Below are 57,671 nucleotides of genomic sequence, written 5' to 3' on the forward strand. Positions count from 1 at the left end.
AAGAGTATGAAGATCCATTCATCAGCAACAGGAGCAAAAAGAAATAAACCAGTTTAACTGGTAAGTGAAAGTGACAAATAACAATGAGCCTGAACAGATTTACTGTCAGGCTAGCGTCTTTAGGCGCGGTTTGGCAACAAGGGGTTATACCCCAAGTACAAACCACCCGTTTTACGGGTGGTCCTGATTTGTATACGTACATGTGTTCTGGATTAGTGATAACTTTCCTTATACTTACCGTTGTCATCATGTTTCGATTGTTTTCGGCGATCATTACGGGCCTGCTGTTGTTGCTGAGCATCCAGGCTGTTTACAGGTGTTGATTCCAAATCATTTACTTCGTTGACCAGATTTTTGTCAGGTTGGTTTGGGCTCAATGAGTGGTCCTCCTTAATTATTGCAATAGTATGTGAAATGTATTATGTGCTGGGTAAGGTATAACTATTCAATATCTGGGTTTAACGCTTTATTAGCATGTAATATAATTTTTAGATGTTGGAATATCATATTTTTTTATTAAGAGTAGCTTTTTAGATGGAATTGTGCTATACTAAGTTTATTGAATTGTTGACCTGAAAAAATCCGCATAGCGTAGAGGGTTATTCTTCTAAATAATAACCTTGTCCCCTATGTGTATTTTTATTTAAGGTAAGAATTTCATGTAAATTTAAAAATTAGGTGGTAATAACAATGGAAACAGGAACAGTAAAATGGTTTAACGCAGAAAAAGGATTTGGCTTTATCGAAGTTGAAGGCGGAGACGATGTATTCGTACATTTCAGCGCAATCACTGGCGAAGGCTTCAAATCTTTGGACGAAGGTCAACGTGTTGAATTCAACATCGTTCAAGGCCAACGTGGCGCACAAGCTGAAAATGTTGTAAAACTATAATTTTAGCTTTAGAAAGCTCCAAACCTTAGGTTTGGGGCTTTTTTTATTTTACATTACATATACGACTCTCCAGTGGAAGATTGTGGGTGGGATCTATGTAATTTAGATTTCTTCACAAAAACCCCGCTTCCTAATGAAACAGGGAACGAGGTTTTATATAAAGAACAGTTTTTTACCAGCTCACTACTTTGTTTACGAAGATTCAAATGGATGAGCCAGTGAAGTCTGGGTTTATTGTTATCGGCTATCACTGTCACCAACGGATAGATCTAGGTTATCTTATCTCCAAGTGGTTACCGTCTCCACAGGCAGGCGGTAGGATTCAAATCCTTCGCTGGCTGCTTTGCCAATCGTAATGAGCATAATCGGTACATAACGATCTTTTTCAAGGCCGTACACTTCAGCGATTTGTTCCTTCTCATAACCACCAATCGCATTGGTGTCATAACCGTATGCACGTGCAACAAGCATAAGCTGCATGGATACCAGACCAGCATCTAGTATGTTGGTTTCTCTTAGTGTTGTTTCCGGCATGACTTTATAAAATTGTCCAATGGCGTTCATCTGTTGCTCTTTCACTTCGCTAGGCATATATCCCAGCTCAACCGCTTTTTCATAAATTTCTTCCGCATAATCAAAGTTATCCATATCGGCAAAAACAGCGATTACTGCTGATGAGCTCATGACTTTATCTTTGATGAATCTGGCAAGATGGCTAAGTGTTTCTTTTCCTTCTTCGCTATCGATGACTACAAAACGCCAAGATTGCAAATTGACGGATGAGGGAGCACGTGTGGCCTTCGCTATTATTTCTGACATTTCCTCACGACTGATTTTCACAGTAGGGTCATATGTTTTAATGGAACGGCGTCCCAATGTAATTTCATTAAAATCGTTTGTTTTCTGAACGTTATGCATCGTATATTCCTTCTTTCATTATGTCTAATATGTTTATTCGATTTGTTGACACATCAATATTTGACCCGTCAATATTTGATGTATCAACAATATAGTACTCTCAACCTATTTTTGCAAATACATAAAATGACATCACTAAAAAGGGCCCTGAAGATAAAGGGTTTTCTTCAAAAGGGGGATAAGCGCTAGATCAACTTCTTGAAATGTCACACTTTTTTAGCGACAAAATTCAAATAATTATATTAAAGAGTAGCTTTTTAGATGGAGCTGTGCTATAATAAATTTATTGAAGTATTGACCTAGCGAATTCACATAGCGTAGAGGGTTATTCTTTAAAAATAATAACCTTGTCCCCTATGTGTATTTTTATTAAGGTAAGAATTTCATGTAAATTTAAAAATTAGGTGGTAATAACAATGGAAACAGGAACAGTAAAATGGTTTAACGCAGAAAAAGGATTTGGCTTTATCGAAGTTGAAGGCGGAGACGATGTATTCGTACATTTCAGCGCAATCACTGGCGAAGGCTTCAAATCTTTGGACGAAGGACAACGTGTTGAATTCAACATCGTTCAAGGCCAACGTGGCGCACAAGCTGAAAATGTTGTAAAACTATAATTTTAGCTTTAAAAAGCTCCAAACCTAAGGTTTGGAGCTTTTTTTATTTGCGATTTAAGTTTAGTTCAGTCTAGATAGATGAGGTGGATCAGCGAAACTTTGGTCTAATCCAATCGATTTTTGTTAGTACATGAATAGTCGTTAAAACATATGTGAAAACTTTTGAGAAGGATATTTGTTAACAAAAGTGGTCTGTGTTCAAATAAAGGCATAATGATAAACGGAGGAGCTATCGAATAATGGCTAAATCCATCGTAGAAAAATTAAATTTACATAAATACAATGAAGTCGCTGTTTTGGATGCCCCAGAAGGCTCGAATTACTTAGCTGAATTAACAGGTTATGATACAGAGCTTAGAGATCATCATGCATATGATCTCATATTTGCTTTTGTACTGAATATGGATTCATTAAAAGCCTTGGTAGATCGTGTGATTACAAATCAGCATCTTCAGACAGGTGGATATCTCTTTGCAGCGTATCCTAAAAAGGGAAACAAAGTCTATCCCACATTTATTCACCGTGACGAATTGTTAGAAGGGCTTGGCAGTGATGAGAATGGTTATGTCGGGACAAGTAATATTAAATTTGCGCGAATGGTGGGATTGGACTCCATCTTTACAGTAGTTGGACTAAAAGAAGACGCGAAAAACAAGCAGAAAGCTTCTTCTAAACCAAGCGGGTATGTAGATGATTATATTTCATTCATACCAAGTGTCGAAAAGGATCTCTATGATACACCGGATTTACTTGCCTTCTACCAATCATTAACCCCTGGGTATCGCAAAGACTGGGCACGTTATGTCTACAGTGCAAAACAAGAGGAAACGAGAGAGAAACGTCGTGAGGAGATGAAGATGATCCTTCGCAAGGGTTATAAAAGTCGTGAACTATATCGCCGGGATCAATCATAGAAAGTCGTTTAAAAATAAAGCGAAGGTACACTCATCTAAATGAGTGGCACCGCTTATTCAGGCGAAGAACCAATGAGAAATAGCTCCCACCTAAATTACTTCCACATTATACCTGAACGTTTAAGTAGCTAATTACTCTGAAATGTGCTATAATTAGTTTATTGAAGTAATTGACCTAGAGAAATCCGCATAGCGTAGAGGGTTATTCTTTAAATAATAACCTTGTCCCCTATGTGTATTTTTATTTAAGGTAAGAATTTCATGTAAATTTAAAAATTAGGTGGTAATAACAATGGAAACAGGAACAGTAAAATGGTTTAACGCAGAAAAAGGATTTGGCTTTATCGAGGTTGAAGGCGGAAGCGACGTATTCGTACACTTCAGCGCAATCACTGGCGAAGGTTTCAAATCTTTGGACGAAGGTCAACGTGTTGAATTCAACATCACACAAGGCCAACGTGGTCCACAAGCTGAGAATGTTGTAAAACTGTAGTATTCAGTTTTCAAAAGCCCCAAACGTTAGGTTTGGGGCTTTTTTTATTTCTACTCTTTTATTCGAATAACAATAGAGCCAAGCCATATTATATAATGGCTTGGCTCTATTGTTGTTTATACGTTCTCAAAGGAACAATACACTTTCTTTGAAGCGTCATAAATTCCATGTATGTTATCGTCTGTTATTTCTTAACGAGGAACAACTGAATTAGCATTTCGTAAGAATAAATTAGCATCGTATTCACATCAAAATCATAATCTGTCATTTCCGATTCAAAGGCATGATTTATAACCGAGGACAGAATAAAGATTAATAGTTCTACGGTTTGATCTTTACCCACGGGTGTAGGTGTATTCGGAATAGTAGGACATTGAGGAATGAAGACCCCTTTTTCTACTCCCTCTCGATAGATGTCTCGAACACATTCTCTTCGATTCTCACTAAATGCTCTAAACTTCTCCCAATCTTCCGGAAAATACTTTTTCAATTCATTCAGATGTCTTTTGCGAAGCGTTTGAATGTTGTATAGATAAAAAACAGCGCGCAGTTTTTCGACATAATCATGTTTCTCATGAATGATTCGGTTCAGTTCCTCTCGGTCATTAGCGATAAACGAATCACAGATCGAGCTGATTAGATGATCTTTGTCTTTAAAATGGAGATAGATCGTTTTCTTGCTGATTCGCAAATTATCTGCCAGTTCATGCATCGTGAATTTGCGGAATCCATACTCGTCGATCAACTTTTTTCCTTCTTCAATAATTCGTTGTTCTATATTCATATCAGCACCTCCTCTGTGAAGTTTATATATTCATGGAAAATATAAATACCGAGATACCTTATTATACAGATTTAAGTCTCCGGTAAAAATGGTAAAAAAACGAACAAATTTTAGAATCTGCTTATTTATATGACTCTGCTAAAGAATTAACAGTTTGTTTCAAGTTTATGCAAAACGGCACGATACTTGCAGCGACCAAGCAAATGCTCATTGCAATATACGCAGTAACAAAGGAACCTCCTGATTCAGTGACAAGATTGCCAATGATGATAGGCGCAATGATGCCTCCCATAAAGGCACCAATATTAATGACAGAAAAAGAGGAACCGATAATCTGATTGGATACTAAGCGATATGGCAACACCATGTAAGCCGTGAAGGCAAACATAAGTAAGACGGATATAGCATACAGCAATAGAACGGTAATGACAAAATGAGTCGAATAGATAAAACCGATTAGGCAAGCTGCAGCAGCCAGAGAAGAGAGAGTGATGAATGTTTTCTCCTTCTGTTTAAAATATTTGTTGATCAAAATGCCAGCCGCCATCGTGGCAACTGCCATAAGTATCGAATTACTCGTTAGTAGATATCCGATTTTTGTATTGTCCATCATATGAAAATTAGCTTTTAAAACGGACGGCAGCCAGGAGATGACGCCTGTAGCTACTAAGTTCGTAAATAACATGCCGAGCGCAATAAAGAGCACATTTTTTTCTTTCCATGCATCAAAAAGAGATACAGACTTCTTGGATTTTGTTCTTTTTGGGGATTGCTCTTTCTCTTTCACAAATATAAACATCATCAACCATAAGGCAATATAAAAAACAGTGATTAACCAGTAAGCAACTCGCCAATTAATATTAATTAATTGAGTTCCAATGGTAAAAGCAAATACACCGCCGACTCCAGCTGTAGCAAGTACTTTTGACTGAATGGAAGCATGTTGCTCCCCGTCAAAATTTGTACTTATGATCTTAGGTGAACCTGTTGTGTAACTTGCATGCCCCAGTCCAACGCCCATCCGCATCATAGCCAGTGCAAGTAATGAGCTGGAGAAACTAAAGAAGATCGTAAAGAGAATGAGGACAAACAATGAGGATAAAATAAATTTACGATAACCGAATCGGTCGACCAGCCATCCTCCTGGAATCGTAATTAATGTAAAACCGATATAGTAGACACTTAGAATCATCCCCGTTTGATTCGGTAACCAGTGGAATTGATCACCCAAGGCCAAAACAGTCATCGAAATCATATTCTTATCCATAGAGATAAAACTGCCCATAATTAAAACAGTTATCGCAATTTTCCATTGTTCTTTTGTCAGTATCACGGTGTGCACCTCATATGCTGTAAACTTTATCGATCATTTTAATAAGATCAGCCCTATTAAAAAAGCTAACTACAACCAATGAATATTGGTGAAATCGTTGTAGTTAGCTTTTATATTTATCAATTATCTGAAAAGGGAGGAAGTAGGTTAGTTTTGCGAGATATAGTCTTGATTAAGCGTTATTTCCGACAACTTAATCTGGTTGTTACAAAGACGCAGATTCATATTTAGGTTTTGTTTTAGCTGCAAGGAAGTACAAAGCGGCACTTACACAAGAAAGTACAATGAGCACAGTTAAAACGAGACCATAAGAATTATTGATACCATATACAACTCCACCAAATACGGCACTGAGTGCAGTTCCTAAGGAAGAGAACATTGAAACTGTACCGAAGATGGAACTGAAATCTTTTTCACCAAACAGGTAAGCCGTAATGTAGGATGGAGCGATCGTAAGTGCAGTTGCACCAAATCCTGTGAATGTTGCATAAAGGATACCTGCGATTTGTCCATCTGCATGTCTTAAGAATACAAAGCTGAGTACGTTACAAATTCCTAAGAAGATGATCATGAGAGTGAGTCCCATTTTATCAAACATTCTGCCAACGAGCAGCTTGCCGACAATAACCATTGCCGATCCCAAGGATAATAGGAATGCAGCTCTTGACGAAGTAGCACCGATATCTGTCAAGAATGGAGCAAGGTTGATAATCATGGTATTCGCAACGATACCTGTTACGATAATAGCCGCGCACAAGATCCAAAATGATGGTGTTCTTAATACATCTTTTTGGTTCATACCGGATAACACTTGATTTTTATCTTTAGTAGGCGCTTGACCAAGTGGTGTCAAACCCATATCGGATGGGTGGAATCTGACAACAAATGCAGTCAGCGGAACGATAGTAACGGCAATCATAATACCTATGATCAGGTAGGTTGTTCTCCAACCCACGGAACTAATCAAGGAACTTACGATGGGACTCAGGATAATACCGCCTAAGCCGCTACCTGATAAGGCAATACCGAGTGCCAATCCGCGTTTCTCATTAAACCAGTTTGTAATGAGCACCGAAGAGGGAACAATTGATCCTGCAATGAGTGAAATACCTTGAAGAACAGATAGTGCATAGAAAACATAGATATTACTTGCAAAAGAAAATCCGACAAATGATAGTGCACCTAGAAGAGTACATACCGTCATATAAACTCGAATATTTACTTTTTTAAGTATTTTACCTGCGATTGGGGCTACTACTAAACCAACTAATGTAACGATGGTAAAGTATAGACTAAACTGAGATCTTTCAATACCGAGCTCCTGTGATACAGGGTCTGTAAAAAACGAAATCAAGTTAACAATGGGTGTGAAAAGGAATGTCATTGACATAAAGGCTGTGATTACGATCCACCAGCCATAGAACATTTTGTTGTTTTTAGCCATGAGTTGCACCTTCCCGAGTTTGATATGAATAATCTATTCTTGTCCCAATAAATCCAAGATTAATTGAACTTCTACTTTTGTACCGTTAACCAATGCTTCTTCCATTACTCTGAATTTAGGATGGTGGTTCATATAACCGCATCCTTCCTCTTCTAGGCCGGCGCCTAATAACATGAAGCAGCCTGGAACGACTTTGGTATAAGCAGAGAAATCTTCACTTGCCATTAGCATAGGAGATTCATAGACTAAATCTTCACCAAGCACTTTTGTAGCCGACTCATAAGCAAATTCAGCAAGTTCAGGTGTGCTGTATACAGCCGAATAACCACGGACATAATCGAGTTCAACCGTAGCGCCGTAAGCAGCAGCAACATAATCAATGATTTCTCTAACGCGTTTTTCCATCAGATTGCGGATTTCTTCATTTGTCGTACGAATGGAACAGCTTAATGTAGCCGTATCCGCAATAATATTAGGAGCTTGGCCGCTGTGGAATTCACCAATGCTTAAGATCGCCATTTCGCTTGCCGGAACATTACGAGATACAATACTTTGGAGCGCCATAACCATATGACTGCCGACTACAATAGGGTCAATCGACAATTCTGGTGTAGAAGCGTGAGATCCTTTTCCTTGAATTTTGAGGAAGAATCCATCAGCTGCAGTGGTTGTATAACCTGTTTTAACAATGCCAAGAGAGCCTGTTTTTAATCTTGGGATAATATGAATACCGAAGATTTGATCTACGTCCTTAAGTACACCTGCATCCACGAGTTCTTGAGCACCGCCAGGCACTTGTTCTTCCGCATGTTGAAAAATAAATTTAACGGTTCCAGCTAGTTTGTCTTTCATACCCGATAGTACACTTGCTGCTCCAAGCAACATCGCAACATGAGTGTCATGTCCGCAAGCGTGCATTACACCGTCATTCACGGATTTGAAATCTACAGTAGATTCCTCTTGAATTGGCAAAGCATCCATATCTGCTCGAAGTGCAATTGTTTTTCCCTCGCCAGCAGCACCGACTAAGGTAGCGACTACACTGGTTGGAGTAGGGCGTGTTAACTCAAGATTAGGAAAAGTAGATAATGTATCGTAAATATATTGTGAAGTTTTAAATTCCTTAAATGAGAGTTCAGGATGTTTATGTAGATGCTGTCTCCATTCTGAAATCTTCTCTACAGGTATTTGATCAAACCAGTCCATCATAGTAAAAACTCCCTTCTCGTTATAAAAATAATATTGTGAAACAATTCACAGATTAAATTAAATATGAAATAGAAAAGCTGATTCTAAGAGAAATATAGATAGGAACGTTCTTTCTTGGGTACCAGCAACAAAGGACTGTTCTTGTTTATGAATCTAGAATACCACGAAACTAAAAAACTTTCTATAGTTTCCTAGTGTTTAATTTGTGAACGTCATTTCGGGTAGGTTTTGTAGAGCATTTGTAGATTTGAGGGTCTGATAAGGACGACAAACCGTTGTTATATTCACTGCAAGATCTATTTTTTCATATAAGTTAAGTCGCAAAAATGAGCATTAAAATATTAATTTTTTTGTTATTGTAAACTTTATCACTGATGGTCATCGAAATTTCTGTAATTCGGTGTCACGATTCCAAAGAGATCCATAGAACAAACTGTAAAAAATAGAAGTTTTTAATTTTCGGGAAATCTGTTACTATAAAAATAAGTAAGCGCATTCAGAGGGTTGTGCTAGCACATATACCGAGAATGATAGATTTTAAATTTAAGCCGAATCAACAACATTACATATACCTATTACTAGAATAGGTAGACCAGGAGGGAATCATTTGAGTTCAGATCTTATTGGCGTTCCATTAGAAGGGTTTGCAGAATTCAGTAGAAAAGTCGCAACAGAAGGAGCAGTTCTCTTAAAAAACGAAGGAAAGGTTCTTCCTATACAGGTTTCCGAAAACGTTTCAGTTTTTGGTCGCACCCAGGTAAATTACTATCGCAGCGGTACAGGATCGGGCGGAAGCGTAAACGTGGTATACACGACAAATCTGCTGGATGGACTCCGGGCGAAGGCACAAATTAGCGTTAATGAAGAACTGGCATCCGTATACGAGAAATGGATTGAAGAGAATCCATTCGATAATGGTGGAGGCGGCTGGGCTGCAGAGCCTTGGCATCAACAAGAAATGCCTTTAACGGATGACCTCGTAGCTGCTGCAAGACAGAAATCAGCGAAAGCGATTATTGTTATTGGTCGTACCGCAGGGGAAGATCAAGATAATGCTGATGAGCAAGGAAGCTATCAGCTGACGGATGATGAAAAAGCAATGTTAAAGATCGTTACAACCCATTTCGAACAGACGATTGTGGTACTGAACGTATCCAATATTATTGATATGAGCTGGCTGAGTGAGAAGACTTTTGTGCATCCGGTATCAAGTGTAATTTACGCTTGGCAGGGCGGAATGGAAGGCGGAAATGCAATTGCCGACGTGCTGGTCGGTGATGTGACGCCTAGCGGGAAGTTAACGGATACGATTGCTTACTCTATTGAAGATTACCCATCCACACAGAATTACGGCAATGAGTTTAAGAATCTCTATGAAGAAGATATTTATGTAGGTTACCGATACTTTGAGACTTTCTGTCCAGATAAGGTTCAATTTGAATTTGGTTATGGCCTGTCTTATACCACTTTCCAGGTAAAGGCTGAAGAAGCTAAGCAGATCACAAAAGATGGATCGAAGTATATTGAGATTGAGGTAACTGTCACAAATACCGGTGATGCTTATGCAGGCAAAGAGACGGTACAAGTCTACTATGAAGCGCCTCAAGGAAAGCTCGGGCAGCCGGCCAAAGCGCTTGCCGCTTTTGCAAAAACAAAAATCGTTCAACCGGGTGAAACCGAGCGTTTGACCCTGCAATTTCCTGTGAATTCAATGGCTTCGTATGATGACAGCGGGGTAACGGGATTCCCATCTGCTTATGTATTAGAAGAAGGAAGTTATTTATTTTATGTTGGTACAAGTGTAAAACAGGTAGAAAAAGTATCGGTGGATGGACAGAATGGCTACCATATTGAGGAATTTATTGTAGTTGAACAGCTGCAAGAAGCGATGGCGCCAACAGAAAAATTCAAAAGAATGATGCCGGGTGTTCGTAAAGAAGACGGGGTTTATGAATTGGCAGAAGCTGAAGTTCCTACCCGCCAAATTTCTTTAGCAGATCGAATTAAAGCAAATTTACCGAAAACATTGGATCAAACAGGAGATCAAGGTTACAAGCTGAGTGATGTACATGAGCAGAAAGTTAGCATGGAAGCTTTTATCGCTCAACTCAGTGATCAAGATTTAGCGGCTATTATTAGAGGTGAAGGCATGAGCAGCCCGCTGGTTACACCGGGAACAGCATCTGCTTTTGGCGGCGTAAGCGACAGTCTTCTTAGCTATGGTATTCCAGTCGGCTGTACATCTGACGGCCCTTCGGGGATCCGAATGGACAGTGGTCAGCAGGCAACTCAGGTTGCGATTGGAACATTGCTTGCCGCAACATGGGACACGGAACTAGTAGAAGAATTATATGTATTGGAAGGCCAAGAGCTGGTGCGTAACAATATTGATACTTTGCTCGGACCAGGTCTTAATATTCGTCGTAGTCCGCTAAATGGACGTAACTTTGAATATTTCTCAGAAGATCCGCTGGTCTCTGGATTGTTTGCAGCAGCTTGTACCCGCGGGATTCGCAAGGGTGGTTCGCAGGCGACGCTGAAACACTTTGCCTGCAACAACCAGGAGAAATACCGTACTAAAGTGGATGCGGTTGTATCTGAGCGTGCTTTGCGAGAAATCTATCTAAAAGGATTCGAAATTGCAGTAAAAGAAGGCGGAGCGAATTCTATTATGACTTCGTATAATCCGGTCAATGGACATTGGGCAGCATCTAATTATGATCTGAATACGACGATTCTTCGCGGTGAGTGGGGTTTCAAAGGGATCGTAATGACGGACTGGTGGGCTGTGATGAACGATGTCATAAACGGGGGACCGGCTGATCGTAAATATACGAATTACATGGCTCGCGCTCAAAATGATCTATATATGGTCGTTAGTAATTACGGAGCAGAAACGAATGTCTGGGGCGACAACACGATAGAGTCACTTGAAGATGGTAGCCTTACCCGTGGTGAGTTACAGCGTAATGCAATGAATATCTGTGGATTTTTAATGCAAGCACTTGTATTTTCTAGAGATCAAGTTATACAGGAGAAAATCGAGACGTGTAAGGCAGATGCTACTCTGCAAGCAGATGAAGCGCAAATCGTAGGGCAAGATGAGCAGATAAAAGTAATTCCATCCGGCTCAACAATTATGAAAGTGAATGAGCCAGGTGTATATCGTATGTTTGCCGGCCTGATGTCTCCAGATGGAGAGTTGTCACAAAGTGCGTGCAATCTTATTCTGAATGACCAAGTGGTAACGACCATTCAGACCAATGGTACAGAAGGTAAATGGATCAAGCTGAAACAAGCTAAGGTAGAGCTGGAAGCAGGACTTTACGAGATGAAGTTTGAGCATATTAAGCCTGGTATGCATATCGACTGGATTGAATTTAAGCAGGTATAATCAGCGACAAACACTTATTTTTTGGCTAAAAAGTCTGTAGATATGTTCCTTCTTGAACAAAGAGGATCTCTACAGACTTTTTCTATATAGATGAAGAAAGGGGATGGGCTGCCTAATTTCCATTTTATACATTTATAATATATGTGGCTAAATGTTCGGAGATATGCTATACTAAGTTTATTGAAGCATTGACCTAACGAATCCACATAGCGTAGAGGGTTATTCTTTAATAATAACCTTGTACCCTATGTGTATTTTTATTTTAAGGTAAGAATTTCATGTAAATTTAAAATTAGGTGGTAATAACAATGGAAACAGGAACAGTAAAATGGTTTAACGCAGAAAAAGGATTTGGCTTCATCGAGGTTGAAGGCGGAAGCGACGTATTCGTACACTTCAGCGCAATCACTGGAGAAGGATTTAAATCTTTGGACGAAGGTCAACGTGTTGAGTTCAACATCACACAAGGCCAACGCGGTCCACAAGCTGAAAATGTTGTAAAACTCTAATTAAGAGTCTTATGCCTCAAACGTATCGTTTGGGGCATTTTTATTTATATAACCTATTCAGATACAGAAAGAGGGATGCGAATGTACAATTCTCGAAGAAAACCAATGGAAGATGTACCAATGGAATTAACGGCAATATGGTCTTGTTCAAACGACGAATGCAAAGGATGGATGAGAGATAACTTCGTATTCTCCGAGGTTCCCGTATGCCCTCAGTGTCAGTCTAGCATGATAAAAGATGAGAAAATGCTTGCAGCTGTGACGAACACGAGTCCTAACCAGAATAAAAAATAAGGGGAGGAGAGTTTTACTCTCTATTCCTATATAAAGGCACCGATTCAATTGCTTCGGTGTTCTTTTTTTTATGCGGTGTCAGACGGATAGAAAGGGATGAAATGTATGCATTTATTTCAGGATTATAATTTAAAAGTGAAGAAGACATTCAATGCAACGAACACCGAAGAGGTACTTACGGTATCAGAGGCGGGGAATCTACTGGGCTTATCCAAAGATCAAATGAAATTGTATGTAGATAAAAATAAATTAACCAAGGTTCCGATTAATAGAAGTGTGCATCGATATCTTTTGCTAAAAGAAGAAATTGATAAAATAGTTAAAACGTAATGAACACCAACGATATGGTGTTTTTTTTATTGGGTAAATATGAAGATGACAGTAAAAAAATAAGAAGGGTGTCTTAAGCGAACTCGTTAGATTGAAACCTTCGTATCCTTTTTTATGTATTATAGAGTAAAGATTCTTTTTAAAGGAGGAGATATCCATCAGTATTCTTTCTAGATTTAGAGACATTATGAAAGCGAATATGCATGACTTGGTTACCAAAGCAGAAGATCCAGAGAAAATGATGAATCACTATATGAAGCAACTGAACATTGACATAGGCAAAGTGAAATCAGAAACAGCGTCGGTAGCAGCGGAAGAGAAAAGAGCGAAGAGAGCGCTGGATGATGCTAAAGCAGAAGTAAATAAACTGCAGCGATATGCTGAGAAAGCAGTGGAGTCCGGAAATGAGGAGCAAGCATTGCAGTTTCTGGACCGTAAGGTATCAGAGCAGGAGAAATTAGGTGAACTGGAAGCTAGGTATGAACGTGCTTCCTCTAACAAGAAAAATATGAAGCAGATCCAGGATAAACTGATTTCTGATCTTAACATTCTAGAGAAACGACGTGCAGAATTAAACGGAAAGATAGCTGCTACGGCTGCCCAGCAGAAAATAAATGCGATGGGCTCAAATGCCGATGTTAGCGGTTCTGTGTTCGATGTAATCGAAGAAAAGGTTAATAAAGCATATGATGAAGCCATGGCTATTGCTGAACTCAGAGAGCAACCCAAAGACGATCTCGATGATCTTATTGCTCAGTTGGAGAGGGAGAACAATAAGAGTTCGGATAGGAATGCAGAAGAGGAGCTTGCCGCGATTAAAGAAAAACTCAACAACAAGAAGTCATAAATTCTTGGGTGGGTAGCGAGGTGAACATATGCCAGTCATAGAATATAAATGTCCGAACTGCGGAAGCAGCATGGTGTTTGACAGTGAGTCAGGGATGCTGCATTGCCCGAGTTGTGGCCGTGACGATAATATTGAGGAAATCCCGGATCCTTTAACCAGAAATGTGTTTACCGAAAATGAAGTGAATGAATACCACTGCACCAGTTGCGGCGCGGTCCTCATGACAGAGGCAGAAACAGCAGCTACGGTATGCAGTTTCTGTGGTTCCTCTGTTGTGCTCGGCGACCGGCTTACTGGAGAACTAGCCCCGGCAAAGATTATTCCATTTTCCATCAGCAAAGAAGAAGCGATACAAGCTTTTCGAAAATGGTGCCGGAATGGACTGCTTACGCCTAGTGATTTTATGACAGCGGACCGAATAAAAGGAATTACCGGAATCTACGTGCCTTTCTGGTTATATGGGTTACATAATCACATTGAAGTCCGTGGACTGGGTACAAAAGTGAGGAGTTACACAAGAGGCGATTATCATTATACGGAAACGATGCATTATGAGGTTTATCGTAAGATCCGGCTCAATTACGAGAATGTACCGATTGACGCGGCAGAGAAAATGAATGATGAATTGATGGATAAGCTCGAACCTTTCCCATACGGTCAGCTAAAAAGCTTTAAATCCCCTTATCTTGCCGGGTTTATTGCCGAAAAATATAGCTACGATGAATCAGAGCTGCTGCCGCGGGCAAAGGAAAAGATTCGTCAGTATATCGATTCTTACATTCAGTCTTCGGCTTCTGGTTATGCCACGGTAAGTTTCACGGATAAGCAGATCGATACCACCTTAGCACGTGCCGATTATGTTCTGCTTCCGGTATGGATGGTGCAATATGATTATAATAAAGCAGAGCATACATTTGCGATGAACGGACAGACAGGTAAAGTGGTGGGCAAACCTCCGATTAGCAAAGGGAAAGTAAGTGCTTGGTTTGCAGGAGTCTCTGGCATTTCATTTCTATCGCTGAAACTGATTTCCTGGATGATGGGAGGAGGATTTTGGTGATAAAGAAGAAAGCCATCCTGACTACTTTCCTGCTCTTTGCTTTTATTCTTGTGATTGTTCCTCTTGACCTGGCGGGAGCAGCCGAATCAAGTTCTATAGCTGCGGATAAACAGTTAATCTACGATGAAGCGGGGCTATTAACTCAGGCGCAAGCAGACAGACTAAATACCATGGCCAATGAGTATGGGGCCGAGCGAAACACGGATATTATCATCTATACGACATTAAATGAAGAAGGTATAGATGTTGAAATTTTGACGGAAGACTTCTATGATGAGCATGCTCCCGGATATGATCGGCCGCATGGGAATGCCGTTATTTTGACACTGGATATGAACAATACAGAAGTATATATCGCTGGATTTTATAAAGGGCTGGATTATCTTAATGACAGCAGACTAGACCAAATACGAAACAAGATTAGTCCTGATCTAAGCTATGGTAATTATGAACTTGCATTTGAGAATTATATACTAACCGTCTATGAGTTTATGGAACACCGCCCAGGAGTTTTATTTAATATTTGGTTTCAACTGGCCGTTTCTCTAGGGATCGGCGCTCTAGTCGTTGGGATAATGGCTTATCGCTCTGGCGGACGTATCACCGTGAACCGGCAGACATATGAAGATGCAAGTACATCAGGCATACTGGACCGTCAAGATCGGTATCTGAGAACAACAGTGACCAAACGCAAGATTGAACGGAATAATAATAATGGCGGTCCTGGCGGCGGCGGTGGCGGAGGAATCAGCAAGGGCGGCCACTCGCATAGCGGAAGCAGAGGGTCGTTCTAAACGGAAGGAATGAGAATACATGTCTTTTTTCAAAAACCAATTTGCAAACGTAGTCGAGTGGGAAGAGTTCAGAGATGATATGATTTTCTGGAAGTGGAGCAATAGAGAAATTAAAAAAGGAAGTAAGCTCCTTATCCGATCCGGGCAAGATGCGATCTTTATTCATAACGGAAAAATTGAAGGGATCTTTGAAGAAGAAGGCGAGTATAGCATTGAATCCGACATTGTTCCATTCCTGTCTACACTGAAAGGGTTTAAGTTTGGTTTTAACAGTGGAATGAGAGTGGAAGTGCTCTTCGTCAATACAAAAGAGTTCACTGTCAGATGGGGGACGCAGAATCCTATTCTAATTCCAACCTCACAGTTACCGGGCGGAATGCCGATTCGTGCGAACGGTACGTTCAATTTCAAAGTAAATGATTATGTGACACTCATTGATAAAATCGCTGGGGTGAAGACTAGTTATCTAGTAGAGGACGTTAAGATTCGAATTATTTCTGTGCTGGATCAGCTTCTAATGAAATGGATTAGCCGCGAAGGTAAGGATATGTTTAACTTGCAGGCCAATGCCTCTGAAATTGCAAGAGGAATCCAGGAAGATTTGGATATGCAAGTGATGAATAATGGGATGACGATTACCGGGTTTCAGGTGATGAGTTTTAATTATCCTAAAGAGATTCAGGATATGATTACCAAGACGGCTTCTCATGAAATGATCGGTAATCTGCAAAAGTATCAGCAGGTTAGTATCACCGATGGGATTGCGTCTGGCAACCTCAAAGGCGGCAGTACAGCTGCAGATATGATTGGCATACAAATGGGAATGAATGCAGCCAATCAGATGATGAAAAATTTAGAATCTAACGAGAAATCCGCTGCTTCTGAAAATTCAAACGCTAAACCTGCGGCATCTTTCTCTGCGGAAGAAGGGCAGAAAAAACCGAATTTCTGTCCGAACTGTGGTACGAAGACGGAAGGTGCTAACTTTTGTCCAAACTGTGGTCAAAAATTGAGTTAATAGATAACGTATTAATGTGAAATTACCAAAAGACACCTGAATGGTGTCTTTTTTTGTATAGTTTCCATATAGATATGCCTCTTCATATATGAATAAAGTGTAGCAAGGGAACTTTATTTATATTTTTCGTTTATTAGCAGCTATGATACCATATGTGAGGAAAAGAGGGTGATGATATGATGAATGCTTCTTATTGGTTAACCAATGTAAGGTTAGAACAGGGCTATATCATGGAAGATGGACAAGTAGTGGGTACGAAGACAGAGATTTGTCACGTCCGAATCGAAGACAGTGTAATTGCAGAAGTTGTGGAAGCAGGTACAGAGATCGTGAGTCCTCTTCCCAAATACGATGGCAAACAATTATTAATGCTTCCTTCCTTTGAGGAAGCGCATATTCATTTGGATAAAACGTATTATGGCGGTCCTTGGCAAGCGGTGCGAAAGGTAACCAGTATCTTCGAAAGGATTGAAGAAGAGAAGCGTTTATTACCGAAGCTCCTGCCGACGGCAAGACAACAAGCAGAGCGTATTTTGGAACTTATACAGGGATATGGTTCTACATATGTTCGAAGTCATTGTAATATTGAACCGGTGAGTGGACTACATAGGTTAGAAGCAACAAAACAAGCTTTAGATACATTTTCGGGAAAAATCTCCTCTGAGATTGTAGCTTTTCCGCAGCATGGATTGCTTAGATCTGATTCTGTACAGTTGGTAAAGCAGTCAATAGCTGATGGCGCAACTCATGTAGGCGGGGTAGATCCATACACGGTTGATGGAGATATCGAAAAATCACTGCAGACAATGGTAGAGATAGCTGTAGCGGGTAAAGCGGGAATCGATATTCATCTGCATGATAGAAATGAAGCGGGTAAGCAAACATTAACGAGACTTGCTGATCTGACGGAAGAAGCAGGATTGCAAGGGAAGGTTACCGTGAGTCATGCCTTCTGGTTTGCCAGCGCTGAAGCGCAGGAAGCTGAAGAGTTAGCAGCCCGAATGGCTTCACTCGGCATGTCAATCACATCGACCGTACCGATCGGAAGATCGACAATGCCTCTTCCTATGTTACATAAGATGGGAGTGAACGTTAAACTGTCAACGGACAGCCTAACAGATCACTGGTCTCCTTTTGGTAATGGGGATCAGCTAGAAAAGGTAGGGCGCTATGCAGAATTATATGGATGTAATGACGAGTTCTCTTTATCTCAGTCTCTTGGTTTTATCACAGGCGGAATAACACCGCTTAGTTCCAAGGGCGAACAAGTGTGGCCAAAAGCAGGAGATACAGCAAGTTTTGTGTTGGTGCATGCCCGTTGCGCGGCTGAAGCAGTCGCCCGAAGGTCGGAACGAGCAGCCGTATGGTACAAGGGGCGTCTTGTGAGCGGTGCATTATTATAATTGCAGTCAGTGGATAACAAAAAGAGGTTTCCTAATAGGAAACCTCTTTTACTTGATGCGAATGAAGGATTAGTTAAATGCACCTGCTTTTTCAAGCTTTTTCTTTCCATTAAACGCGAGGATGATCAGTACGATATTAATAACCATCATACACGCAATGCCAATCAACACAGGAGTGTAAGAACCGGTTGCGTCGTAAATATATCCATATCCAGGCAAGGCAACAATTCCTGCTACTGCGAGTCCTAGAGCTACGATTGCATAAATCTGACTGTATTCTTTGTTACCGAATAGAGCTGATGTCAGCAACGGTCCAAGTGTCCCGATCGCTGCCACAACAAATCCGAAGATCACCATCGCAATAGAGAACATCACCGAGTTATCCGCAGATGTTAATAGAATGGTTACAGGCACTAGACCTAATACCATCGCGAAAATTGCTGTGTTTTTCGCACCTATTTTATCAGTCAAGAATCCGAAAGCCAAAGCACCAAGTAATGCACCGACCATCCATCCAGCCATTGCGTTACTTGCAAATATGCCATCATATCCAAGTCCAGCCGCAAAGGTTGGAACGTGCTGCGCAAAACATCCGATGGCTGTAATAAAGAAGAAGAACGCAATCAATGCATAGAGTGCAGATGATCTCTTCGCTACTCCAAATGAAACTCCTTTTTCAAGTACAGGTGTTTTCGATTCATCTTCTTCAGTAACTTCATCTGCGCCATAAGGCTGCAGACCTTTTTCTTTCGGAGACATTCTAAGCGTGAAAAACACGACAGGAATGACGATGATAATAACTGCTGCACCAATGATAATATAGGCATTTCTCCAGCCCTCATTAGCAATCAGGGTCCCAACGATGGGTTGAAGCACTGCGCCCAAACCACCGGATACAGCCATCATAATACCGATCATTAGACCTTTATTCTTCTTAAACCAATTGTTGATTAATACCGGGCCTGCCATCTGGGTAAGGAAAACGGCCCCGACAGCCATAGGAATAGAGAACAAGTACCAACCCCATACTGAGCTCATGAACCCAAACATAGCAAATGAACCTGCTTGTAGTACAGCTGCAACCATGAGTAAACCGCGGATATTATACTTAGCCATCATCTTACCAGCGATGGGTAGGAAAATCATAGTAACAATAGAAGCAATACTAAAGTATATGGATAAGTCCCCCATACGAATGCCTAAATCCTGTGTAACGGGTGTTAGGAACAGTCCGCCGGAGCTATTGAGGCCGCCTCTTGTTAATCCGACCATGATTGATACGCCTACAAGTATCCACCAAGCAAAGTGAATCTTTTTCTTATTCTTATTCATGATGTCTCCTTAATTCCCTTTTAGGGTATGTATAAATATAAATTTTTGTGTAGTTTTGTGAAAAGATGGGTTACTAGAAGTGCGAAAAATAGTGATCAAAATATGCGAGTTTTTGAAACGTTCAGCGACTTTTTTCACAATAACGAAAAGTTTTTATGTTATTTAAGATCGTCATAGATAAACATCGGTGGGTTAAAATGCTAGTTACTACTATAATGTAATCTTTACAAAAATAGTTTTCAGTTGTGAGTCAATATTGCTCACTCCATCAGTGATAACCGCCTATTTCCCTTCTAATTGTTTCATTTGATGTAATTTCCTACATTATAAAGGCAATGTAAGCGATTTTAAGAAAGGACTAAACTTTAATTTGATTTCCATTTGCATAGATCCCATGTTCTTTCTAAATGAATTAAACCAATATTATTCTATAGCTACACCTCTTGCCGGATTAGAATTATAGGTAACTTTTTATATACAAGTTACTTTACATAACCATATTAACTCTTCGTTAAATCTGTGTCAATATTGTGAACCTAAATAAAACGCAAGATTTGTCAAGATTTTAGTGTTGAAAATATTGTGGTAGAATAATATAAATAGGTTATTTAATGTTACTTAGTTATATATTTGAACATAAGGGAATAAAAGTAATTAAGAATATTCGGAGGTGTATGTTGTGAATGAGAAGATCGATACACAGGAGGTATGTAATAAAGTCGAAGAGGGGTATAATTTTCTAGGTAAGAAGTGGATCGGAATTATTATTCATACCTTATCTAAAGAACCAAAGAGATTTAGTGAAATTTTAGGAGCTATTCCTGATTTGAGTAAGCGAATGTTGAATGAGCGTATGAAAGAACTAGAGGATTATGGCATTGTGATTCGAAACGTGATAACAGATCGCCCTGTAAGAACAGAATATTCACTAACCCGAAAGGGAAACGAGCTCGGTGTTACACTTCGAGTGTTCGAGAAATGGGCTGAGAAATGGATGTAAACTGTATGATCCGAGGGGTTTTTGTGAGCGGGTCGTTGTAATGGAGAATACATGTGACTTGCGTTATCCTAACAATCCACAACCGCTTGAGGTTGTGGACTGTTCTATTTTATCAGCATGCCATACTCAATGAGTTCAATATCTAGTCGTCTTCTCAGGATTCATATAACACTCTCGTATTGCGACAGAACATGACTGAGTTCATCAAAACGGATAAACCGGGCAGCACGGTAAACCTCTTTTCCAGCATAGAAGAGTAGTAAAGTTGGTGCAGAGAAGGCAAGATATTTGGATGCAATCTCTGGAACGTCCTCCATGTACACAGTGATACCCTTAATGGATGCCCTCGATTCTAACATACTCGCTGCCTTAGCTGAAACAGCCTCGCACACCCCGCAATGAGTTGTCTTTATAATCATTATCACTAGCTTGTTATTTTCAATTGCTTGATTTATTTCGTCCAGACTCCTCATTCTTTCCATCGCTCTATACTCCCTCTGTATACATGATGTAGTGTTTGTCCCTTTAAAATGAGGCGAGGTTTATTCAACACTCCGTACGATCTAAATCAGGAAGATCTTTGTCTTTAATGAGTTGTAAAAGAAGGCCGAAAAATAGCTTGCGCTGCTCTACCGATAGATTCTCCAGTATATTGTCAGCGACTTTGGCCTGGAAAGCAAGGACCTGCTCCATATTGGACTGCGCGAGTTCCGTCAGTTGGATCAGCGTTGCCCGGCGGTCCGTTGGATCGGGAATACGAACAAGAAGTTTATCCTGCTCAAGTGCATCTACAAAATCAGTCACAGTACGAGCTTTAACTCCTAACTTAACGGCTAACTCGTTCATACGAATTTTTCCGGTTTCGGCTACTACGGAGAGTAAACGTAAGCGCGGTCCCGTAAGCTGGTAAGGCACATTCATCGTGGATAACTGAGATTGGAACTCCCTTTGAATGTAATGGGTTGATCTCATTAATAGGTGAATGATATCTATGGCCTCTGGTTGATCTGAGTTCAGCAATCAAATTACCTCCTTGACATATTCGTGGATTCTTTATATCCTCAACTTTATGAGGATGCTCTTATTGAGTATACTCATTATATTATACCGTGTTCATTGGTATTCTGCTACTGTTCTCCTTCTAATCATTTCGTGGAACCAAACAAGCAGTTTCATTTGATCTAAGGGCTCTATACGGTCAAATAGAGAGGTGCCTCATTATAAGCCTCCTCACTTTAAGTGGTATTTTATTTTTTTGTCAGAAAAGAGGTTTCCAGATGACAGATACATCATCACAAAATGCAGATAAGTTGCTAAAGATTCTTGTCGTGACATTAATATTCTCAGTAATGAACGGTACCATGTTCAATGTGGCACTTCCTGAAATAGGAAAGGAATTCAATCTCGTACCATCCCAGGTAAGTTGGATAATGACAAGTTATATGGTCGTATATGCAGTAGGATCCATTGTAATGGGAAAATTAGCGGATAAATATCGGTTAAAAGATTTGTTGACGTATGGTCTTCTTATTTTTGCAATGGGTTCTATCATAGGGCTAGTTGCTAATGAGTTTTGGCTTATTGTTTTAGGACGAGTGATCCAGGCTGCGGGAGCCTCTGTGCTTCCAGCTACGGCGATGATTATTCCAATTCGATATTTTGCTCCAGAAAAAAGGGGCAGGGCACTTGGAACTTCAGCAATTGGATTAGCGCTAGGTAATGCTTTGGGGCCAGTTGCTGCGGGTTTAATTACAAGCTTTGGCAGCTGGAGATTGATGTTCATCCTTTCATTGCTTCCGCTACTCATGCTTCCTTTCTTTCGAAAGTATTTAGATAATGCGAAAGGGAAGGCAGGAAGTATTGATATTCTTGGCGGGAGTTTGCTAGCTGCGTCAGTTGCACTATTCTTGCTTGCAATTACAGAGATGCAAGTCTCGTTGTTCCTTGTAGGTCTAGTATTGCTTATTTTATTTACTATACGGATTCGAAAAGCAGCGGAACCTTTTATAAAACCTGGTCTGTTCCGTAATAAGGCCTATTCAATAGGACTAATCCTTGCTTTTACGACAACGGCAATGAGTTTTAGCATGGTCTTCATGACACCTCAGTTTTTAACGGCATTGAATAATTTGACACCTGCAAGTATAGGTTTTGTATTAGTTCCCGCAGCAATTGCTTCAGCCTTCATGGGACGCAAGGGAGGCAGACTTGCCGATGATCGTGGTAATTCTACCCTTGTTTTTGTGGCCTCGATCCTATTATTCATGGCATTTACTCTATTATCTACTTTTATTGGGGTGTCAGCATACATCATTGCGATCATTCTAATCTTAGGAAATGTAGGTCAAACTTTTATGCAGATTGCAATGTCCAATACGATTTCACGAACACTGACTAAAGAGGACACGGGAGTCGGTATGGGGCTGCTTTCGATGATTAATTTTATCTCTGGAGCGATGGCAATGAGTGTGGTTGGGAAGTTGCTGGACAAGGGATCGTCTTTCTTACAGTTTAATCCTTTCATTACGAACAATGATGCTTATGTATACAGTAACATTTTTGCTCTAATGTCCCTTGTAATCGTTGTGGTAGTTGTGTTTTACCGTTACCATTTTTCCTCAAGAGGTCTCCAGGCAAGTGTGAGTACAGTAGAAGAAAAAAACGAACGTGGATAATTGAATATATAGATCTACCCTATGACATAAAGAAGTAAGAGTTCACCATTGGTGGGCTCTTTTTTATGTGAAGTGGATAGGCCCAAATCTCAGAACTTGTCATTATTTCTCGGGAAATAGCTGAAAACCATAACATCAATGACAAATTATAGTAAAATAACCCTGGAAGTGTAGAATATTGTTCCTTTTATATAGATTCCAGGGGGAGATACATTGTGAGTTTACTACAGGTTAAGCAAGTTCGAAAAAATGCGGGCAGTAATGTGCTTATTCCCTATATTAATTTCGAGGTTAAGCAAGGACAGTGTGTCGCTATTCAGTGTAATCATGAGCTCGGGAACCAGCTTTTGGAGACAATTGTGGGGCGAATATCTATATCTGATGGTGAAATCTTTCTTGATGGAATACATGTGAACATGGCCTCGCAAGAGATAGTAAGAAAAAGCGTAGGAGTTCAGCTTCTGAACGAAGGCGTATATGAGCGGCTTAAAGTAGGGGAGTTTCTACGTTTTTATGCGATGCTTCATGAAGTGAAGGCAGATCTTCATCCGCTGCTCAGGAGATTAGGGCTCTCTGAAAAGGAAAATACGTTGATCAGCAAGTTATCACTGTCAGAGAAAAGAAGACTTTTAATAGCCAAGGCACTAGTCCATGAACCGAAGTTGTTGCTTCTAGAAGATCCGGAACAAAATGTGGACCTAGAAACCAGTTATATCTTACGTAATTTAATCCCCCTATTGGTTGAAGAAGGGAAGTCTGTACTTATTACAACGATGGTGCTCGAACAGGCGATATCGGTAACAAGTGAGGTATATCTGTACAGTCATTCTGGATTCAAAAAGTTGGACACTTCTTCAGAAGTTCCAGAGACAGAAACGCCTGAAGACGGACTGAATGTTACCGCAATAGTAGACGGCGATGCTGCTCGGACAGATAATATGCCGATAGACCAAGCGAACCGAGAGCGGCCAGTTGATAATTATGTGGAAGAGATAAATGCGGCAAGGGATGAAGACAAGTCTGAGATTTTTGTTCAACCCGTTCGCTTGGAGAAAATTCCGGCCAAGGTAGGAGACAAGCTCATTTTATTTGATCCGACAGAAGTGGATTATATTGAAAGCCAGGAGGGAGTAGCAAACCTCCATGTTTTGCAAGGGACATACCCGTGCTCGTTTTCTCTTACCGTTCTTGAAGAGAAACTTAAACCATATGGTTTTTTTCGCTGTCATCGTTCTTATCTCGTTAATTTGCAGAAGGTAAGAGAAGTCATCACTTGGACCAGGAACAGCTTTAGTCTTATTTTGGAGGATGCAGAGAAAAGTTCAATTCCATTATCTAAAGGGAAATACGATGAGTTGAAGCAGATTTTAGGCATCTAAGACAATTCTTCGCTCAAAATGATGCTCCATTCAGGTCCTTACATGCAGGTTTTAGCCCTGTTTATTCTCCTTTCATCCCTTATATAATGCGGTGTGGCGCGGTTTTTCGTAACATGAGGATATCAAAAGCGACATGCCAAACGAAAGGGATGGATGACAAGTGAAAACGATCATTGAAGTGAACGGACTGGTCAAAGCATTCGGGAATAAACGAGCGCTAAGCGATATTAACTTTACCATTAATAAAGGCGAAATCTTTGGGTTTCTCGGACCGAGTGGATCAGGCAAAACAACAACCGTGAAAATACTCACCTCTCAGCTACAGGCGACGGGGGGAACAGTGAATGTGTTCGGGCAGGAAATTAGAAAGACGAATGATGCCGATCATAAACGCCGAATTGGGATTTTGACTGATAATAGTGCTCTATATGAGAGGCTTACGATTCAGGATAACTTGGAAATGTTCTGCAGCTTATATGATGTAGAGAAGAAACGAATTGCTGAGGTACTGGAGGAAGTAAATCTTGCGAGTGAACGTAAGACATTAGTAAAAAAATTATCTAAAGGAATGAAGCAGCGCGTTATGCTTGCAAGAGCCATGTTACATAAACCCGACCTGCTATTTCTGGATGAGCCGACATCCGCACTTGATCCGGTGAACACCCTTCATATCCATGAAGGATTACGCAAGCTGAACAGGGAGGGAACGACGATCTTCCTTACGACACATAACATGTCCGAAGCAGAGAGTTTGTGTAGTCGGGTCGCATTTATTCACGAAGGTGTCATTAAGGCTATGGGTACGCCCGAAGAGCTGCGCCTGCAACATTCAGATGATTCCTTAACCGTAACCGTGAAAGAAGAGGGCCGAATGATACTTCAGCAAAATGAAGAGTCTGCCGGACGGATCGCAGGTTGGATGCAAGCGGGTAAACTATTATCGATTCATTCCAATGAACCGACGTTAGGTGATATTTTTGTGCAAATGACTGGGAGGGAACTACAATGACATTCTCGATGAAGAGATTTCAAGCGATTGTTCAAAAGGAATGGAAAGATAGTATTCGAAATCCACAGGTATTAACGATGACCGCTTTTCCGATCGTATTTGCCTTCTTATTTGCACGCATGGGCACAGACCGTACGGTTAGTGAAGATATCCTCATGGTAAGTTTCCCGATCCTTATGGCATTATCTATGACGGGTTCTTTCGTACTTGCGATGATGATTGCCGAGGAAAAAGAAAAGCATACCTTGCGGGCGCTTATGTTGTCTCCGGCCAGTACACTTGAAATATTGCTTGGAAAAAGCCTTTTGACAGCAGTGCTTACAGTGGTTTCCATTTTGTTCTCGATTATGGCGAGTGAAGTCCCAGGTGTGCCTGCAGGTATTCTTGGACTGTTTATACTCATTAATCTTATTATGTTTATGGCCATCGGCCTTATGATCGGGTTGCTTTCTCGCACGGTACAAGAATCTTCTATTATTGGTTTACCTGTGCTGCTTATCTTTGTCATGGCACCTATGTTTGCTCCCATGTTAGATAATGAGCTATTAATACAAGTAGTAAGTATACTCCCTACACAGAAGTTTATGGATATGATGAACAGTGTGGCGACGGGCCAAGGCTTTCAAGGAATAGGTGGAGACCTGATAATTTCGATCCTTTGGATGATTGCTTCTATTGTCGCCGCCGCCGCCATTTATAGACGCAGACGTTTCGATAACTAGATCTGGGTAGCCATACAGCATCTTCTTAAAACAAGGAAGTATTATATTCGTTACCCAAAAAAACAAACCCGAGGTCTCCTAGAGACTTCGGGTTTGTTTAGAGAGTCTGAACTCTCTCTGGTATTATCGTTAATTATAATATCAGTATTCTAATGAATAAAGATCTTACGATGTTTCTCCTTATGCTCTTCTTGTCTTACGAAGAATAAGACTAAGAATAGCAACGAGAACGATCGCACCAATCAGTGCAGGGAAGATATAAAATCCACCTGTTTCAGGTCCCCATTCTCCGAGTAGAAGACCACCAAGCCAAGCCCCTACGAAACCAGCGATAATATTACCAACAATACCGAATGGAATATCCTTGCCGACGATTAGACCTGCTAACCAACCAATAATACCACCAATAATTAATGCCCATAACCAACCCATATTTAACATCACCTTTCAATTGTTTTTCGTTTGCTGTTGATTTTATAACCGCATAATCGAAGTTCTAATCATAAACAGAGAAATATTTTAAATTTTGGGCGGTGTCTTAGTAAGGGTTCAATGGCATTAAATGATCGTTTTTCTGTGGTACAATAACAAAATGTGAGGGTATGGAACGGATTGCTATATTGTATTTGGAGAGTGATGGAACGTCATGCAGGAGTCTTTGTTAATGTTGCTTCAGCTGTTAGAACGCGCAGCTCTTTTGCTGATGTGTTTATTTGTGCTGACACGAATACCGGGATTTAAAGCTTTTTTTGAGCAAAGGGAAAAAACAGGATATGAACTTATTCTAGCAACCATCATTTTCAGCGGGTTTGCCTTATTTGGTACCTACAGCGGCATTAATGTAGAAGGTTCGCTTGTGAATGTGCGAATCATTGCCATCTTATCGGGCGGGATCCTATTTGGCCCTTGGGTCGGTCTTGCAACAGGGATTATCTCTGGAATTCATCGTTTTTTGATTGATATCGGGGGTGTTACTTCCTTGCCTTGCCTGATTACGAGTATTACAGCCGGATTAGTGTCGGGACAAATATACCGAATTACATCCCGGGAACGCAGATGGAAGATTGGTATCATCGCCGGTATGGCATGTGAAGCGTTAACGATGATTTTAATTATTATATTGGCTGAGCCTGCTTCGCTTGGTGTGGTTATCGTTTCTCGAATTGGCCTTCCCATGATTATCAGCCAAGTCAGCGTGGGTCTTATTGTCATGCTCGTACAGAGTGTTGAAGGGGAGAAGGAACTAGTCGCCGCCAAGCAGGCTAAACTGTCCCTCGATATTGCGAACAAAACACTGCCTTATTTTCGAAGCATCACTCCGGATTCGCTTCATACCATTTGCCATATAATCAAGGATGAGATTGGCGCAGATGCTGTGTCGATCACCGATACGAAGCAGATTCTGGCTTATATTGGCGTGGGTGAGGAGTACTATAAGGAGCAACATGCCATTATTAGCGAGGAAACGAAAAACACGCTGAAAAGCGGGGAAATCATGATTCGTAACAATGATGCAGAGCATACGAACCCTTTTATTAAATCCCTGATTATTATTCCGCTGAAAGAAAAGGGAGAAGTAACCGGAGCCCTCAAGATTTATTATGCGAAGGCACATAAAATTACAGATTCCCTACAAGCGCTGGCAGTAGGATTGTCGCAGATGATCTCTACACTCATGGAAGTGTCGAGAGTAGAGGGAATTAAAGCAATGGCAAATAAAGCAGAGCTGAAGGCACTACAGACGAAGATTAATCCTCATTTTTTATTTAATGCGCTCAATGCCATCGCTTCTTCTATTCGGACTGATCCTGATAAAGCGAGAGAATTGATTGTAAACCTGTCTGGTTATATGCGTTTTAACCTGGAGCTTAGTGATGAGATGATTGATATTCGCAAAGAACTCCAGCAAGTAAACCATTACGTAGAGATTGAGAAAGCTAGATTCGGCAATCGGCTTGAAGTGGAATATGATATTGACGAAGTAGAATTGTGCATCCCGAGCCTTATTATTCAGCCGCTTGTTGAGAACGCAATAATCCATGGTATTCTGAAGGTTAAGGGGCCGGGTAAAGTGACGATCTCGGTCAAGGATCTCGGAGAAAACGTAAGGATTAGCATCACGGACACAGGAGCGGGAATAGCGCCGGAGATTATCCGAAAAGTGTACAGTGACAATATGCCTGATAACAAAATTGGACTATATAATGTTCATCAGCGCGTGAAGCTGATCTATGGAGAAGGTCTTCGTATCCGCCAGTTGGAGCAGGGGACAAGCATTGATTTTGATGTGACAAAAAGAGGTGTTCAGTAAATGAGAGCAATCATCGTGGAAGATGAAGTGTTAGCGAGGCAAGAGCTGCGTTATTTAATAGAAACACATAGCAAGATCAAGGTAGAGGCCGAGTTTGAAGATGGTCTGGATGCTCTGAAATTTTTGCAGAGTCAAGAGGTTGACGTCCTGTTCTTAGATATCAATATTCCTTCTATTGACGGGGTATTACTTGCCCATAATATCAGCAAATTTTCTGTTAAGCCTTATATTGTGTTTATTACCGCATATAAGGAACACGCTGTGGAGGCATTTGAGGTAGAGGCCTTTGACTATATTCTAAAACCCTACAGTGAGTCCCGCATTACATCTATGCTGGCAAAACTGGAGACGGCATATATAGGGCAGCGCAGAGCGATCCAGGAGCAACATTTGCCTTCAATTACAAAGGTGAATCTATATAAGAATGAAAAAATAATCGTTGTTGATGCAGACGATATTTATTATGCCGTTGCCCAGGAGAAGACAACAGAGGTAGTGACGAAGAACGAGAAATACATTATGCAGCTCAGTATCAGCGAATTTTATGAGCGCCTTCCTAAAGAGGTCTTTTTCCGCTGTCATCGTTCTTATCTTGTGAACACAGAGAAAATTAAGGAGATTGTCCCATGGTTTAATAATACATATTTACTTCGATTAAGTGATATTGATGCTGAAATCCCCGTCAGCCGCAGTAAAGCTAAAGAGTTCAGGCAACTTATGCGACTATAGAGGCATTTCATTCCGAATTCAGGTTATTTCATTCCTGTTTTCGCTCTTCCTTAAATGTAAGCGCTACAATAAGAGTGTGTTAAGAGCTCACGTACACTTACATTAGACAAAAGAAAGAAGGAAAGCAACATGAATAGAAAACCTGTAAATCGCCTTCTTATTGTTCTTGGTACAGTTATTATGCAGATGGGTCTTGGAACCATCTATACATGGAGTTTATTTAATTCACCGCTTGTTGACAAATTTGGATGGGATCTTAGTTCCGTCTCCATTACATTTTCAATAACCAGCTTTGCGCTCGCCTTTTCAACTCTTTTTGCAGGGAAAATACAAGAGAAAATCGGCCTTCGTAAATTGACAGCTGCTGCTGGTATTCTACTTGGCATTGGGTTAATCCTTAGTTCGCAAGCAAGTTCACTGGCTTCTCTGTATATTCTAGCTGGTGTTATTGTCGGATTCGCCGATGGTACAGCATATATAACTTCTTTATCAAATCTTATGAAATGGTTCCCTGATCGAAAAGGCCTTATCTCTGGTATCTCCGTTGGGGCATATGGTACAGGAAGTCTTATCTTTAAATATGTTAATGGTGGTTTGATTCATTCCGTTGGTGTTTCTCAAGCATTCTTGTATTGGGGACTCATTGTCATGGCTATGATTTTGGTAGGTTCGCTGCTTGTAAGAGAAGCAACGGTAGAATCGGAAGAAGCTAAAGCTGGCTCAAAAACGCAGACAACTACCTCGAATGCAGCAGTTCCTGTGCAGGTGAATTATACGGTAGGAGAGATGCTTCGCACGAAACAAGCATATCTGTTGTTTGTTATCTTCTTCACCGCTTGTATGAGTGGATTGTATTTAATCGGTATTGTAAAAGATATCGGTGTTCAGCTAGCCCATCTTGATGCAGCGACGGCGGCTAATGCTGTAGCTCTTGTTGCTATCTTTAATACAGCAGGACGACTTATTCTCGGGGCGTTGTCTGATAAAGTCAGCCGCTTAAAACTTGTGGGCTGCACACTGGCTGTAACGGCAGCATCCGCGGTCGTACTTAGCGTAGTTCCATTAAACTTTGGACTGTTCTTCGCTTGTGTAGCAGCGATTGCATTCTGTTTTGGAGGTAATATTACCGTATTTCCAGCGATAGTGAGCGACTTTTTTGGACTGAAAAATCAAACCAAAAACTATGGCATTATCTATCAAGGTTTCGGTATTGGTGCACTGTCCGGTTCGTTTATCGCTGCCATGATGGGCGGATTTAAGTTAACCTTTATCGTTATTGGCGGACTATGTGTAATCTCGGTCCTGATTGCTATGACGATGAATCCTCCACTTAGCAAAAAAGCAGAGAAAGAGGCAGCATTCAAAGCTTACAAACGTACAGCTTAAAGGCCTATGAGAACAAATAAACATCCCCCAGCATTGTTAACATCGGGGGATGTTTATTTGTTTTTTTTACAATTTTTAGTGCTGTCACAGAAGGATTACATGGTCTTGTTAAGCCGCTTGGAATGCCTCCCTGCTATCAGGGTGAAGAGCAGGATCATTGCATAACAAAGTAGATGAGAGCTGATCAGTCCGGTGGTTTCATAAGTTGTATTTATAAAGAACTGGCTAAATCCAAGAAGACTGCCATAGAAGGGGAATAACAGAATGAAAGTGATACTGGAGTCTTGATTATATGTGTAAAAAAACAGAAAGAATGCCAGTCCGCCAAGCCAGTAGATGGAAGTTAGAATCATGAAATCTACCTGGCGTCTTCTCATCGACATAGAATAAAGCAGCCAGGTAAACAAGAAGAGCGCAGAAAAGACATAAATTCCAGTACTGTCCTTCCCGTAGGTAATGGACCAGAGAAGATTCATCCCTCCAAAGCAGAAATGGATCATAAACATAAACATGAGATGCATAGGATACAAAGCCCATCGTTCTGAGGCACTCATTCTCATAGTAATTCCCACCCTTACTTGTCGCTTATATTTACTTCTATACTTAACTTATAAACAACAGGAATGGGCAGGAGGTTGCATTATAAAATAAAAAGGAGAGACTTCTCAGCCTTTTCAGGCAAGAAATCTCTCCTTTTTATTTTGTTTTACACAAACCCTTTTGATGAATGGGGCTGTTACCAATTTTTTTCGCCAGAAAGATATTTTTCTGTAAGGACAGTTAGAAGCTGAATGCCTACTTGGTTATATCCACCCTCAGGGATAATAATGTCAGCATACTTTTTAGAAGGCTCGATAAATGCTTCATGCATCGGTTTTACCGTTGCGAGGTACTGCTGATGAATGGACTGGATTGTCCGTCCACGCTCCTCAATATCACGCACAACACGGCGCAGAATCCGTACATCGGGATCAGAGTCCACGAATACCTTAATGTCCAGCATCGCGCGAAGGTTTTCATCTGAAAGAACATGTAATCCTTCGATAATGATGATATTGTTTGGTTCTAGCTGGACTGTCTCTGATGCAGAACGTGCATGTATTGTAAAATCATAAACAGGAGCAAAGGCAGTTTGTCCGTTTCTAAGAGCATTCAAATGCTGAATTAACAGCTCATTATCAAACGCAAACGGATGGTCATAGTTGGTGAGCTCACGCTCAGCCAGACTAAGATGAGCCTGATCTTTATAGTAGTTGTCCTGAGATATAAAAGTCACTTTACTCGAACCTAGACGTTCAATAACGGAACGAGCTACTGTTGTTTTACCTGAACCGGTTCCCCCGGCAATACCAATAATCAGCATGCGATACCATAAACCTCCCTAGAATAATTGCCAGAGCAATTTCAGTATTGTAGCATAGAAGGTCCTTTTTTTCATCTACAAGGCGCATAAAGGGAAGATTAGGCAGTTCTTATGCCCTTATATCTTTGCCCGAAGATATCGGAATTATGTCCCTGATACAAAGATAGATTTAGTTGCTGAATTTCATATAGTACTGATATAGGATTTGCGTTCCTTTATCATCGTATCCAAGTTCTGATAACTCTTCATACAAAGACTTGGCCAGGGCAAGTCCAGGTGTTTGCAGTCCCATCTCTTCTGCCGAAGATAGAGCAATACCCATATCTTTAATAAAATGTTTGACGAAAAATCCAGGCTCATAATCACCTGCAATCATTCGCGGACCCAGGTTACTGAGCGACCAGCTTCCTGCTGCGCCTGTCTCAATGCTCTTCAATACGTTTACAGGATCCAGCCCTGAAGTTTTTGCATACGCTAGTGCTTCGCAGACACCCATCATATTGGAAGCAATCGCGATCTGGTTGCACATTTTTGTATGTTGACCAGCTCCTGCAGTTCCTTGGAGTACAATATTTTTACCCATCAGTTCAAAGATGGGTCTAACTGCTTCGTAATCTGCTTTCTCTCCGCCGACCATGATGGATAGTGTGGCATTCTTTGCACCTGTATCTCCGCCCGATACAGGCGCATCAAGAGCGTGCAATCCCGATTTCAAAGCTTTCTCGTGGATCCGTGCAGCCAGCTGTGGACTAGATGTCGTCATATCAATCAGGTAAGCTCCGGAAGAAGCGTTTGCTATGATTCCATCTTCTCCAAGATAGATTTCTTCCACGTCTTTGGGGTACCCTACCATAGTAATGATCACACCGCATGCTGCAGCAAGGCTTGCCGGTGACTCATGCCAAGTTGCACCTTGCTTGATCAATTCTTCTGCTTTGGCGGCAGTTCTTGTGTAGACATGAAGAGCATAGCCGGCTTTTTGCAGATGCCCTGCCATACTTTTGCCCATTACGCCAGTACCGATAAATCCTACAGTTGTTTGCTCTGGTGATACGATCATTTATTTACCTCCTGGGTGAATTGGTTTTGATTTGATCTATCCTTTATTTTTCGTATTATATCCCTTTTTTTACTAAGGTTCTATGAGCATAGCCTGCAGATTGAGAAAAGCAGAAAGGGAGACGATACTTATGAAACGGATTTGTTTGTTGTTGCCTAATGGATTTGAAGCAATAGAAGCCAGTGTATTTACCGATGTACTTGGTTGGAATCAGCTGGAGGGGGATGGAACTACGGAGCTCGTAACTGTAGGAACGAGAGATACACTAGAGTGTACGTGGAATTTCAAGGTGACACCGGAACTGCTAATTAACAATGTTAGTGCAAATGATTTCGATGTATTAGCAATACCTGGCGGATTTGAAGAAGCGGGTTATTTTGAGGATGCTTTCAGGGAAGATGTGCTTGAACTGGTACGTGAATTTAATCGTCAAGGAAAGATCATTGCGACGATCTGTTTAGCAGCGCTGATCCTTGGAAAAAGCGGAGTTCTCGAAGGAAGAAACGCCACGACATACAATCTGAGTAATGGAAAAAGACAGGCCCAGCTTGCTGAGATGGGTGCTAAGGTCATTCCTGACCAGCCGATTGTTATCGACGGTAATCTGATCACTTCATATAGTCCATCAATGGGGTTTGATGTAGCGTTCCTTCTATTGGAGAAGCTCACTTCCAAGGCGAACACAAATGAAGTGAAACGGCTGATGGGCTTTGTTTCATAGCCGCAGAGGTATAGCAAAATTGTTGCCTGATGAGATGTGAAATAACCGACCCGATTTTCATTGACAAGGAATGGGAAAGGTGATATTTTTAATTTACTTAATACCCATTGGATTAATATGAAATTCATAAACCGACTGTTCATACAGAGGTATTGCACGCGTACAACCGCGCTGCGATACCTCTTTTTGTATCATCATACAGATGTCATAACATATCGACCGTACCTGCGGAGATATCCTGCTACCTGCATAAGGTGGCAAGATATTTTCGCTATTTTAGGTTGGAGAGGGGAAATCAAATTGAGCAGTATTACAGTGACGACTTCAAAGCAGAGTCCAGGAAATTGGAGTCTCTTGGGACTTGGTCTTATTATTCCTGTATCCGTGCTTGGGGTATGGCAGCTTCTTGGATTTTACGGTGTGATCTCTGAATTATTATTTCCAACCCCGATTGCCATTGGAAAAGCACTGATCCAGTTAACCTTGTCTGGGGATTTATGGGGACATTTTAAAGTGAGTATCATACGAGCGTTCGCTGGTTTTCTGCTTGGCGGAAGTTTGGGCTTTATTTTCGGACTTTTGGTAGGTCTTTTCAAAACATCAGAAAAGTTTCTTGATCCATCAATTCAGATGATAAGAATGATTCCAAGCCTTGCTGTTGTACCTCTTTTTATCCTCTGGTTTGGAATCGGAGAAGAATCAAAGGTATTACTTATCGCAAAAAGTGCTTTCTTTCCCCTCTATATCAATACTTTCATGGGAATCCGCGGGGGAGATAATAAATTATTTGAGGTAGCCAAGGTTCTTGGGTTCAACAAATGGAAGCAAATCGTAAGACTTGTGATTCCAGGTGCCCTGCCAAACATTTTGCTCGGTATAAGGTTATCGATTGGCCTTTCCTGGCTTGGACTAGTCGTAGCCGAACTGATTGCTTCTACATCAGGGATTGGATATATGATGTCTGACGCCAGGCAATTTGCTGACACCCCGGTTGTTTTTGTCGGCATCATTATTTTCGCTTGTGCAGGTTTGGCTACAGACGGACTCGTAAGACTGGTTGAGGCTCGTATGCTGCGCTGGAAAGATACATACGGTGGCTGAAAAAATAGAAAGGGAGGATTGAGATGAACGAGCGAGCAGATTCGATATTGCAGCATAAAGCGAATAGGCCAAGTAAGATTCAAGACACAGTCACAGCAAACCATCACAATGAGTATCGACCGAGGAATATCCGGAAGCGGAAGGGAAAAAAAGGAGCTGATCTAGCCGCGGCGATGCTAATTCCGCTGTTGATCATTGCGATATGGCAATATGCAGCGGGTGAGGGTTATATCTCTGCTCTTTTTTTACCGACTCCGCTCTCCATTGCAGAGGAATTTTTTCGTCTTATCGCTACAGGAGAACTCTTTCATCATTTAGGTATCAGTATGTATCGTGCGTTTATTGGGTTTCTTGCGGGGTCTTTTCTAGGATTAGCGCTTGGCACGTTCACAGGTTTCTCGCGAATAGCATCATATCTTATGGATCCAAGTATCCAAGTCCTGCGGCTTGTTCCGCATCTTGCAATTGCCCCGCTCATTATTCTTTGGTTCGGATTTGGAGAGGTATCCAAAGTAGTCATCATTACAAGCGGAGCTTTTTTCCCACTCTATATCCATACCTATACGGGAATCCGAAATGTTGATAACAAACTTTATGAAGTAGGAGAGGTGCTTGAATTCAGCTTGAAGCGAAAACTGATGAGACTCATTCTTCCTGCAGCCTTACCGAGCATTTTACTTGGGATCCGTTTGTCGCTGGCTGTCTCCTGGATTGGACTTGTCGTAGCCGAGCTGATTGGATCGCAGTCAGGGGTAGGCTTCCTTATTAATCAGGCCAAGCAGAATTCGGACACAGAGGTTATTTTTGTAGGCATTATCATTTTTGCTGTAGTAGGTAAGCTGATTGACACTATGATGCGGATTTTAGAAAAAAAACTACTTCATTATCGGGATAGTTATCAGGGCTGATACTAAGATACAAAGGAAAATAATGAAGAAAAGCATCGATAATGTAATCGTTGTTTACATGTAATAGCTTACGCTAATCGAAATGAAGAGGAGCCATTAGACATGTCAATTAACCTGGAAAAACCGAGGAAACGAAGCAATTTGCTATCCCAAAGGTTATTTATAGCGGGATTGTTCCTAAGTTTATTATTACTCCAAGCTTGCAGTAATGCAGGAGGAGAAAGTACAGGTGCTCAGACAACAACTACGAAAGCTAACGCTACAGAAGCCAAGGGGAACGTAAAACCAGTGCTGAACTACGGGTTTATTGGGACGAATGATCTTAATTTACCTGGGGGACCTGAAGGTTGGGGGCTCTATAAGGGGATTATCCAGGAGGAGCTAAAGAAACACGGTATTACTGAAGTGAAATGGACGGGTTTTCCTAACGGACCCGATTTAACAGAGTCTCTTATCAGTGGTCGTCTTGATCTTGGGAGCATGGGAGATACACCTTCCATTATTGCATATGCATCCGGAGCTAAAATCCGGCTTATTACACAGGGATCAACTAATTCTATCGGCTATCTATTAGGAAAAAAGGATGGACCAAAGACTCTATCGGAGCTGAAGGGGAAAACGATTGCCATTCAAAAAGGCTCTTTTATGCATCGATATGTGGTTGGATTACTGAAAGATGCTGGTATAACGGATTATAAACTCGTGCATATGCGGATTCCCGATGCGAAGGCAGCACTTGCAAGGGGCGATGTAGATGCAATGACGAACAATACTACTCAGGGAGCTTTAGAACAGATCGAGGAAGGATTTACTCATCTCGATGATGCCACAAAACATCCACATTTGAAAGGAAGCGGAACGACAGTAGCCTCGGATGAGTATCTTGCTTCTTTCTCTGATTTTCCAAAAGTATGGAATGATGCCCGTAAAAAGGCGCTGGCTGACCTGAAGCAGCATGAAGAAGAATACTACGAGTTCATAGCTCAGTTGCAAGGTCAATCCGTGGAGATCGTGAAGCAGACGAATCCAATAAGTGCGATTAAGGAAGAACCGTTTACAGAGGAAGGGCTGGAACTGTTGGAAGGAACAAAAGACTTCCTCGTTGATGAGAAACTGGCGAAAAAGAATTTTGAAATTAACGATTGGGTACTCAGATAAGGAAAGACAAAGAATCACTCTATAAGCGAAAGGAAAGGAGGGGAACGAAGATGTCGAATCGCCAAGATGTGAAGTTGACCGCAGATGTACTTGTATTAGGTGGAGGTCCAGCGGGTGCCTGGGCTGCGTGGAGTGCGGCCTCTCAGGGAGCAAAGGTCGTTCTGGCTGACAAAGGTTATCTCGGTTCGAGTGGGGCGACGGCTCCAGGAGGAACAACGCTTCTTGTTATACCAGCCGTACCTGAACTTAGAGAAAAGGCAGTACAAACTCGGCTGAAGGATGGGGGTTATTTATCTGAGGCGGAATGGATTCATCGCTTACTTGAGCAAATAGAACAGAATCTTGCGCTAATCGAAGAATGGGGGTACCCTTTCCCGAAAGATTTAGATGGAACGACACTTCGAACTCATTTGCATGGACCTGAATATATGAAACTTATGAGAAAAGTGGTCCGTAAAGCTGGGGTTACGATTCTGGATCAATCCCCTGCCCTGGAGTTACTCGTCGATGAACATGGTGTCGGAGGAGCAAGGGGGGTTAACCGAATAACCGGTGCTGACTACGAAGTTCGAGCTAATGCTGTCATTATTGCGACAGGTGGGTGTACGTTTCTTAGTAAAGGACTTGGCTGCAATGTGCTGACTGGTGAAGGGTTATTAATGGCAGCCGAGACGGGTGCAGACCTATCTGGGATGGAATTTAGCAGACAATATGCCCCAAGCTTTGCTGACGGAAGTGTAACGAGAGGGCGAATGCTTGCTTGGTCTAGTCTGTATGATAAGAATGGTGAGCGTATTCGATCGGGTGAACGAACTCCTGGCAGTATGCAAAAGCTGCTTCTTGAAGGTCCGGTATATGCTTCGCTAGATCTAGCTGATACGGAAGAGAAACGTCAGTTCTTACGTAGTGCACATCCGATTTTCTTTATGCCTTTGGAACGAGCTGGCATTGATCCGTTTCGTGATAAGTTTCCTTTGACACTGCGTTATGAAGGGACCATGAGAGGCACAGGAGGAATTCGTCTAACAACCAGTAATTGCGATACGGCGGTTCCTGGATTATATGCAGTAGGAGATGCAGCTTCTCGTGAAAAAGTGATGGGTGCTGTTTCCGGAGGCGGATCATATAACGCATCATGGGCCATATGCAGCGGAACATGGGCAGGTAAAGGAGCGGCCGCGTATGCCCTTGCGAATTCTAGAAAAGCAGACACCCGCTCCCTACTTCCTGCTGGCAGATACGGACTAACAAGTACACAGAGTGAACAGAAAAGTGAACTGTCCATAAAGCAAATGATCTCATCTATACAAAAAGAAGTTTTGCCGCTTGAAATTAACTTCTTCCGAAGCGAACCCGTCATTAGGGAATCGCTAGATCGATTACATTCCCTTTTCCCTTCACTCAACAGTCTAACGACTTCCACGGTTCAAGAAAGAGTGAAATCAAGAGAGTCGGCTGGCATGCTAGCAGCTGCGAGATGGATGTATACTGCCGCGCTCGTCCGCAAAGAAACAAGAGGACTCCAAGCGCTGAAAGAATACCCCGAAATGGACCCGCTTCAAACCCACCGCATCATTTTATCTGGCATTGACGATATCCGCCAAAGTGTGGAGCATGCTCCTCATGCTCATGAAATGTTGCCCGCAAAGGAGTGGCAGAGCTCGTGATAGAACTTGTGAGTGCAGATCGCTGCATAGGCTGCAAAATGTGCGTTAAGGTATGCCCAACGAATGTATTTGAAATGAACGATTCGCTTGCTTATATTACAAGACAGGAAGATTGCCAGACCTGTTTTATATGTGAAGCCTACTGTCCCGCAGATGCATTGTATGTGGCACCTCAAGCGGAAATGTCGGTAGCGGTAGATGAGGAGGAGCTTCGCAGTTCAGGACTCTTGGGTAGCTGGAGATCGGAGATTGGCTGGAACAAAGGTGCTCTTTCTACAATGGCGGAAAGGGACACGACTCCTTTTTTTGAAGTTTTTACGGAGAAATATCGCATCCTACCCGGAACAAAACAATAATAATAACAGAAATCATTTTATATCATCTTACCTAATCTAAGGAGTTGGTTATAGTGAGCACAAAGGAAACGGGACTGCAGACAAATCAGGGGGATAAGGAACAAAGTGAAGTACTTACGAAACGAGTCTCGGAAGACATCTCGGTGTATCGAAATGCAGAATACCCAGTAGATCCTCTATTTATCGAACGCTGGTCTTCCCGATCTTTTGCAGATAAACCCGTATCAAGCGAGACTCTATACACCGTATTGGAAGCTGCTAGATGGGCGCCTTCATCCAGTAATCTTCAGCCATGGCGGTTTGTCTTGGCACAAACAGAAGAAGAGCATAATTTATTTCAGCAATTTATACTGCCAGGGAACCGTCTTTGGACGGATAAAGCACCAGTACTTATCTTGATTGCGTCGGATAAAAGGCGAGATGAAAGCGGAGAAATCAACAGTGCCCATAAGTTTGATGCAGGAACAGCCTGGGGTTATTTATCCATACAAGCGAATCTCCTAGGCCTTTCTACACGAGCAATTGGTGGATTTAATCGTGTAAAATCAAGTGAAGTTCTTGGACTGCCTGAATATATTGAACCGCATGCAGTTGTTGCACTGGGCTATAAAGGTACTATCGATCAGCTCGATGAAAAGTTTCACGATAAGGAGAAGCCAACGGGCCGACGCACGCTAAGTGAAAGTATTCTGGAGATAGGGAAACAATAGGAGAGTAGATTTCTTTTGATAGGTGATTAGGTATTAGAGATTAGATATCAGATATCAGGTGTAAGGCAGTGCTCTGTTTCCTAGAGTGCTGCTTTTTTGTGATTTCTATAGCAGAATACATATCTTTATCCAGGTAGGCTCATTTTAGATAGATAAGATGAGAGAGATAGGAGTGAGTTATTAATGATTGAACTCGAAAAAAAATCGGGACGAATTCATTTACAGTTACGGGCACTTTTTATGGGTGAGGATGTAGTCGTACTTATTACGGGCGGAGATCGTCCGCACCTCGGTACCATTACAGCGGGAGCTCGTCTAGAACCTCTTCAAACGATTCAACTACAAACGCATAAGGAATTTTATATTACAGAAGAAGTTGCTGTACGGCTGCGAAAATCGTTTCGTGGTAACTTTGCGATTTGCTGCGGTGCCCATCTCGACCAGATTACAAAAGAAGAGATCCCGCTTTTAACAGAACTGGCGGTTCAGTTAGGAGATGAATTGATACAGAAACTAAGTACAAACTATAAAAAAGTATGAATTCCTAATTCCGTATGTTTTTACTCTCCACTTTTGACTTAATAGTTCTTAGTGAATCAATTTCGATTCTAGTAAGTTGATTTTAGGGAATAATGAATTAAATAAATAGGGCTAGTTCACAAGTTATCCAGCGGAGGAATTAAAACACATGGGGAAAAAAGATCTGTTGTATCAAGATGCGAAAGCAGACGTAGTACGTAAACCAAGTGAGTGGAAAGTGTTCGATCAGATGTACGCATATCGCGGGGAAGATTTAGGGGCGACTTACCATTCAGGTAGTGTCACGTTAAAACTATGGACCCCGCTTGCAGAAGCAGTTACTGTTTTCTTATACGATAAAAATGATGATACCCGGCTTGTAGGTCAGTTTCCTCTAGTTAGAGAAGATCACGGGGTGTGGGCTATTCATCTATTGCCTTCACAGCTCGGTACAGATGATCTATGCGGGTATTTTTATCAGTACGAAGTAACAAATGAAGGGATTGCTCGAAAAGTGCTGGACCCTTATGCCAAATCTATGGCTCCATCAAGGGTTAATACTTCAGGAGAAGCAGGGAGTGATGGCGACAAAATAGGAAAAGCAGCGATCGTAAATCTCGTAGATACGGCTCCTGATCACTTTGACTTTGCACATATAGAAGGGTTTAAGAAAAGGGAAGACGCGATAATATGGGAGATTCATGTACGAGATTTCACCTCTGATCCAGCCATAAAAGGTGAACTGTCAGCAAGATGGGGTACATATAAAGCTTTTATAGATAAGCTTGATTATATTCGATCTCTTGGAGTGACACATGTACAATTGCTGCCCGTGATGGCTTGGTATTATGGTGACGAGACCAAAATGGGGGAGAGGGAACTCCATCATTCTGCTATAAACAATGAGTATAACTGGGGCTATGATCCTCAACAATATTTTTCACCCACTGGAGCTTATTCCGAAAATCCAGCAGATCCGATTCTTCGCATCAAAGAGCTGAAAACACTGATTCATGCGATTCATCAGGCAGGGATGGGTGTGATTTTAGATGTAGTTTATACGCATATGGCCATTGTGGACTTCCTGAATAATATCGTACCTGGGTATTATGCTTGGCAAGATGCAGATGGAGAATTTATTGGAGCTTTTGGCAACAATCTTGCTACAGACCGCGCTATGGCAGAGAAACTGCTCGTTGATTCGGTCAAATACTGGTTTAACGAGTATAAAATTGATGGAATGCGCTGGGATATGATGGGGGATGCAACTTATCCTGCCGTACAAAAGGCGTACAATGAAGCTGCCCGAATCCATCCAAGCCCGCTGTTTATTGGTGAAGGATGGCGGACTTTTGCAGGGGACAAGCATGATGTGTCTCTAAAAGGAATGGCAGCAGATCAAGACTGGATGGATAAAACCGATAATGTAGGTGTGTTCTCAGATGAGATGCGTAACGAGCTCAAGTCGGGTTTTGGATCTGAGGGAGAACCTCATTTTCTGACAGGAGGAGCTAGAAACGTAGAGTTGATCTTCCAAAATATAAAGGCACAGCCATCTAATTTTCCGGCCGACAGCCCAGGAGATGTCGTGCAGTATATCGAAGCTCATGACAATCTAACCCTCTATGATGTGATTGCTATCTCGATTCATAAAGATCCAAAGATAGCTGAACACGATGCAGAAATTCACCGGCGTATTCGAATCGGAAACGTGCTGCTGTTGACCTCACAAGGGACCGTGTTTATACATGGTGGACAGGAATATGGGCGGACGAAGCAATGGGAAGCTGCAGGTCAGCCAGAGGATAAGTATAACGAACTTACTGATAGCAAAGGCGAGGTAGTGGGTTATTTTATCCATGATTCCTGTGATTCATCGGATGCAATTAACCGGTTTGACTGGGTAAAAGCGACGGATCGTACAAGATACCCAGTAAATCATATAACCCGTGAACATATGAAGGGCCTTATTCAGCTTCGTAAGTCATCCGATGCATTTCGATTAGGAGATCATTCTCTTATTGATCAAAATGTAACCCTCATTACTTCTCTTGATATTGCTAAGGAAGATGTAGTGATTGCATACACCTGTGCTTCCAGCGACCTTAGTGAGTCTTATCATGTCTTTGTCAATGCGGATGATAAGCCAAGAAGGCTTAGACTAACGAAAGATTATTCCGAATTTGATGTTATTGTCGATCAGACAAGAGCAGACATTCATAATTTGAAGGATCCAAAAGGCTTGCAATGGATAGATAAAGGGATCATTCTTGAACCTCTAACCGCGATTGTTCTCAGAGAGCGCAGGTAGGGAATTAATTTTATAACTCAATAGAATGATAAATTCGTACGTAACTATATAGAAAAAAATAAGCCTATTTTGATCCATAACTCTTAATAAAATCAACTAAGGGTTATATGAAATTGGTTCAGTTATATAGCCATTGATTAGGTTATATCATCTTTTTGAGATTATGGGTAATGCAGGATAACATGGCACTCTTCCCGTATTGTTAGATACAACAGTCTTAATGGAGGGTGCCATAATATGAAGGAACAAGATGAAGCGATTAGAATGAACTTTGGTAAATATGAGATTCCGAGTGATCTAAAACGTCTAATGGAGCTGGATCATTGGCATGAAATAAAGGGGAATATGAAGGTTTTAGATTCAACAATTGGTTTAATGCTAGAAGTTGAAGGGTTTCGCTACTACTGTACTCCGTGTGATGTGGTTGTGTTTGGATCAAATGGCTGTGATGGAATTCATTACGGGTTTCTCACTGATTTCGGTACGGTAGACACTTTGGACGAGGCCCCCATTGTTTGCATCAGCCCCATGTCTTTTGGACATACGAATAAGCTCATCGCTCGTAATTTTCGTGACTTTCTTAGTATCCATTTGGATAACAGTGAATTATTTTATAACGATTTCGAGACTGAAGCTGCTTATCTGAAGCGAGTTGCTGAATGGAAGTGTGAAGAAGAAGAGAGTCCTTATGGTGATACACCGGAAGAGAAACAGTATGCAGAAGAAGTAAAAGAAATGCTGCGTACTACCTTTGAACTTCCTGTTATTGACCACCCTTATGAATATATACGTGCTATACAAGAAGAACGGAGAAAACAGGCTTGTATTCTAACTAGGGAATCCCTCCATGTTGTTTTGCCTGATAAGTTCGGTACAGCGTCAGACGATGAGAAGCAATGGTTAGAACAGATCGAGAGTAGAGATGAATCTTCTGTTCAAGCATTTTTAGAGAAAGCCAGCCTTCCATCTGCCCTTGCGATTGCACGTGATGTAGGAGCTCAAGCGGATCATCCGTCACTGCTCATTGTAGAACGTTTTTTGGATAATCATGGGTTTGATGATGAGGCTGTGCGATTAAGAGATCAGATGGAGCCGTTTAGGCCGATTGAGAAAGAAGAGTTGACAACGTTTGTTATCGTTGGGGGAGATCACATCATTGAAGAGGAATAAATATTACCTAAATAAGCATGGTTGCTAATGCAAATGAACCAAACAAACTAAACGATTCAAACGAACCAAACGAACCAAATGAGCGGATCACTTCTACGGGTCTGTCCATCTTGGAAAGCAATAGCTTATCTAAAAGGCGATCGTGAATTACAGATAGTGAATTACAGATCGTGAATTACGAGAACAAGCAGGGGGTGTAATACTCGATTTGCTTGTTTTTTTTTATTTTTCTATATACAACCAACTATCCAATATATTACAATATAACCACTGGTTACTAACCTATGGTTATAAAAAGAGGAGGATTCATCTTCATGGCAAGGAGTCAAGCCCAACGATCAGAGGAAACAAAACAGGCTATTTTAGCGGCAGCAGCTACCTTGTTTTCAGAAAGAGGATATGATTCTGTAACGATGCGTGAAATCGCAAAAACGGCAGGATGTTCTCACACTACGATCTATATTTATTTTAATGACAAAGAAGCATTACTCCATGCGTTATCTTTACCACCACTTTCCGTACTGAAAGAAAGGATGCAGGATGTACTTGATGATCAACATATTCTGCCGAAGGAACGAATCATTCAGTTGAGCACTCTGTTTATCGTTTTTTGCTTACAGCATCGGAACATGCATGCAATCTTTTTTGGTGCTAATGCAGAGCGGGTGGACCTTAAAGAGTCAGCAATCCCACTTACAGAACTTCGCAATCATCTTTTCCAAATGCTTGAGACAGCAATTCAGCAAAACTTCTCTTTACACAAAGGGGACGAAAGAGTCCTCACCTTCACCCGGATTTACTATTATATGCTCCATGGAATCATCTCCACCTATGTGTACTCTAAAGAAAGTATGGAAGAATTATATGAACGTCTAGAAGGGACATTTAACTTAGCGTTTGAGACGCTGCTGCTCGGATTTGATGAGAAAATAAGAGAAGGGAAGAGTGGATCATGAAGATTGAACAAATCTCAGATCATATTTGGACATTGAAAAGCTGGATGTTCTTTGAGTGCCGTGTATGGATTGTTGCCAATCAGGAGGGAAGTGGCGTTACCTTAGTGGATGCGGGTATAGGCAGGATGGCTAAAGACATACTCGCTTTTGTAAAGAAATTAGATAAAGGTCCTATACAGCAAATTCTTTTAACGCATGGTCATTCGGATCATGTAGGATCTGTCTTAAAAATAGTGGAGAGCACGAAGGCACCTGTATATGCACATCCAATAGAAATTCCTTACCTGGAAGGCGACTTGCCCTACCCAAGAAGAAAAAAGGCAGAGCAGACTTTGCCTAAAGATGTAGTCCGTCCCTTTTATATAGAAGAAGATGGTCAGCTTCCTTCCTTTGGAGCGCTGCAAACTTACTTAGCACCGGGTCATTCTCCAGGTCATGTTGTATATTTTCATGAACAGGATCAGGTCCTGCTTGCAGGTGATTTATTTACATCCAAAAAAGGGAAACTAACACGACCGATGAAGATGTTTACGGGTGATATGCATGAAGCGGTCCAAAGCAGTCGTATCGTTGAAAAGCTAAAGCCGGTTAGATTAGAAGTATGTCACAGTGGTCCCGTCTTTGATCCTGCGAAACAGATTGCTTCCTATGTAGAGGAATGGTCTAGTCTTTATATGGATAATATTGTTCAAAGTAGGTTCTTGACTTGAAAAAACATTCTAACACCTTGTTTGCCAAGAAGGAATAGGACATATAAATGTTCGACTATATGAAAGGAAAAGTCGAATAAAAAAGGAATAATAGGTATAAAGTTAAAGATTTTTCTTGGGTTTGTGAAAAAATGTACTTAAGCTAAACGGGCAGGATAGTTTAAGTGTATTTCTTCACAACAACTTGTACTTTGAACTATGAAGTGTTAATATACTATTAATCGAAAGGAGAGATGGGTGGACAATGAAGAACTAATCTAATTTTTAACAATTGAAATAGTATATTTCAGTTTAAAAACTTAGGATTAGTTTGCCCATTTTTTCATATACTAAATAAATGTAAGACTGAATAGCTAAAAAGGCTACTTAGTTTTATTTGAGTATCGTAAAGAGTGACATGACTAATCCTTCCAACATTATATGGGAGGATTTTTTATTATTCTCCCAGAATCAAAATAAAGAAAGAAGGAATCGAATTGTTAAAACAAAAAGAACTAATGGCAAGGGTTAAGGAACTTGTCCAGTCAGATGAACGAATATCTGCTTGTATGATGTATGGGTCTTTTACAAAAGGAGAGGGAGATCAATACTCTGATATAGAATATTATGTTTTTCTGAAAGATGATACAATTTCCACCTTTGATTCAGCAAAATGGCTAAATGAAGTCGCTTCCTACCATTTACTCTATCAAAATGAGTACGGTACGGAAGTAGTAATTTTTGAAAATCTAATACGTGGTGAATTTCATTTCCTTTCCGAAAGCGAAATGAATATTATTCCTTCATTCAAAGAATCAGGCTACATTCCTGACACAAAAGCAATGTTTATTTATGATGAAACAGGACAATTAGAATTGTATTTATCAGGGTTGGAAGGTTCGGGACCAAATAGACTTACAGAAGAAAACGTAAATTTTTTATTGAATAATTTTTCCAACCTATGGTTAATGGGGATTAATGTTCTTAAAAGAGGGGAATATGCACGTTCACTGGAAATTTTATCTCAATTACAAAAAAATATACTGCAACTCATTCGAATTGCGGAAGAAAATGCCGATAATTGGTTTAATATGACAAAGAATCTTGAAAAAGAAATTAGTCCTGAAAACTATGAAAAGTTTAAAAAGACTACTGCCCGATTAAATGAATTAGAACTATATGAAGCCTATAAGAACTCTTTGCTTCTCGTTATGGAATTTCGAAATCTTGTTGAAAAACAGTATCAGTTAACCGTTAGCAATGATTTTTTCGAAAAACTGTTACATTATATGAATGAATAGAAAAAAACTTATTGTGCTATCGGGTGCTTAATACAAAAAGGAAGGTGAGTGAGAGAATAAAATTCAACTCTTTAATTCCAGAGTTTTCAGTTAAGTACATTGAGAAGTCGAAATGGTTTTATATAGATATACTTGGATTCCAAAGTACCAATGAAACCCCACAAGAAAAACAACTCATCATCCGAGATAATGGGATCGGAATTACACCACAAGAGCTACCAAGAATATTTAACCGAGGATTTACAGGTGAAACGGGGCGAACATACTCTAAATCAACAGGGATGGGCCTATATTTAGCACAACAATTATCCAATAAACTTGGTCACTATATTACTTGTACATCTGAAGTTAGTTCCTACACAGAATATATTATCCATTTTCCAAAAGATGATGATCCTTTTTTGTTTATGAATAAGGAAAAGCAATGACTAATAATATCAGTCATTGCTTTATTTTTATCACTTTTGTTGATTAACAATCTTATAGTAAAGATTGGTTGACGACACGTAAAACAAGAAATAGATAACAAAATAAATAATTAGTATTGCCCACATGATAGAAGTGAGCTGTGGGAAGTCTCTCACTTCCTCGAATATAGAGTAATTCATAATAAACAAGCTATGCAGCATTCCCAGTATAAGTGGAGGCAAGAAGACAAAAAGCAGTTTCTTACGGATGACTTTTTTCATTTCAGTGTTACTAACACCAATTTTACGCAGGATAGCATATTGTTTTTGTTCGTCTGTTGCTTCACGTAATTGTTTGAAATATATAATGCTTCCTAAAGCAAATACAGCGATGACGGCAAGAAAAGCTGCTGTAAACAGTAATAATGCTGAAGATTCAGCTTGAATAGCATAGCCGTCCGCAAAAGCTGAATAATAGATATCAGGTGATTGCGAAACAATCGCTTGTATTTGTGCTGATAAAGCTGACGCATCTTTAGCATTTTCAATTTGGTATAGTTCATACATTTGGGTATTCTGACTATTTTGTATAGTGGCATACGCTTCATCCGAGATAATGAATATAGCAAGATGAAGAAAAACATTGGTGTTACTCAAATTACTGGCAGGGCCAAGTAGTGCATAGTCTTTTCTTTCTATAAGGTGAAAAGTAGACTCATCTCCTACTTTTACTGTGAATTCTGATTGATCATCCTGTGTGAACTGTTTGGGTGTATCTATTTTTGAAAGAACAATAGCCTCTTGGCCATGCAGGTTAACTTCCTGGTCATCACCGCGTAAGGCAACTATATCGTTAAATTGGGTCTCTGAAAATAAAAGGATATCTTCTGTGAGATAATCCGATTGTTCAAAGGCAACATCTCTGTTTGTAACGGGATTTACTAAGATCCCTTCAATCGTTTCATGAGTGATAACTGGGTGGTTTGATTCATGAATCAATGTTTCAATTTGATGCTGAATATGTTCATCCTGAGATTCGAAAGCAATATCATTTGGGAAATTTTTAGTACTCCCATCGAGTTGAACAGCGTAATCAAATTCCTTTTTACGTTGGTTCATAAAAAATGTATTAGCGTAGAGTATGAAAAAAATAATAAATAAAAACACCACAATGGATGCTGCTATAAGCCCTACCTGAAAATTTTCTTCATTTTCTAATGCAGCTAAAACATCCTCATTAAAGATTAAAGATGAAAAAGTATATTGAATAACTACTCCAATAATCATCGAAATAAGATAGATGGAGTAAATTCTAAAATTCCGTCTGACATTGCGCCACGATAAATCCAATAATTTCATCTGCGATTTCCCCCTAGAGTGCTCTGAAAGGTGAGGATGCGATCAAAAAATTCCTTTTGGGTTTGTTCTCCTTTGAACAGCTCATTTACAATCTTACCGTCTCGTAGAAAAATGACACGTTGGCAGTAACTTGCAGCATAGGGGTCATGTGTAATCATCATTATCGTTGTTTTAAATGTTTGATTAAGTGATTCAATTTGTTCCAGTAGCTGTGTTGCAGAGCGAGAGTCAAGTGCACCTGTAGGTTCATCAGCAAAGACAATCGCTGGGTTAGTAATAATAGCACGTGCCGAAGCAGTACGCTGTTTCTGCCTGCCAGATATTTCAGATGGATAATGATTTAAGATCGATTCAATGTTTAGCGGTTGAATGATATTGGATAGTCGTTTCTCCATTTCCTCAACATGTGTCTTTTGTAATGAGAGTGGCAAAAGAATATTTTCCTTTACTGTCAACGTATCTAGTAGGTTATAGTCTTGAAAAATAAACCCCATCCGCTTTTGACGAAATTCACGTAATGATTTCTTTTTTACTTCCAATAGCGAGGTCCCTTCAATCCAAATGTTCCCGCCATTAAATGTGTCAATCGTGGATAATGTATTCATTAATGTTGTTTTTCCTGATCCAGATGGACCCATAATTGCGGTAAACTCACCTTCTTCAACAGCTAAATCTATATTTTTTAAGACCTGAGTCTTTCCGTATGATTTAGATAAGTTTTTCGTTTGAATAATTGTATTCATTTGCTTAGTCCCCTTTCAATGTCAATACTATACCTCTGAATAGGATTACCAACCATCGATGTAATATAATGCAACATGACAAATCTGTCACAAATAAAAAATTGCATAGTAGAACTCTCGGTTGGAAGATTAGAATTACTAAAATAATCGTTATCTTATTAAAATATGTTATAACCATCATGAGAGGACTGTGGATATGATTTTATTTTTACAACCATGATTTATATTATTATCTTTTATTGGTCACGACTGACTTTTTGGAGTTAATATAAATAACGAAGGGGGGTTATTGAAGTAACAGGTGCTTATCTTGAATAAAGGAGAGCACCATTTCGCTATAGGGGCAGTTTAGTTGATGAAGCTTACTGAAAATATTATTCCATTACTTTACTGTATGAGAATAATCAAATTAAGTATGCCTTGATTTCTTAATGCACATTATGCTAACATAAAAACAAATGAAAAACTTGTTTTTATGTTTTTATAAGAGAAGGTTTAGGACTATGGCTAAATTCACACAATTAGAAAAAGAAAGGATTAAAAAAGAATTATTTGAAGTGGCATATCGTTTTTTCGTTGAAAAGGGTTTTAAGAGTACTTCCCTTGAGGATATAACTTCGTCTGTTGGCATTGCGAAGAGTACTTTTTATGTATTTTTCCAATCAAAAGAAATGCTATATATGGAGTTGTTATCACATGAGGGAGAGCAAATTGAAAATCAGGTTTGGCCAAAGGTTTTAGCTGCTGAGGATATACGTTCAGCTATAAAAATATACTTAGATGAGATGGCTTTGGAGCTAGAAAATAAGATTTTAACTCAAAGGCTGATTTACGATCTCGAGGAGTACAAGCTTGTATCAAGAAAGCTAAATCCAGAGTATGTTGGATCAGAGAATCTTAGAAGTATCACCCCTCTTATGGACTTTATCAGGTCACGTCAAGATTCTAAGGAGATTATCGACGAAGAACCAAGCGTAATTGCTGGCGTTTTAAGAGCAGCTTTATTAATAGGCTCACAAAAGGGAGATTTACTGGAATACAATTATGAAATGATTAGGGAGTTATTATTCGAAGCTGTTGCTGATCGAATTACTCGGTCTTATTTGGTCTAGGTAAGTATTAATCAGATGAAAGTACTAAAAAAGGTGATAATTCATGACAGAAAAAATAATTCGTTTTAATGATGTTCATATCTGTACTGAGAGTTTTGGAGATATTAATAATCCAACTATCTTGTTAATTATGGGAGCTACTACATCAATGATTTGGTGGGAGGAAGAGTTTTGTAAGAGATTAAGCGATCAAGGGTTTCATGTTATACGCTATGACAATAGGGATGTAGGTAAATCAATTACTTACGAGTATGGCCATCCAGAGTATACTTTTGAGGACTTGGCTGATGATGCAATTCAGGTACTAGATGCGTATAAGGTTGATAAGGCTCATATAGTCGGTATGTCTATGGGAGGGATTATTACGCAGATAGTAGCTCTTAAACACCCAAGCAGGGTGCTTACTATTTCATTGGTTATGACATCAAATTTTGACCCTAGCCTTCCTAAAAAGGATAGTAAAGTAACAGAAGCTTTAGGTGAGCTTAAAATCAAAAATTGGCAAAACAAAGATGAAGTGATAGAGTGCTTTATTAAAAAAAGCAAAGTTCTTATAGGCTCTAAACATATATTTGATGAAGAAAAAATAAGAAGACTGAATGAAGAAGAATTTGATAGGGCTAGTAATTTACAGAGTAGGGATAATCACGGAATTATAAGGGGATGGGGTTCATATTTATCAAGAACTGCTGAAATAAACGCTCCTACATTGGTAATTCACGGAATAGAAGACCCTATTATTCCATACGAGCATGGAGTTCATCTCTCTAAGATTATACCAAATGCTGTATTAGTTACCTTAGATGGTTCTGGACATGAGCTTAACTATAATGATTGGGATGAAATTATTAATTCTATATCAAAGCATGCAGCAAATTTATTACCGAAATTTTTAAAAATTAGATAGGAGTGATTTGAATGGGTAAAGAAATGAAACAAGTTATGGAAATAGCTAAAAAACATAATCTAATTTTAAAGGAAGAAACAATACAGTTTAATGAATCCGGACTGGATTTTCAAGTTGTATTTGCCCAAGATGAAAGTGGTACGGAGTGGGTTCTTAGATTGCCTAGGCGGGAAGATGTTATGCCTAGAACAAAGGTAGAAAAACAAGCATTAGATTTGGTTAATAAGTATGGAAAATCTTTTCAGGCGCCAAATTGGATTATTTACTCAGATGAGCTAATAGCTTACAAGAAGCTAGATGGCGTACCAGCAGGAACTATAGATCATAATATAGGGAACTATGTTTGGGAAATAGATATTAACAATGTTCCAGAATCTTTTCACAAGTCTCTTGGAAGAGTGTTAGCAGAGATTCATAGCATACCGAGTGATAAAGCCGTGGAACTTGACTTAGTAGTACACACACCAGAAGAAGCAAGAATGTCAATGAAGCAGCGTATGGATGCGGTAAGAGCAAAGTTTGGTGTAGGTGAGAATCTATGGAACAGATGGCAAACATGGGTGAATGATGACGATATGTGGCCTAAGAAAACTGGTCTGATTCATGGAGATATACATGCCGGACATACCATGATTGATAAAGATGCTAATGTGACCGGATTAATCGACTGGACTGAAGCTAAAGTTACAGACATTTCGAATGACTTTATTTTCAACTTTAAAGCTTTTGGTGAAGAAGGGTTAGATGCCCTAATTCTTGCTTATAAAGAAGCTGGTGGGTATTACTGGCCTAAGATGAAAGAGCATATTATTGAACTTGACGCAGCATACCCAGTTTCAATTGCTGAGTTTGCATTAGTGTCAGGCATCGAGGAATATGAACATATGGCAAAGGAAGCATTGGGAGTGATAAGTTCGTAGGTGGTTGATGCCTTCGTTGACACGTTCCCACATAATTCGGTTTCCACATAAGTAAAAATCGCTTGTATAGCAGTAAGAGAGATTGTGAAGGATTACTCTTTAACTAAAGGGTGCATTAGTTCAATTAGATGTTAGAATTAATCATTATCTAATCTTAGGCGGAAGAAATGATTAATCGCTTTATAAAAATCCTATAGCATTTGGTGAAGAGAGAACCTGTTTTAAATTAGCCTTTTTTAAAACAGGTTCTTTGTGTTTAAATTAAAAAGTGAGTTCTCTTTGAATAAATATTATTTTAAACCCGAATTTGATTGACTTTTAAACAGAAATCGTCCAAACTAAAAACAAGAATAAACGTTCGGTTTAAAGGTTTGGAGGAGGGGATAAAATGTATAATGCAAAATATCGATTCGTCTGGAAGGCGATAAAATACAATAGAAAACAAGGTGGAGAAATTGTAAGTACACCTTCATTTATTATTGGTCTAGAGGATAGAGAAACAAAAGAAGTTTTCCCTCATCCCATAAGCCATTTTTTGTATAAGAAATACCATAGAAACTCGGGTTCAGTAAATACTGAATTAACTGTGGCGCAAATTATTGTTCCCTTCTTGAACTTTGTATTAGATAAAGTGAATCAAGAAGCGTTAAATTATACTGCAATCAAAGGATTGGTTGACTTACAAGAGTGTCATGCTAATGCTTATTTACAATATTGTGTAGATGAAAAATCAAATAAGAATAGCACTTTAGAAATGAAAGAGAACTTTTTATCCAAGTTTTATAAGTACTTATGGGATGAAAAAGTATTAAAGCATAAGCCCAGATTCAAGTTAGTTTCAGTAAGAACAGGAAAAGAAATCAGAAAAGTCTATAAAATAGACTTTACCTACAAGAAGACAGATGAAACTCTTTTACGTGAGAAGATTAAAAGAAAAGATTTAGTTCCTCAAAATCATGAATCTAACGAGAACAGAATCTTTATTCGTTTGCAATATATTCGAGAGATACTTTACGTAGCAAAGCATGAAGTACCTGATATAGCATTTGGAGTGGCTTTACAAATTTTTGGAGGGTTACGTAAAGGTGAAGTCGTAAACCTGACTAGAACAGCTTTAAAGTCGCAAAATGGGCAAGATTATGGTGTTGAAGGATTAGTGATACTTGTCAGGGATCGTCAACTTGATTTATTTAATAGGTTTGAGGATGTTTCAACAATGCAGGTGAAAAATCCAAGAGACCAATCATGTCTTATTGATCCAATTTTAAATTATCTATATAAAAATCATATGGAAGTGGTACTTAAAAAGGTGAAAGGACCTAAACAGCCTAATGCATTGTTTTATAATACGGAAGGAAATTCAATGTCTGCCGACACGTATGATAAGCGCTTTTTAAAATTAAAGAATGCTTATTTAGGGATGTTATTAGGTACAGAAGGTAGATATCAGGATTATTTAGACTTCTCTCAAACAAAGTGGCGCTCTCATATAGGGAGAGGAGTATTTACAAACATGTGTTTAGATGCTGGATTTAATGAAAAACAGACGGCCGTATTACGAGGTGATAGATCTACTCAATCAATGGAGTCATATTTTGATATTATAACTGCCACTTATAATATTCGAAAGGCTTTAGGCTTACTCTCTCCAGATCAATCTAGTAATATAGCAAACTTAAATATGCCAATAAATAATAAAATGTGGAAGGAGGTTCAAGAATTTGGGTCAGGACTTAGAAATTAACTTTAACGATTACATGACAATCTACGAGATAGCCGAAGAGAAGTTTAATAAGAAGCCCAATAATTACTATTTTATTTACAAATTAGAAGAATCCATATCAAAATTACCAGCTGAATGTAAGATTTCAAAGGTCGAATTCAGAGAAAAATATTACGTTGAAAAATATGATAAAAATATTAAAAACTTATATTTGAAAGAAGATGTAAAACGTTTTTTTAGAAATTATGTACCAAAGGCATCTCTCAAGGCAAAACTAAAAAAAGTTGTTAGCGACGCTACAATTCACAAATATTATAAAAAACTAAACCCAACTGAAATTATACTTGGTGGAAATTTAGATGTTTTTGTTTCAATAGAAATAGCACAAGAACTAACTGAGATAATAAACACAGTGGCAGGCAAGGGACAATGGGGGTGGAGAACTCATACTTTCGAAAAATATAAAAATCAACACAACTATTTGTCACTTGATGAGGTTATGAAAAAATTAAATTGTTCTTATGCGACTACTCAAAGGTTAATTAAAGAAAAGTTGTTATTCGTGTCAGATAAATATGGAGACAGAATGCTTTTTGAAAAAGAGCACGTATTCGAATTGTTTTCTGAACAAGCAAGGCTTATTGAAAAATATAGCAACAATTATTACACAGCGAAGCAAATTCAAGCGAAATATAGTAATGCTTTTGCGCAATATATAAAAGGCGGAGAAGATAAGGTTCGAATAAAGGTAACAAAAGTTGATCCCCCACTGCTATTAATCTCACACTTTGGTGTTCAAATGAAACTCTATGAAAAAAACGAAATTGATAATCTATGGGCGGATTATAAGCTTTATTTGGATATGAATTCTATGTCGATAGAAGATCCTTTTGAAGATTTTCTTTTCAAAGTTGAGCAAGTGTTAAATATTAAATTTACAAAAACTCAGCAAAACACAAAATTATTATGGTATCAGTATGTTGAAAAATACCTTCTTAGGACTAGGATGTCTGATAAGAATAGAATTACATTTCTAACTAATCAATTTGCCAGATGTACGGAAATAATATTCACTACTTTTAATAAAGAAATATACTCCTATTCTGGAAAAGAAATCAATAGTAAATTTCTTAACGATACACCTAATATTAGAAGAAGTTATCAAGGGGATTTCTATTATTTCTTAAAACAAATGCTTGAAACTTTTACTATGGAAGGATTACCTTTACCGTATAGCGTAGATGAATTAAATGACCCAAGAACCTTTAAAAGAATTAAGGAAGTAGCCACGGATATTTATTCTTTAGAGGAATATCATGAGCTATACAAATATACCAATCGTGTAGGATTTCATAAAGAGAAAGCAATACAAGATGTTACTGAGTTAATCCAAAGCATGAATTATACAAAGTATAAACGATACGACAGTTGCTGGTTATATATTCTAGTTCAATTAACAAATAATTGGAGACATAGTACCGTACTATCACAAATTCCAAGAATTGATCTATCAACTACCTCAATTGAAAACTTGGAGTGGTTAAAGAGAAATGATCCTTCGGTGGAGGATGCAAACAATATCATTTATCAAATTAGCAGGTATGTAACAAAAATAAATAAAACAGATGTAAGTGCTGAAGGAATATTTACTATTGGTGAGCCACTCAAAGTTGCTTTTGCAACTGCGATAAGTATTTGTGAGTTTCGTAGAAGAGCAACATTGGATAGTAGTTCTACCTTAATAGATTTATCAGGTCATTTAGTGAAAAAATATAATCCACATAAAGATTTCTTTTCAGAGTTTACTAATGGATTTAAATTTGAAAACAGAAAGATGAATAGAACTCTTAACACTCTAATCTGGTCAGTGCTTAGACATATGGGGAAAGGGTTAAAAGAATCACAAGTATCAAGAAGCCACTTGCAAGATCAAACAACCATTAACCATTATATTAAGCTATCTAACGAACAAGTGAAGAATCTTGTGGATGAATTGTTTGAAAGAAATCAATTTGGATTTGTAACACAAACCTTAACGAATATACTTTTTGGCACTGAAACAAACAAAAGTATCGAAACGGAAAGAATGTTAGAGGTAAATAAGCAATTCGGTGATGTTTTTAAAATTGAAGCGACCGCAGGATTAATTAACAGAATCACAACAGAAAGGGAGCATGTATTAAAATACCTCGCAGAGTTTGATATGGAAGGACTTCGTGCCCTTTTTTACCAATCCCTAACAGGATCGCTTCCTTCAAAACAGAGATACCATCAATGTATCTATGCTGAATGTAAATATGAGAATGAATACGGTGAAAGACCATCGTGTGATACTTGTGCAGCATCAATGATTAATGTGTATGCGCTAGAAAATATAATGGACAATTATATCTTTATGATGGAAAAAATAGCAAAAGAGTTTGATAGTGCAACCATCGGAGAAAAACAGAAGCTTGCAAACCAGTTTTTTCTACTGCATAACGTTGTTGATCAAGCAAGAAGTAGATTTGGCAGAGAGGTTGTAGATGGATTTGTAGAAGGAAATACCGAGCGAATAAAGAACTTAGGTCTAGATTTATCAACAAAAGGACTAAAGAGTTTTAGAACTTCAGGAATACTAGGGGGGTGACGTGTGTGGCAAGCAAAAGGAATGTAGGATCATTAATGCTTGATTTCAGCAGTATTAATCCAGGGGATATAAGAGGTGCTGGGTTTGATATTAGCAAGAATGTAGAAGAGGCAAAGAAGTCTTTAGAAAGCTTTCATGATTATAGAGTTAAAAAAGTTAGTGTAAATTTTGAAGATAGTAAATGGATTTTTAATGAAGAGTTCACGCGAAGTAACGTGGTTTTTGATTACACGATGATTTCCCACTCTTTAAAATTTGGTACAACTGAAAATAAAGAGGAATTATTTATCGCAGTGAAATGTTGGATGGCCAAAAAACTTAATGAAAGCTCTATAACGGTTACAAAGGCTAGGCTTTTAAACCTTGTTACTGCTTTTCTATCTACAAAGGGTCTTAGGGAACATAGTGAATTATTGGAAATGATTCAGGAAAGCAATCTTATCCGTAGAGGTTCAAAAAATCAATATAACGTCAAAAAAGTGTCTAACAATGTTATGTATAGATTTATATCGGATCTTGTCAATTTTTTAGAATTTTATAATCGAGATGAATTTGTATATTTCATAAATGATTTAAACGAACATAAAGCGAAAATCAAATTGGAAAAAAACTACAGAAAGTTGCCGTCTTTCAAAGATATTTTAACCATAAAACAATGTCTAGACAGTTGGTACGAAGAAGCGGTAAAAAACGATAGTGAAAAATTACTTAAATATTTTCCTCTTGTTTTATGGTGGAATCTAACAACTATTATCCCTATGAGGGTAATTGAGTTTTGTCACATTAAAAGAAATTGTTTTTCATTAAAGGATGGAAATTATTTCATCACCTTTCCAAGAATGAAGTACGATCGAATTAGTACACATCGAACAGACATTGAATACGACACGTTACCTATCCCTCAAGAATTGTACGACCTTTTTCAAAACTATTTAATACGCTCGGAACAGTATGGACTATCGAATTATTTAATTTCACATAAGGTTTATCGTCATTATTTCAGCGATGATAAAAAAACATATGATGATAATTCTTTGTTTAACTATCATAATTTCAATAATACAATAGCAAGTTTTTTCAAAGAAA

55 protein-coding genes and 1 pseudogene (1 of these 56 running past the window's edge) are annotated in these 57,671 nt (G+C 39.6%); 41 read left to right on the forward strand and 15 right to left on the reverse strand.

Annotated elements, in window-relative coordinates; genetic code table 11:
* Positions 1-212: 212 nt before the first annotated feature.
* The gene (locus KJS58_RS22120) at positions 213-377 is read right to left on the reverse strand and encodes a hypothetical protein (RefSeq protein WP_213535620.1); all 165 of its coding nucleotides are present in this window, start codon (positions 375-377) and stop codon (positions 213-215) included.
* Between the two features lie 313 nt (positions 378-690).
* Between KJS58_RS22120 and KJS58_RS22125 the strand changes: the two genes are divergently transcribed.
* Complete coding sequence (locus KJS58_RS22125; RefSeq protein ID WP_213535621.1) at positions 691-891, forward strand: cold-shock protein; 201 nt, start codon at positions 691-693, stop codon at positions 889-891.
* A 279-nt stretch (positions 892-1,170) separates the two neighbouring features.
* Here the strand turns inward: KJS58_RS22125 and KJS58_RS22130 are convergent, their stop codons facing one another.
* Complete coding sequence (locus KJS58_RS22130; RefSeq protein WP_213535624.1) at positions 1,171-1,809, reverse strand: nitroreductase family protein; 639 nt, start codon at positions 1,807-1,809, stop codon at positions 1,171-1,173.
* Between the two features lie 416 nt (positions 1,810-2,225).
* Between KJS58_RS22130 and KJS58_RS22135 the strand changes: the two genes are divergently transcribed.
* The 3 genes from KJS58_RS22135 (at position 2,226) to KJS58_RS22145 (ending at position 3,833) form a co-directional block, all read left to right on the forward strand.
* Positions 2,226-2,426 (forward strand): cold-shock protein, encoded by a 201-nt coding sequence (locus KJS58_RS22135; protein WP_213535621.1) that lies wholly within the window; start codon positions 2,226-2,228, stop codon positions 2,424-2,426.
* A gap of 239 nt (positions 2,427-2,665) precedes the next feature.
* Entirely contained in the window at positions 2,666-3,340 is a 675-nt protein-coding gene (locus KJS58_RS22140) for a YdeI/OmpD-associated family protein (RefSeq protein WP_213535625.1), read from the forward strand.
* A gap of 292 nt (positions 3,341-3,632) precedes the next feature.
* Positions 3,633-3,833, forward strand: coding sequence for a cold-shock protein (locus tag KJS58_RS22145; protein WP_213535627.1), 201 nt, complete (start codon positions 3,633-3,635; stop codon positions 3,831-3,833).
* A 184-nt stretch (positions 3,834-4,017) separates the two neighbouring features.
* Here KJS58_RS22145 and KJS58_RS22150 read toward each other — a convergent pair whose 3' ends face one another.
* From KJS58_RS22150 to KJS58_RS22165, 4 genes are all read right to left on the reverse strand, one after another.
* Positions 4,018-4,617, reverse strand: a complete 600-nt coding sequence (locus KJS58_RS22150; protein ID WP_213535628.1) for a TetR/AcrR family transcriptional regulator — start codon at positions 4,615-4,617, stop codon at positions 4,018-4,020.
* Between the two features lie 121 nt (positions 4,618-4,738).
* Positions 4,739-5,950, reverse strand: a complete 1,212-nt coding sequence (locus KJS58_RS22155) for an MFS transporter (protein WP_213535629.1) — start codon at positions 5,948-5,950, stop codon at positions 4,739-4,741.
* A gap of 205 nt (positions 5,951-6,155) precedes the next feature.
* Positions 6,156-7,394, reverse strand: a complete 1,239-nt coding sequence (locus KJS58_RS22160) for an MFS transporter (protein WP_213535630.1) — start codon at positions 7,392-7,394, stop codon at positions 6,156-6,158.
* A 33-nt stretch (positions 7,395-7,427) separates the two neighbouring features.
* Entirely contained in the window at positions 7,428-8,603 is a 1,176-nt protein-coding gene (locus tag KJS58_RS22165) for a M20 metallopeptidase family protein (RefSeq protein ID WP_249717798.1), read from the reverse strand.
* Between the two features lie 607 nt (positions 8,604-9,210).
* Between KJS58_RS22165 and KJS58_RS22170 the strand changes: the two genes are divergently transcribed.
* The 9 genes from KJS58_RS22170 to KJS58_RS22210 all read left to right on the forward strand — a co-directional run bounded on the left by KJS58_RS22170 (position 9,211) and on the right by KJS58_RS22210 (position 18,252).
* Positions 9,211-11,997 carry a glycoside hydrolase family 3 protein gene (locus KJS58_RS22170; protein WP_213535631.1) on the forward strand — a complete coding sequence of 929 codons (2,787 nt, stop codon included), beginning with the start codon at positions 9,211-9,213 and terminating at the stop codon, positions 11,995-11,997.
* A 308-nt stretch (positions 11,998-12,305) separates the two neighbouring features.
* Positions 12,306-12,506: a cold-shock protein gene (locus KJS58_RS22175; RefSeq protein ID WP_213535627.1), complete on the forward strand. Its 201-nt coding sequence runs from the start codon at positions 12,306-12,308 to the stop codon at positions 12,504-12,506.
* 81 nt (positions 12,507-12,587) lie between these two features.
* Positions 12,588-12,800: a cold-shock protein gene (locus tag KJS58_RS22180; RefSeq protein ID WP_213535632.1), complete on the forward strand. Its 213-nt coding sequence runs from the start codon at positions 12,588-12,590 to the stop codon at positions 12,798-12,800.
* A gap of 105 nt (positions 12,801-12,905) precedes the next feature.
* On the forward strand, positions 12,906-13,130 hold the full coding sequence (locus tag KJS58_RS22185) for a DNA-binding protein (protein ID WP_160036795.1): 225 nt from the start codon (positions 12,906-12,908) through the stop codon (positions 13,128-13,130).
* Between the two features lie 157 nt (positions 13,131-13,287).
* Positions 13,288-13,977 (forward strand): PspA/IM30 family protein, encoded by a 690-nt coding sequence (locus tag KJS58_RS22190; RefSeq protein ID WP_213535664.1) that lies wholly within the window; start codon positions 13,288-13,290, stop codon positions 13,975-13,977.
* A gap of 28 nt (positions 13,978-14,005) precedes the next feature.
* Entirely contained in the window at positions 14,006-15,037 is a 1,032-nt protein-coding gene (locus tag KJS58_RS22195; RefSeq protein ID WP_213535633.1) for a TFIIB-type zinc ribbon-containing protein, read from the forward strand.
* Positions 15,037-15,831 carry a TPM domain-containing protein gene (locus KJS58_RS22200; RefSeq protein WP_213535667.1) on the forward strand — a complete coding sequence of 265 codons (795 nt, stop codon included), beginning with the start codon at positions 15,037-15,039 and terminating at the stop codon, positions 15,829-15,831. Before KJS58_RS22195 ends, KJS58_RS22200 begins: the two co-directional genes overlap by 1 nt.
* A gap of 19 nt (positions 15,832-15,850) precedes the next feature.
* Positions 15,851-16,849: an SPFH domain-containing protein gene (locus tag KJS58_RS22205; protein WP_213535634.1), complete on the forward strand. Its 999-nt coding sequence runs from the start codon at positions 15,851-15,853 to the stop codon at positions 16,847-16,849.
* 179 nt (positions 16,850-17,028) lie between these two features.
* Entirely contained in the window at positions 17,029-18,252 is a 1,224-nt protein-coding gene (locus KJS58_RS22210) for an amidohydrolase (protein ID WP_213535668.1), read from the forward strand.
* Positions 18,253-18,321: 69 nt separating this feature from the next.
* Here the strand turns inward: KJS58_RS22210 and KJS58_RS22215 are convergent, their stop codons facing one another.
* A complete protein-coding gene (locus KJS58_RS22215) occupies positions 18,322-19,584 on the reverse strand; it encodes an MFS transporter (RefSeq protein WP_213535635.1) in 1,263 nt (420 codons plus the stop codon).
* 679 nt (positions 19,585-20,263) lie between these two features.
* On the opposite strand from KJS58_RS22215, the gene KJS58_RS22220 reads away from it, so the two are divergent.
* Entirely contained in the window at positions 20,264-20,584 is a 321-nt protein-coding gene (locus KJS58_RS22220; protein ID WP_213535637.1) for a winged helix-turn-helix transcriptional regulator, read from the forward strand.
* A 161-nt stretch (positions 20,585-20,745) separates the two neighbouring features.
* Here the strand turns inward: KJS58_RS22220 and KJS58_RS22225 are convergent, their stop codons facing one another.
* Positions 20,746-21,066: a thioredoxin family protein gene (locus KJS58_RS22225; protein ID WP_213535638.1), complete on the reverse strand. Its 321-nt coding sequence runs from the start codon at positions 21,064-21,066 to the stop codon at positions 20,746-20,748.
* 64 nt (positions 21,067-21,130) lie between these two features.
* Positions 21,131-21,556, reverse strand: coding sequence for a MarR family winged helix-turn-helix transcriptional regulator (locus KJS58_RS22230; protein ID WP_374705847.1), 426 nt, complete (start codon positions 21,554-21,556; stop codon positions 21,131-21,133).
* A 305-nt stretch (positions 21,557-21,861) separates the two neighbouring features.
* Here KJS58_RS22230 and KJS58_RS22235 point away from each other — a divergent pair, with 305 nt between their 5' ends.
* From KJS58_RS22235 to KJS58_RS22250, 4 genes are all read left to right on the forward strand, one after another.
* Positions 21,862-23,259 (forward strand): MFS transporter, encoded by a 1,398-nt coding sequence (locus KJS58_RS22235; RefSeq protein ID WP_213535639.1) that lies wholly within the window; start codon positions 21,862-21,864, stop codon positions 23,257-23,259.
* Between the two features lie 215 nt (positions 23,260-23,474).
* Positions 23,475-24,638, forward strand: a complete 1,164-nt coding sequence (locus KJS58_RS22240) for a LytTR family transcriptional regulator DNA-binding domain-containing protein (RefSeq protein ID WP_213535640.1) — start codon at positions 23,475-23,477, stop codon at positions 24,636-24,638.
* Positions 24,639-24,798: 160 nt separating this feature from the next.
* A complete protein-coding gene (locus KJS58_RS22245; protein WP_213535641.1) occupies positions 24,799-25,647 on the forward strand; it encodes an ABC transporter ATP-binding protein in 849 nt (282 codons plus the stop codon).
* Positions 25,644-26,369 carry an ABC transporter permease gene (locus tag KJS58_RS22250; RefSeq protein ID WP_213535642.1) on the forward strand — a complete coding sequence of 242 codons (726 nt, stop codon included), beginning with the start codon at positions 25,644-25,646 and terminating at the stop codon, positions 26,367-26,369. Before KJS58_RS22245 ends, KJS58_RS22250 begins: the two co-directional genes overlap by 4 nt.
* 180 nt (positions 26,370-26,549) lie before the next feature.
* Here the strand turns inward: KJS58_RS22250 and KJS58_RS22255 are convergent, their stop codons facing one another.
* Positions 26,550-26,801: a GlsB/YeaQ/YmgE family stress response membrane protein gene (locus tag KJS58_RS22255; RefSeq protein ID WP_191804307.1), complete on the reverse strand. Its 252-nt coding sequence runs from the start codon at positions 26,799-26,801 to the stop codon at positions 26,550-26,552.
* A gap of 214 nt (positions 26,802-27,015) precedes the next feature.
* Here KJS58_RS22255 and KJS58_RS22260 point away from each other — a divergent pair, with 214 nt between their 5' ends.
* The 3 genes from KJS58_RS22260 to KJS58_RS22270 all read left to right on the forward strand — a co-directional run bounded on the left by KJS58_RS22260 (position 27,016) and on the right by KJS58_RS22270 (position 30,795).
* Positions 27,016-28,680 carry a sensor histidine kinase gene (locus tag KJS58_RS22260; RefSeq protein WP_213535643.1) on the forward strand — a complete coding sequence of 555 codons (1,665 nt, stop codon included), beginning with the start codon at positions 27,016-27,018 and terminating at the stop codon, positions 28,678-28,680.
* Positions 28,681-29,409, forward strand: a complete 729-nt coding sequence (locus KJS58_RS22265) for a LytR/AlgR family response regulator transcription factor (protein ID WP_213535644.1) — start codon at positions 28,681-28,683, stop codon at positions 29,407-29,409.
* Between the two features lie 129 nt (positions 29,410-29,538).
* Positions 29,539-30,795, forward strand: a complete 1,257-nt coding sequence (locus KJS58_RS22270) for an L-lactate MFS transporter (protein ID WP_213535645.1) — start codon at positions 29,539-29,541, stop codon at positions 30,793-30,795.
* Between the two features lie 95 nt (positions 30,796-30,890).
* Here KJS58_RS22270 and KJS58_RS22275 read toward each other — a convergent pair whose 3' ends face one another.
* The 3 genes from KJS58_RS22275 to KJS58_RS22285 all read right to left on the reverse strand — a co-directional run bounded on the left by KJS58_RS22275 (position 30,891) and on the right by KJS58_RS22285 (position 33,218).
* Positions 30,891-31,355: a hypothetical protein gene (locus KJS58_RS22275; RefSeq protein WP_213535647.1), complete on the reverse strand. Its 465-nt coding sequence runs from the start codon at positions 31,353-31,355 to the stop codon at positions 30,891-30,893.
* A 176-nt stretch (positions 31,356-31,531) separates the two neighbouring features.
* Entirely contained in the window at positions 31,532-32,158 is a 627-nt protein-coding gene (gene udk, locus KJS58_RS22280; protein ID WP_213535648.1) for a uridine kinase, read from the reverse strand.
* 169 nt (positions 32,159-32,327) lie between these two features.
* Positions 32,328-33,218, reverse strand: a complete 891-nt coding sequence (locus KJS58_RS22285; RefSeq protein WP_213535650.1) for an NAD(P)-dependent oxidoreductase — start codon at positions 33,216-33,218, stop codon at positions 32,328-32,330.
* A 130-nt stretch (positions 33,219-33,348) separates the two neighbouring features.
* Here KJS58_RS22285 and KJS58_RS22290 point away from each other — a divergent pair, with 130 nt between their 5' ends.
* The 14 genes and pseudogenes from KJS58_RS22290 (at position 33,349) to KJS58_RS22355 (ending at position 47,213) form a co-directional block, all read left to right on the forward strand.
* Entirely contained in the window at positions 33,349-33,939 is a 591-nt protein-coding gene (locus tag KJS58_RS22290; RefSeq protein ID WP_213535651.1) for a DJ-1/PfpI family protein, read from the forward strand.
* 300 nt (positions 33,940-34,239) lie between these two features.
* Positions 34,240-35,040, forward strand: coding sequence for an ABC transporter permease (locus KJS58_RS22295; protein ID WP_374705846.1), 801 nt, complete (start codon positions 34,240-34,242; stop codon positions 35,038-35,040).
* 23 nt (positions 35,041-35,063) lie between these two features.
* Positions 35,064-35,948 carry an ABC transporter permease gene (locus KJS58_RS22300; RefSeq protein WP_213535653.1) on the forward strand — a complete coding sequence of 295 codons (885 nt, stop codon included), beginning with the start codon at positions 35,064-35,066 and terminating at the stop codon, positions 35,946-35,948.
* Positions 35,949-36,050: 102 nt separating this feature from the next.
* The gene (locus KJS58_RS22305; protein ID WP_213535655.1) at positions 36,051-37,106 is read left to right on the forward strand and encodes an ABC transporter substrate-binding protein; all 1,056 of its coding nucleotides are present in this window, start codon (positions 36,051-36,053) and stop codon (positions 37,104-37,106) included.
* A 50-nt stretch (positions 37,107-37,156) separates the two neighbouring features.
* Entirely contained in the window at positions 37,157-38,773 is a 1,617-nt protein-coding gene (locus KJS58_RS22310; RefSeq protein WP_213535656.1) for an FAD-dependent oxidoreductase, read from the forward strand.
* Positions 38,770-39,129, forward strand: coding sequence for a 4Fe-4S dicluster domain-containing protein (locus KJS58_RS22315; protein WP_213535657.1), 360 nt, complete (start codon positions 38,770-38,772; stop codon positions 39,127-39,129). Before KJS58_RS22310 ends, KJS58_RS22315 begins: the two co-directional genes overlap by 4 nt.
* Positions 39,130-39,182: 53 nt before the next feature.
* Positions 39,183-39,839: a nitroreductase family protein gene (locus KJS58_RS22320; protein ID WP_249717801.1), complete on the forward strand. Its 657-nt coding sequence runs from the start codon at positions 39,183-39,185 to the stop codon at positions 39,837-39,839.
* A 183-nt stretch (positions 39,840-40,022) separates the two neighbouring features.
* The gene (gene lpdD, locus KJS58_RS22325) at positions 40,023-40,379 is read left to right on the forward strand and encodes a prenylated flavin chaperone LpdD (RefSeq protein WP_213535658.1); all 357 of its coding nucleotides are present in this window, start codon (positions 40,023-40,025) and stop codon (positions 40,377-40,379) included.
* Positions 40,380-40,590: 211 nt separating this feature from the next.
* Positions 40,591-42,669: pseudogene (locus tag KJS58_RS22330) on the forward strand (alpha-amylase family glycosyl hydrolase); the annotation flags it as partial.
* Positions 42,670-42,906: 237 nt separating this feature from the next.
* A complete protein-coding gene (locus KJS58_RS22335; protein ID WP_213535660.1) occupies positions 42,907-43,839 on the forward strand; it encodes a hypothetical protein in 933 nt (310 codons plus the stop codon).
* A 314-nt stretch (positions 43,840-44,153) separates the two neighbouring features.
* Complete coding sequence (locus tag KJS58_RS22340) at positions 44,154-44,795, forward strand: TetR/AcrR family transcriptional regulator (RefSeq protein ID WP_213535661.1); 642 nt, start codon at positions 44,154-44,156, stop codon at positions 44,793-44,795.
* Complete coding sequence (locus KJS58_RS22345; RefSeq protein ID WP_213535662.1) at positions 44,792-45,505, forward strand: MBL fold metallo-hydrolase; 714 nt, start codon at positions 44,792-44,794, stop codon at positions 45,503-45,505. The genes KJS58_RS22340 and KJS58_RS22345 overlap by 4 nt, the downstream gene beginning before the upstream one ends.
* Before the next feature lie 476 nt (positions 45,506-45,981).
* A complete protein-coding gene (lnu(G), locus tag KJS58_RS22350) occupies positions 45,982-46,785 on the forward strand; it encodes a lincosamide nucleotidyltransferase Lnu(G) (protein ID WP_025785293.1) in 804 nt (267 codons plus the stop codon).
* Between the two features lie 44 nt (positions 46,786-46,829).
* Positions 46,830-47,213 carry an ATP-binding protein gene (locus KJS58_RS22355; protein WP_025785294.1) on the forward strand — a complete coding sequence of 128 codons (384 nt, stop codon included), beginning with the start codon at positions 46,830-46,832 and terminating at the stop codon, positions 47,211-47,213.
* A gap of 30 nt (positions 47,214-47,243) precedes the next feature.
* Here the strand turns inward: KJS58_RS22355 and KJS58_RS22360 are convergent, their stop codons facing one another.
* Both KJS58_RS22360 and KJS58_RS22365 read right to left on the reverse strand, forming a co-directional pair.
* Positions 47,244-48,551, reverse strand: a complete 1,308-nt coding sequence (locus KJS58_RS22360; RefSeq protein WP_025785295.1) for an ABC transporter permease — start codon at positions 48,549-48,551, stop codon at positions 47,244-47,246.
* Positions 48,548-49,294 carry an ABC transporter ATP-binding protein gene (locus KJS58_RS22365; protein WP_025785296.1) on the reverse strand — a complete coding sequence of 249 codons (747 nt, stop codon included), beginning with the start codon at positions 49,292-49,294 and terminating at the stop codon, positions 48,548-48,550. Before KJS58_RS22365 ends, KJS58_RS22360 begins: the two co-directional genes overlap by 4 nt.
* Positions 49,295-49,797: 503 nt before the next feature.
* On the opposite strand from KJS58_RS22365, the gene KJS58_RS22370 reads away from it, so the two are divergent.
* The 6 genes from KJS58_RS22370 to KJS58_RS22395 form a co-directional block, all read left to right on the forward strand.
* Complete coding sequence (locus KJS58_RS22370) at positions 49,798-50,406, forward strand: TetR/AcrR family transcriptional regulator (RefSeq protein ID WP_025785297.1); 609 nt, start codon at positions 49,798-49,800, stop codon at positions 50,404-50,406.
* A 43-nt stretch (positions 50,407-50,449) separates the two neighbouring features.
* Entirely contained in the window at positions 50,450-51,313 is an 864-nt protein-coding gene (gene mle, locus KJS58_RS22375; RefSeq protein ID WP_025785298.1) for an alpha/beta fold macrolide esterase, read from the forward strand.
* A gap of 11 nt (positions 51,314-51,324) precedes the next feature.
* Positions 51,325-52,233: an Mph(B) family macrolide 2'-phosphotransferase gene (locus tag KJS58_RS22380; RefSeq protein WP_025785299.1), complete on the forward strand. Its 909-nt coding sequence runs from the start codon at positions 51,325-51,327 to the stop codon at positions 52,231-52,233.
* A 388-nt stretch (positions 52,234-52,621) separates the two neighbouring features.
* A complete protein-coding gene (locus tag KJS58_RS22385; RefSeq protein ID WP_025785300.1) occupies positions 52,622-53,977 on the forward strand; it encodes a hypothetical protein in 1,356 nt (451 codons plus the stop codon).
* Positions 53,955-56,585 carry a helix-turn-helix domain-containing protein gene (locus KJS58_RS22390; RefSeq protein ID WP_025785301.1) on the forward strand — a complete coding sequence of 877 codons (2,631 nt, stop codon included), beginning with the start codon at positions 53,955-53,957 and terminating at the stop codon, positions 56,583-56,585. Before KJS58_RS22385 ends, KJS58_RS22390 begins: the two co-directional genes overlap by 23 nt.
* Positions 56,586-56,590: 5 nt before the next feature.
* Positions 56,591-57,671: the 5' portion of a site-specific integrase gene (locus KJS58_RS22395; protein WP_025785302.1), read on the forward strand. It continues 767 nt past the right edge of the window; the window shows 1,081 of its 1,848 coding nt (coding positions 1-1,081); its start codon is at positions 56,591-56,593; its stop codon lies off the right edge, out of view.

Origin of the sequence: Paenibacillus sp. J45TS6, from assembly GCF_018403285.1 — a bacterium.
Taxonomy (GTDB): Bacteria; Bacillota; Bacilli; order Paenibacillales; family Paenibacillaceae; genus Paenibacillus.

Coding starts and splice junctions, on each gene's coding strand:
- KJS58_RS22380 (WP_025785299.1), top strand. CDS start 51,325: ATGGGTAAAGAAATGAAACAAGTTATGGAAATAGCTAAAAAACATAAT.
- KJS58_RS22195 (WP_213535633.1), top strand. CDS start 14,006: ATGCCAGTCATAGAATATAAATGTCCGAACTGCGGAAGCAGCATGGTG.
- KJS58_RS22160 (WP_213535630.1), bottom strand. CDS start 7,394: ATGGCTAAAAACAACAAAATGTTCTATGGCTGGTGGATCGTAATCACA.
- KJS58_RS22215 (WP_213535635.1), bottom strand. CDS start 19,584: ATGAATAAGAATAAGAAAAAGATTCACTTTGCTTGGTGGATACTTGTA.
- KJS58_RS22145 (WP_213535627.1), top strand. CDS start 3,633: ATGGAAACAGGAACAGTAAAATGGTTTAACGCAGAAAAAGGATTTGGC.
- lpdD (WP_213535658.1), top strand. CDS start 40,023: ATGATTGAACTCGAAAAAAAATCGGGACGAATTCATTTACAGTTACGG.
- KJS58_RS22340 (WP_213535661.1), top strand. CDS start 44,154: ATGGCAAGGAGTCAAGCCCAACGATCAGAGGAAACAAAACAGGCTATT.
- KJS58_RS22360 (WP_025785295.1), bottom strand. CDS start 48,551: ATGAAATTATTGGATTTATCGTGGCGCAATGTCAGACGGAATTTTAGA.
- KJS58_RS22365 (WP_025785296.1), bottom strand. CDS start 49,294: ATGAATACAATTATTCAAACGAAAAACTTATCTAAATCATACGGAAAG.
- KJS58_RS22205 (WP_213535634.1), top strand. CDS start 15,851: ATGTCTTTTTTCAAAAACCAATTTGCAAACGTAGTCGAGTGGGAAGAG.
- KJS58_RS22305 (WP_213535655.1), top strand. CDS start 36,051: ATGTCAATTAACCTGGAAAAACCGAGGAAACGAAGCAATTTGCTATCC.
- KJS58_RS22130 (WP_213535624.1), bottom strand. CDS start 1,809: ATGCATAACGTTCAGAAAACAAACGATTTTAATGAAATTACATTGGGA.
- KJS58_RS22275 (WP_213535647.1), bottom strand. CDS start 31,355: ATGAGAATGAGTGCCTCAGAACGATGGGCTTTGTATCCTATGCATCTC.
- KJS58_RS22180 (WP_213535632.1), top strand. CDS start 12,588: ATGTACAATTCTCGAAGAAAACCAATGGAAGATGTACCAATGGAATTA.
- KJS58_RS22235 (WP_213535639.1), top strand. CDS start 21,862: ATGACAGATACATCATCACAAAATGCAGATAAGTTGCTAAAGATTCTT.
- KJS58_RS22165 (WP_249717798.1), bottom strand. CDS start 8,603: ATGATGGACTGGTTTGATCAAATACCTGTAGAGAAGATTTCAGAATGG.
- KJS58_RS22125 (WP_213535621.1), top strand. CDS start 691: ATGGAAACAGGAACAGTAAAATGGTTTAACGCAGAAAAAGGATTTGGC.
- KJS58_RS22345 (WP_213535662.1), top strand. CDS start 44,792: ATGAAGATTGAACAAATCTCAGATCATATTTGGACATTGAAAAGCTGG.
- KJS58_RS22310 (WP_213535656.1), top strand. CDS start 37,157: ATGTCGAATCGCCAAGATGTGAAGTTGACCGCAGATGTACTTGTATTA.
- KJS58_RS22385 (WP_025785300.1), top strand. CDS start 52,622: ATGTATAATGCAAAATATCGATTCGTCTGGAAGGCGATAAAATACAAT.
- udk (WP_213535648.1), bottom strand. CDS start 32,158: ATGCTGATTATTGGTATTGCCGGGGGAACCGGTTCAGGTAAAACAACA.
- KJS58_RS22135 (WP_213535621.1), top strand. CDS start 2,226: ATGGAAACAGGAACAGTAAAATGGTTTAACGCAGAAAAAGGATTTGGC.
- KJS58_RS22150 (WP_213535628.1), bottom strand. CDS start 4,617: ATGAATATAGAACAACGAATTATTGAAGAAGGAAAAAAGTTGATCGAC.
- KJS58_RS22265 (WP_213535644.1), top strand. CDS start 28,681: ATGAGAGCAATCATCGTGGAAGATGAAGTGTTAGCGAGGCAAGAGCTG.
- KJS58_RS22185 (WP_160036795.1), top strand. CDS start 12,906: ATGCATTTATTTCAGGATTATAATTTAAAAGTGAAGAAGACATTCAAT.
- KJS58_RS22335 (WP_213535660.1), top strand. CDS start 42,907: ATGAAGGAACAAGATGAAGCGATTAGAATGAACTTTGGTAAATATGAG.
- KJS58_RS22270 (WP_213535645.1), top strand. CDS start 29,539: ATGAATAGAAAACCTGTAAATCGCCTTCTTATTGTTCTTGGTACAGTT.
- KJS58_RS22210 (WP_213535668.1), top strand. CDS start 17,029: ATGAATGCTTCTTATTGGTTAACCAATGTAAGGTTAGAACAGGGCTAT.
- KJS58_RS22250 (WP_213535642.1), top strand. CDS start 25,644: ATGACATTCTCGATGAAGAGATTTCAAGCGATTGTTCAAAAGGAATGG.
- KJS58_RS22225 (WP_213535638.1), bottom strand. CDS start 21,066: ATGGAAAGAATGAGGAGTCTGGACGAAATAAATCAAGCAATTGAAAAT.
- KJS58_RS22175 (WP_213535627.1), top strand. CDS start 12,306: ATGGAAACAGGAACAGTAAAATGGTTTAACGCAGAAAAAGGATTTGGC.
- KJS58_RS22300 (WP_213535653.1), top strand. CDS start 35,064: ATGAACGAGCGAGCAGATTCGATATTGCAGCATAAAGCGAATAGGCCA.
- mle (WP_025785298.1), top strand. CDS start 50,450: ATGACAGAAAAAATAATTCGTTTTAATGATGTTCATATCTGTACTGAG.
- KJS58_RS22260 (WP_213535643.1), top strand. CDS start 27,016: ATGCAGGAGTCTTTGTTAATGTTGCTTCAGCTGTTAGAACGCGCAGCT.
- KJS58_RS22370 (WP_025785297.1), top strand. CDS start 49,798: ATGGCTAAATTCACACAATTAGAAAAAGAAAGGATTAAAAAAGAATTA.
- KJS58_RS22230 (WP_374705847.1), bottom strand. CDS start 21,556: ATGAGATCAACCCATTACATTCAAAGGGAGTTCCAATCTCAGTTATCC.
- KJS58_RS22290 (WP_213535651.1), top strand. CDS start 33,349: ATGAAACGGATTTGTTTGTTGTTGCCTAATGGATTTGAAGCAATAGAA.
- KJS58_RS22140 (WP_213535625.1), top strand. CDS start 2,666: ATGGCTAAATCCATCGTAGAAAAATTAAATTTACATAAATACAATGAA.
- KJS58_RS22285 (WP_213535650.1), bottom strand. CDS start 33,218: ATGATCGTATCACCAGAGCAAACAACTGTAGGATTTATCGGTACTGGC.
- KJS58_RS22255 (WP_191804307.1), bottom strand. CDS start 26,801: ATGGGTTGGTTATGGGCATTAATTATTGGTGGTATTATTGGTTGGTTA.